The organism is Bacillus sp. AFS053548 (assembly GCF_002575105.1).
Taxonomy (GTDB): Bacteria; Bacillota; Bacilli; order Bacillales; family Bacillaceae_G; genus Gottfriedia.
The window spans coordinates 1-57,671 of the sequence record NZ_NUHI01000015.1 but is presented as its reverse complement, the minus strand read 5'-3'; the positions used below and the strand labels follow the sequence as shown (position 1 = coordinate 57,671).

At 32.2% G+C, this 57,671-nt stretch carries 57 protein-coding genes, 1 pseudogene and 2 riboswitches (1 of these 60 running past the window's edge); of the genes and pseudogenes, 15 read left to right on the top strand and 43 right to left on the bottom strand.

What is annotated here, in order from left to right:
* Both CN946_RS08425 and CN946_RS08420 read right to left on the bottom strand, forming a co-directional pair.
* A protein-coding gene (locus CN946_RS08425; protein ID WP_141546882.1) for a glycoside hydrolase family 84 protein crosses the window boundary here: on the bottom strand, nt 1-141 show its 5' portion. 2,166 nt of this gene lie to the left of the window's left edge; only the first 141 of its 2,307 coding nucleotides appear in the window; its start codon is at nt 139-141; its stop codon lies beyond the left edge, outside the window.
* A gap of 768 nt (nt 142-909) precedes the next feature.
* Nucleotides 910-5,736: a S8 family serine peptidase gene (locus tag CN946_RS08420; protein ID WP_098860733.1), complete on the bottom strand. Its 4,827-nt coding sequence runs from the start codon at nt 5,734-5,736 to the stop codon at nt 910-912.
* 943 nt (nt 5,737-6,679) lie between these two features.
* On the opposite strand from CN946_RS08420, the pseudogene CN946_RS08415 reads away from it, so the two are divergent.
* Nucleotides 6,680-7,132: pseudogene (locus tag CN946_RS08415) on the top strand (hypothetical protein); the annotation flags it as partial.
* 744 nt (nt 7,133-7,876) lie between these two features.
* Here CN946_RS08415 and CN946_RS08410 read toward each other — a convergent pair.
* On the bottom strand, nt 7,877-8,488 hold the full coding sequence (locus tag CN946_RS08410) for an SET domain-containing protein (protein WP_098860732.1): 612 nt from the start codon (nt 8,486-8,488) through the stop codon (nt 7,877-7,879).
* Nucleotides 8,489-8,552: 64 nt separating this feature from the next.
* A complete protein-coding gene (locus CN946_RS08405; RefSeq protein WP_098860731.1) occupies nt 8,553-9,830 on the bottom strand; it encodes an S-adenosylmethionine decarboxylase related protein in 1,278 nt (425 codons plus the stop codon).
* Between the two features lie 250 nt (nt 9,831-10,080).
* Between CN946_RS08405 and CN946_RS08400 the strand changes: the two genes are divergently transcribed.
* Complete coding sequence (locus CN946_RS08400; RefSeq protein ID WP_098860730.1) at nt 10,081-11,463, top strand: hypothetical protein; 1,383 nt, start codon at nt 10,081-10,083, stop codon at nt 11,461-11,463.
* Nucleotides 11,464-12,469: 1,006 nt separating this feature from the next.
* Here CN946_RS08400 and CN946_RS08395 read toward each other — a convergent pair.
* The 5 genes from CN946_RS08395 to CN946_RS08360 form a co-directional block, all read right to left on the bottom strand.
* Nucleotides 12,470-12,847, bottom strand: a complete 378-nt coding sequence (locus CN946_RS08395) for a hypothetical protein (RefSeq protein ID WP_098860729.1) — start codon at nt 12,845-12,847, stop codon at nt 12,470-12,472.
* A gap of 270 nt (nt 12,848-13,117) precedes the next feature.
* Complete coding sequence (locus tag CN946_RS08390) at nt 13,118-13,318, bottom strand: hypothetical protein (protein ID WP_098860728.1); 201 nt, start codon at nt 13,316-13,318, stop codon at nt 13,118-13,120.
* Nucleotides 13,293-13,925: a hypothetical protein gene (locus tag CN946_RS08385; protein ID WP_098860727.1), complete on the bottom strand. Its 633-nt coding sequence runs from the start codon at nt 13,923-13,925 to the stop codon at nt 13,293-13,295. The genes CN946_RS08390 and CN946_RS08385 overlap by 26 nt, the downstream gene beginning before the upstream one ends.
* A 905-nt stretch (nt 13,926-14,830) precedes the next feature.
* Nucleotides 14,831-15,418 (bottom strand): ATP-binding cassette domain-containing protein, encoded by a 588-nt coding sequence (locus CN946_RS08375; RefSeq protein WP_176547261.1) that lies wholly within the window; start codon nt 15,416-15,418, stop codon nt 14,831-14,833.
* A 1,496-nt stretch (nt 15,419-16,914) separates the two neighbouring features.
* Nucleotides 16,915-17,196: an uberolysin/carnocyclin family circular bacteriocin gene (locus tag CN946_RS08360; protein WP_098860722.1), complete on the bottom strand. Its 282-nt coding sequence runs from the start codon at nt 17,194-17,196 to the stop codon at nt 16,915-16,917.
* 727 nt (nt 17,197-17,923) lie between these two features.
* Here CN946_RS08360 and CN946_RS08355 point away from each other — a divergent pair.
* Nucleotides 17,924-18,100, top strand: a complete 177-nt coding sequence (locus CN946_RS08355) for a hypothetical protein (RefSeq protein ID WP_218012648.1) — start codon at nt 17,924-17,926, stop codon at nt 18,098-18,100.
* Nucleotides 18,101-18,596: 496 nt separating this feature from the next.
* Here the strand turns inward: CN946_RS08355 and CN946_RS08350 are convergent, their stop codons facing one another.
* A complete protein-coding gene (locus CN946_RS08350; RefSeq protein WP_098860720.1) occupies nt 18,597-19,151 on the bottom strand; it encodes a hypothetical protein in 555 nt (184 codons plus the stop codon).
* 163 nt (nt 19,152-19,314) lie between these two features.
* Here CN946_RS08350 and CN946_RS23390 point away from each other — a divergent pair, with 163 nt between their 5' ends.
* On the top strand, nt 19,315-19,485 hold the full coding sequence (locus CN946_RS23390; RefSeq protein WP_176547260.1) for a hypothetical protein: 171 nt from the start codon (nt 19,315-19,317) through the stop codon (nt 19,483-19,485).
* A 3-nt stretch (nt 19,486-19,488) separates the two neighbouring features.
* Here CN946_RS23390 and CN946_RS08345 read toward each other — a convergent pair whose 3' ends face one another.
* Nucleotides 19,489-20,484 (bottom strand): hypothetical protein, encoded by a 996-nt coding sequence (locus CN946_RS08345; RefSeq protein WP_098860719.1) that lies wholly within the window; start codon nt 20,482-20,484, stop codon nt 19,489-19,491.
* Nucleotides 20,485-20,562: 78 nt separating this feature from the next.
* Entirely contained in the window at nt 20,563-21,000 is a 438-nt protein-coding gene (locus tag CN946_RS08340; RefSeq protein ID WP_098860718.1) for a hypothetical protein, read from the bottom strand.
* Between the two features lie 1,264 nt (nt 21,001-22,264).
* On the opposite strand from CN946_RS08340, the gene CN946_RS08330 reads away from it, so the two are divergent.
* Together CN946_RS08330 and CN946_RS08325 are read left to right on the top strand one after the other, a co-directional pair.
* Nucleotides 22,265-22,732: a peptidoglycan-binding domain-containing protein gene (locus tag CN946_RS08330; RefSeq protein WP_176547259.1), complete on the top strand. Its 468-nt coding sequence runs from the start codon at nt 22,265-22,267 to the stop codon at nt 22,730-22,732.
* Between the two features lie 105 nt (nt 22,733-22,837).
* Nucleotides 22,838-23,761, top strand: a complete 924-nt coding sequence (locus tag CN946_RS08325; protein WP_098860715.1) for an LCP family protein — start codon at nt 22,838-22,840, stop codon at nt 23,759-23,761.
* A gap of 177 nt (nt 23,762-23,938) precedes the next feature.
* Here CN946_RS08325 and CN946_RS08320 read toward each other — a convergent pair whose 3' ends face one another.
* From CN946_RS08320 to CN946_RS08305, 4 genes are all read right to left on the bottom strand, one after another.
* Nucleotides 23,939-24,559, bottom strand: a complete 621-nt coding sequence (locus CN946_RS08320) for a hypothetical protein (RefSeq protein WP_098860714.1) — start codon at nt 24,557-24,559, stop codon at nt 23,939-23,941.
* A 224-nt stretch (nt 24,560-24,783) separates the two neighbouring features.
* Nucleotides 24,784-25,137 (bottom strand): alpha/beta hydrolase family protein, encoded by a 354-nt coding sequence (locus CN946_RS08315; RefSeq protein WP_098860713.1) that lies wholly within the window; start codon nt 25,135-25,137, stop codon nt 24,784-24,786.
* Nucleotides 25,124-25,423 carry an ATP-binding cassette domain-containing protein gene (locus tag CN946_RS08310; protein ID WP_098860712.1) on the bottom strand — a complete coding sequence of 100 codons (300 nt, stop codon included), beginning with the start codon at nt 25,421-25,423 and terminating at the stop codon, nt 25,124-25,126. The genes CN946_RS08315 and CN946_RS08310 overlap by 14 nt, the downstream gene beginning before the upstream one ends.
* Nucleotides 25,424-25,473: 50 nt before the next feature.
* Complete coding sequence (locus tag CN946_RS08305) at nt 25,474-26,124, bottom strand: ABC transporter permease (protein WP_097978047.1); 651 nt, start codon at nt 26,122-26,124, stop codon at nt 25,474-25,476.
* 318 nt (nt 26,125-26,442) lie between these two features.
* On the opposite strand from CN946_RS08305, the gene CN946_RS08300 reads away from it, so the two are divergent.
* Nucleotides 26,443-28,149: a hypothetical protein gene (locus CN946_RS08300; protein ID WP_098860711.1), complete on the top strand. Its 1,707-nt coding sequence runs from the start codon at nt 26,443-26,445 to the stop codon at nt 28,147-28,149.
* 98 nt (nt 28,150-28,247) lie between these two features.
* Here CN946_RS08300 and CN946_RS08295 read toward each other — a convergent pair whose 3' ends face one another.
* The 3 genes from CN946_RS08295 to CN946_RS08285 form a co-directional block, all read right to left on the bottom strand.
* Nucleotides 28,248-28,772: a hypothetical protein gene (locus CN946_RS08295; RefSeq protein WP_098860710.1), complete on the bottom strand. Its 525-nt coding sequence runs from the start codon at nt 28,770-28,772 to the stop codon at nt 28,248-28,250.
* A 229-nt stretch (nt 28,773-29,001) separates the two neighbouring features.
* Nucleotides 29,002-29,838: an aldo/keto reductase gene (locus tag CN946_RS08290; RefSeq protein WP_098860709.1), complete on the bottom strand. Its 837-nt coding sequence runs from the start codon at nt 29,836-29,838 to the stop codon at nt 29,002-29,004.
* 25 nt (nt 29,839-29,863) lie between these two features.
* The gene (locus CN946_RS08285) at nt 29,864-30,523 is read right to left on the bottom strand and encodes a bifunctional 4-hydroxy-2-oxoglutarate aldolase/2-dehydro-3-deoxy-phosphogluconate aldolase (RefSeq protein ID WP_098860708.1); all 660 of its coding nucleotides are present in this window, start codon (nt 30,521-30,523) and stop codon (nt 29,864-29,866) included.
* A gap of 136 nt (nt 30,524-30,659) precedes the next feature.
* On the opposite strand from CN946_RS08285, the gene CN946_RS08280 reads away from it, so the two are divergent.
* Complete coding sequence (locus tag CN946_RS08280; RefSeq protein WP_098860707.1) at nt 30,660-31,433, top strand: IclR family transcriptional regulator; 774 nt, start codon at nt 30,660-30,662, stop codon at nt 31,431-31,433.
* Between the two features lie 56 nt (nt 31,434-31,489).
* On the opposite strand, the gene CN946_RS08275 is transcribed toward CN946_RS08280, so the two are convergent.
* From CN946_RS08275 to CN946_RS08235, 9 genes are all read right to left on the bottom strand, one after another.
* The gene (locus tag CN946_RS08275; RefSeq protein WP_098860706.1) at nt 31,490-32,440 is read right to left on the bottom strand and encodes a sugar kinase; all 951 of its coding nucleotides are present in this window, start codon (nt 32,438-32,440) and stop codon (nt 31,490-31,492) included.
* Nucleotides 32,441-32,500: 60 nt separating this feature from the next.
* Nucleotides 32,501-33,493, bottom strand: a complete 993-nt coding sequence (gene kdgT, locus CN946_RS08270) for a 2-keto-3-deoxygluconate transporter (protein WP_098860705.1) — start codon at nt 33,491-33,493, stop codon at nt 32,501-32,503.
* A 127-nt stretch (nt 33,494-33,620) separates the two neighbouring features.
* A complete protein-coding gene (gene kduD, locus CN946_RS08265) occupies nt 33,621-34,397 on the bottom strand; it encodes a 2-dehydro-3-deoxy-D-gluconate 5-dehydrogenase KduD (protein ID WP_098860704.1) in 777 nt (258 codons plus the stop codon).
* Between the two features lie 49 nt (nt 34,398-34,446).
* A complete protein-coding gene (kduI, locus tag CN946_RS08260; protein WP_098860876.1) occupies nt 34,447-35,277 on the bottom strand; it encodes a 5-dehydro-4-deoxy-D-glucuronate isomerase in 831 nt (276 codons plus the stop codon).
* Nucleotides 35,278-35,503: 226 nt separating this feature from the next.
* The gene (locus CN946_RS08255; RefSeq protein WP_098860703.1) at nt 35,504-35,980 is read right to left on the bottom strand and encodes a GNAT family N-acetyltransferase; all 477 of its coding nucleotides are present in this window, start codon (nt 35,978-35,980) and stop codon (nt 35,504-35,506) included.
* 69 nt (nt 35,981-36,049) lie between these two features.
* Nucleotides 36,050-36,751 carry a DUF2711 family protein gene (locus CN946_RS08250; protein ID WP_098860702.1) on the bottom strand — a complete coding sequence of 234 codons (702 nt, stop codon included), beginning with the start codon at nt 36,749-36,751 and terminating at the stop codon, nt 36,050-36,052.
* A gap of 94 nt (nt 36,752-36,845) precedes the next feature.
* Nucleotides 36,846-37,295: a hypothetical protein gene (locus CN946_RS08245; RefSeq protein WP_098860701.1), complete on the bottom strand. Its 450-nt coding sequence runs from the start codon at nt 37,293-37,295 to the stop codon at nt 36,846-36,848.
* Between the two features lie 95 nt (nt 37,296-37,390).
* On the bottom strand, nt 37,391-37,738 hold the full coding sequence (locus CN946_RS08240) for a DUF6054 family protein (protein WP_098860700.1): 348 nt from the start codon (nt 37,736-37,738) through the stop codon (nt 37,391-37,393).
* A gap of 240 nt (nt 37,739-37,978) precedes the next feature.
* Entirely contained in the window at nt 37,979-38,482 is a 504-nt protein-coding gene (locus tag CN946_RS08235) for a hypothetical protein (protein ID WP_098860699.1), read from the bottom strand.
* A 338-nt stretch (nt 38,483-38,820) separates the two neighbouring features.
* Here CN946_RS08235 and CN946_RS08230 point away from each other — a divergent pair, with 338 nt between their 5' ends.
* Entirely contained in the window at nt 38,821-39,549 is a 729-nt protein-coding gene (locus CN946_RS08230; RefSeq protein ID WP_098860698.1) for a YwaF family protein, read from the top strand.
* Between the two features lie 89 nt (nt 39,550-39,638).
* On the opposite strand, the gene CN946_RS08225 is transcribed toward CN946_RS08230, so the two are convergent.
* From CN946_RS08225 to CN946_RS23990, 6 genes are all read right to left on the bottom strand, one after another.
* Nucleotides 39,639-40,454, bottom strand: coding sequence for a hypothetical protein (locus CN946_RS08225; RefSeq protein ID WP_098860697.1), 816 nt, complete (start codon nt 40,452-40,454; stop codon nt 39,639-39,641).
* Nucleotides 40,455-40,640: 186 nt separating this feature from the next.
* Complete coding sequence (locus CN946_RS08220) at nt 40,641-41,108, bottom strand: hypothetical protein (RefSeq protein ID WP_098860696.1); 468 nt, start codon at nt 41,106-41,108, stop codon at nt 40,641-40,643.
* 179 nt (nt 41,109-41,287) lie between these two features.
* The gene (locus CN946_RS08215) at nt 41,288-41,929 is read right to left on the bottom strand and encodes a LysE family translocator (protein ID WP_098860695.1); all 642 of its coding nucleotides are present in this window, start codon (nt 41,927-41,929) and stop codon (nt 41,288-41,290) included.
* A gap of 191 nt (nt 41,930-42,120) precedes the next feature.
* Complete coding sequence (locus CN946_RS08210; protein ID WP_098860694.1) at nt 42,121-42,699, bottom strand: dihydrofolate reductase family protein; 579 nt, start codon at nt 42,697-42,699, stop codon at nt 42,121-42,123.
* Between the two features lie 276 nt (nt 42,700-42,975).
* Nucleotides 42,976-43,413 carry a VOC family protein gene (locus CN946_RS08205; RefSeq protein ID WP_098860693.1) on the bottom strand — a complete coding sequence of 146 codons (438 nt, stop codon included), beginning with the start codon at nt 43,411-43,413 and terminating at the stop codon, nt 42,976-42,978.
* 288 nt (nt 43,414-43,701) lie between these two features.
* The gene (locus CN946_RS23990) at nt 43,702-43,869 is read right to left on the bottom strand and encodes a spore germination protein (protein WP_098860692.1); all 168 of its coding nucleotides are present in this window, start codon (nt 43,867-43,869) and stop codon (nt 43,702-43,704) included.
* A gap of 530 nt (nt 43,870-44,399) precedes the next feature.
* On the opposite strand from CN946_RS23990, the gene CN946_RS08190 reads away from it, so the two are divergent.
* On the top strand, nt 44,400-45,005 hold the full coding sequence (locus CN946_RS08190; RefSeq protein ID WP_098860691.1) for a hypothetical protein: 606 nt from the start codon (nt 44,400-44,402) through the stop codon (nt 45,003-45,005).
* Between the two features lie 457 nt (nt 45,006-45,462).
* Here the strand turns inward: CN946_RS08190 and CN946_RS23385 are convergent, their stop codons facing one another.
* The 4 genes from CN946_RS23385 to CN946_RS08170 all read right to left on the bottom strand — a co-directional run bounded on the left by CN946_RS23385 (nt 45,463) and on the right by CN946_RS08170 (nt 47,937).
* Nucleotides 45,463-45,618 carry a hypothetical protein gene (locus tag CN946_RS23385; RefSeq protein WP_176547258.1) on the bottom strand — a complete coding sequence of 52 codons (156 nt, stop codon included), beginning with the start codon at nt 45,616-45,618 and terminating at the stop codon, nt 45,463-45,465.
* A gap of 349 nt (nt 45,619-45,967) precedes the next feature.
* Nucleotides 45,968-46,381 carry a hypothetical protein gene (locus CN946_RS08185; RefSeq protein ID WP_098860690.1) on the bottom strand — a complete coding sequence of 138 codons (414 nt, stop codon included), beginning with the start codon at nt 46,379-46,381 and terminating at the stop codon, nt 45,968-45,970.
* A 696-nt stretch (nt 46,382-47,077) separates the two neighbouring features.
* Entirely contained in the window at nt 47,078-47,608 is a 531-nt protein-coding gene (locus CN946_RS08175) for a hypothetical protein (RefSeq protein WP_098860688.1), read from the bottom strand.
* Nucleotides 47,609-47,697: 89 nt separating this feature from the next.
* A complete protein-coding gene (locus tag CN946_RS08170) occupies nt 47,698-47,937 on the bottom strand; it encodes a hypothetical protein (RefSeq protein ID WP_098860687.1) in 240 nt (79 codons plus the stop codon).
* A gap of 527 nt (nt 47,938-48,464) precedes the next feature.
* Here CN946_RS08170 and CN946_RS08165 point away from each other — a divergent pair.
* From CN946_RS08165 to CN946_RS08150, 4 genes are all read left to right on the top strand, one after another.
* Nucleotides 48,465-49,778: a tetratricopeptide repeat protein gene (locus CN946_RS08165; protein ID WP_176547257.1), complete on the top strand. Its 1,314-nt coding sequence runs from the start codon at nt 48,465-48,467 to the stop codon at nt 49,776-49,778.
* 205 nt (nt 49,779-49,983) lie between these two features.
* Nucleotides 49,984-51,168: a COG4705 family protein gene (locus CN946_RS08160; protein ID WP_098860685.1), complete on the top strand. Its 1,185-nt coding sequence runs from the start codon at nt 49,984-49,986 to the stop codon at nt 51,166-51,168.
* Nucleotides 51,169-51,350: 182 nt separating this feature from the next.
* A complete protein-coding gene (locus CN946_RS08155) occupies nt 51,351-51,836 on the top strand; it encodes a DUF2975 domain-containing protein (RefSeq protein ID WP_098860684.1) in 486 nt (161 codons plus the stop codon).
* A gap of 10 nt (nt 51,837-51,846) precedes the next feature.
* Complete coding sequence (locus CN946_RS08150) at nt 51,847-52,065, top strand: helix-turn-helix domain-containing protein (RefSeq protein ID WP_088011347.1); 219 nt, start codon at nt 51,847-51,849, stop codon at nt 52,063-52,065.
* A 145-nt stretch (nt 52,066-52,210) separates the two neighbouring features.
* Here the strand turns inward: CN946_RS08150 and CN946_RS08145 are convergent, their stop codons facing one another.
* The 3 genes from CN946_RS08145 to CN946_RS08135 all read right to left on the bottom strand — a co-directional run bounded on the left by CN946_RS08145 (nt 52,211) and on the right by CN946_RS08135 (nt 55,304).
* Nucleotides 52,211-52,669 (bottom strand): GNAT family N-acetyltransferase, encoded by a 459-nt coding sequence (locus tag CN946_RS08145; RefSeq protein WP_098860683.1) that lies wholly within the window; start codon nt 52,667-52,669, stop codon nt 52,211-52,213.
* Between the two features lie 155 nt (nt 52,670-52,824).
* Nucleotides 52,825-53,721 carry a LysR family transcriptional regulator gene (locus tag CN946_RS08140; protein ID WP_098860682.1) on the bottom strand — a complete coding sequence of 299 codons (897 nt, stop codon included), beginning with the start codon at nt 53,719-53,721 and terminating at the stop codon, nt 52,825-52,827.
* 254 nt (nt 53,722-53,975) lie between these two features.
* On the bottom strand, nt 53,976-55,304 hold the full coding sequence (locus CN946_RS08135) for an MATE family efflux transporter (protein WP_286133885.1): 1,329 nt from the start codon (nt 55,302-55,304) through the stop codon (nt 53,976-53,978).
* Between the two features lie 300 nt (nt 55,305-55,604).
* On the opposite strand from CN946_RS08135, the gene CN946_RS08130 reads away from it, so the two are divergent.
* Complete coding sequence (locus CN946_RS08130) at nt 55,605-55,970, top strand: hypothetical protein (protein WP_098860680.1); 366 nt, start codon at nt 55,605-55,607, stop codon at nt 55,968-55,970.
* A gap of 291 nt (nt 55,971-56,261) precedes the next feature.
* On the opposite strand, the gene CN946_RS08125 is transcribed toward CN946_RS08130, so the two are convergent.
* Complete coding sequence (locus tag CN946_RS08125; RefSeq protein WP_483295379.1) at nt 56,262-56,429, bottom strand: Fur-regulated basic protein FbpA; 168 nt, start codon at nt 56,427-56,429, stop codon at nt 56,262-56,264.
* Between the two features lie 96 nt (nt 56,430-56,525).
* Nucleotides 56,526-56,840, bottom strand: a complete 315-nt coding sequence (locus tag CN946_RS08120; protein ID WP_286133879.1) for a hypothetical protein — start codon at nt 56,838-56,840, stop codon at nt 56,526-56,528.
* A gap of 23 nt (nt 56,841-56,863) precedes the next feature.
* Nucleotides 56,864-56,962, bottom strand: a riboswitch (SAM riboswitch).
* Nucleotides 56,963-57,045: 83 nt separating this feature from the next.
* Nucleotides 57,046-57,152, bottom strand: a riboswitch (SAM riboswitch).
* Nucleotides 57,153-57,671: the final 519 nt, after the last annotated feature.

Here is a 57,671-nt window from a genome sequence, read left to right as displayed (position 1 = left end):
AGATTTTGGAGTTGGTGAAATTGTAAAATCGTAATTTTCATTATTACTTTCTGCTTTGGTTACTTGAAAAGTCAGGGGAGCGCACAATCCAGTTACTAGACACACGGATAATACCTTTTTAATCAGTTTTCTATTTGACAAATCTTCCACCTCTATTTCTATATTTGTATTTTTTCACAAACTATCTATTTACTAGTTAGTTTTTAAGACATAAAGCAATAAATTATATCAATTCACCTCCTCTCATTTTCAATAATATCGATCTAACATTCTACTAGTCTCGCTATTTAGACGTAAAAAAAGACAGAGGGTACTAAGTCAAAGGATTGAAATCCTTTCAACCGTACCACTCTGCCTGAACGTATCAGTAACATGTGATCAATATTTAATATTAAAGCTAATATAACATATGAAGAATTATTACACAATATGCAAGTGTTATATTTTTTGAATTTTCTAAAAACAATACTTTTAAGATAATAAAAAAAATTTATAGGTAGGTCAATAATTCATAAGCTCGAAATACTCTTTTCTAGCCATACTAAAAGAAAAACTTTAGATTAAGAAAATACACTTGGTCTAAACTAAAATGATCGTGATATTTTTTAGCAGTCATTGCGTAATTATACAATTCGAAAAATAGAGAAATAAAACAAAAAAAATACCCAAAACCCTTGATACACTTAGGTTTGAGCCTTCTCATTCGCATGATCCCAACCGGACTTGAACCAGCGACCCATCCCCTGTCAAGGGCGAGAATCTTGGCTGTTCCGTGATATTCGTTTAATCAAAAAAAACTGGGACAAAAATAAGTTTTCACTTACATTTGCCCCAGTCTCTTAAAATTAGGAAAAGTTTTGCGTATGGCCTGAAATCCGTTTAAATTCCTATCCTTAAATGAGATACTTGTTATTTATTATCAAACTCAATATATGTTGTAGAATCTACATCAATTGTAACATCGCCATACCCTTCCAAATAATAAGTTCCTACAGGTACGGTTTGAGTAACTGTATCGCCGTAGTGGAATGAGAGTTTTGTAGGTGTTATGTCGTTAACAAGATCTAGCTCGACGTCCTTCGTTGAATCTGCAGGAACGATGGTGCTTGCAGTACCTGCTGAATTATTGCTCGTAAGGTAAATGTAGATAGTATCACTTGTTACATTATTTACCGTAAATGTACCCGTTGCAGAGTCTGAAGCTTGGGTTTGAAGCGAATTCTTGTAATCATTCTTTATTTGTCCAGGGTTCTTAGATGTAAACTGTGTCGGAGAATAGATAAATGTAACCGAGTCAGTTGTCTTTAGACCATTAAAAAGCTTATAAGTAAGTTTAAGTTTGTTATCAGAGTCAAGTTTAGCCACAAATGTACCTACATCCCTGCCATTTTCCGGGTTAATTAAAGTTCCTCTGTATCCACGTGCGGATCTTGCTTCGTCGGCATTTATCTTGGTGTATTCATTTGGGTTGCCAATTCCGAATACTTTCTTACCTGCGGTTGTAAAAGTACCTGATTCTATATATTCGTTTTGAAACTTGTAGTAATCAAGTACTAATTTACCTGTTAATGCTTTGGTGTGGAAAGAATAACTCATCTCAGCACCGTTATAATCCAAATATACAGTTATATCTTGATCGTACGGTTGTGATGGAATTGGTTTGAAGTCGAGTTTTGCTGAACCTTTCCCGTCATACACAGCATTGCCTAAAAACACTTTATTGCCACCATTGATTGAGTAATAGGCCTCAAACGGATAGTTGGTGCCATCAAATGGGGCAGTGTCTAATGATGCTGTAAGCGAACCGTTATCACCTGTAAGACTTGCCAGTTTAGCCGCATCAATAGCAAAGCTTTCTGATTTTGTTACACCCTTATAAGTGGTAAATATTGTATACGTATTTTTATCTGCTTCTGTCCTAAACGGTTGATACGTAAATGTTGCTGTTGAATTTGTACTGTCATAGTTGAAAGTTGCGTCTAAAGGCTTTTTGTCGCCGTTGTTTACTGAATACTCTGTCGTAAAGTCACTTGCACTAGGTGAAATAAGTCTTGGGTTGTACGCCAGGGTTGCGGATGTTGAACCGTTTTTGGCAGATACAGATGACAGCGCTGGTGATTGCGTGAATTTAACAGTTGTTCCATCCGATCTGCTGTTACCTGTTTCTGTATAGGTATAGTAACCCTGCTGCACTGTACTTGGGTAATAGGTTCCCGTATAGCCATCCGAAGCACTTGCCAGAACGGATGCGACTGCTGTTCTACCAGCTACACCTGAGTATTGCGTTACAAAATCGCCATTTGCTTTACAATTTTGATAATAATTGTAGGTTAATCCGTTATTGTTTGAAATCATTAGCGAGTTGTATCTTTGACCCATTACTGGGCTTCCTACATAATACTGATTTTGCACACCGCTCTTCTCCATTACCTCTGCACCGTGACTGTATATATTCCCCTTAAAAGTCACAATGTTAGTTGTGCTAGGGAATTCAAAAACAGGCGGCGTAGTACTGAAGGTCAATACTGGTTTTGTACTATCAACAACAAGACCCCCACCAAACGCGATAACGCTTTTAACGCTATCAACTGTTAAACCAAGACCAAGTTTATAAACACCGTCAGGAACGACTGCCGTATTATTGGATATATTTCCTGATTCATCAACCGGATAATAGTATTTCTGTACACCAAAAAACATAGTAGCCGATCTGCCATCACCCGCAGGAAGTGTTGATGTGAGATAGTCGCCATAACTACCGACTATTTTGTAACCGCTTGATGTACTGCTGTCTTTTTTAAGCAGATAAACGCTCATCTTATCACCAGGGATGAGTCCTGTATATGTCATAACAAATGGTGCAGTGTTGGAATACTGCGTATCTGCAGTACCACCGTTTTTAACAGGATTGCTGGTAGATAAAATCGGTTTAACTTGCCAAAGGTTTTGTATAGTAAACGGAAGCGTACTCGCATCAACACCAGTGACGTAAACCAAGAATGGCAAAACATAGTTTCCAGTCGGACCTGTTATGTTCAAGTAGCCTTCGTAAGTCCCTTGTTTACAGTTTTTAGGTATGTTCATATATGTGTTAAAGGATGCAGATTGCCCTGGCTGAATGTTAAGAGAGGTTTGTTCCATACCAAATGTTACACCATTTTGAACAGCCGAGTTTGAATACATTGTATCGTTGTTGTACGTAACGGACATTGTATACTTTGCCATATTAGCACCGGAATTTGTAATCGTAACAGGCAATTTCTTTGTGATTACTGTGCCTGTTGCACTGTATTTAACTGTGCCGAAGCTCAATGAAGCTAATGACTGATTTGTTATTAATTCTCCTGCTTTTCCACTAGGAACATTGTCGGTAACAGATATGAAAGTGTCTCTATCTGTAACAAGTGCGCGCCAAGGATCTACAAAACCTGATCCCATTTCAAGCACACTAGCTGTCGGCGCGTTTGGCACGCCAGATTTTATAAGGCTTGGATTTGCTGTATTCATTAAACGAGCTTTAATTTCTGCAACCGTAGCGTTTGGAAAGCTTTGTCTCATAAGAGCAGCAATGCCAGCCATATGTGGAGTTGCCATAGAAGTACCGCTCATGCGTGCGTAAGCGTTGGAATAATCCGTCGCGTTGTGATCCGGGTTAATTAAGTACGCAGGTTGCGTAGACATAATGTCAACACCCGGAGCAACAATATCAGGCTTAATTGCCGCTGTTTCAGTAACTGGTCCAATTGAACTGAAACTAGCAGGGGTCTTTGGCTGGTCAACTAGTGTGAGTGTTCCCATGTCAATATATGATGCATCCCCTTTTTGAGCAGTAGATGCGTAAACCGATCCAAGTGAGTCACCTGACTGGTGTGTAATCGAAAACACAGGTAAACCGTCCAATTTTTCTCCACTGAGTGTTATGTTTGAAACAAAACCTTCCTCGGTATCCTTATTAATAATCAATATAGCACCCGCGCCGAGACGTGCAGCTTGAGCAGGTAAGTCGGTAAATGTTAGCGCACCACGTTTAACAACAAGTATTTGTCCAGCTAAACTGTTGTCCGGGATGGCTTTAATTTGGTCAAGTGTAGTGGCTGTGTCACCGCTTCCTATTACAAGAGTATATTGATAGCCTTTTCCGTCCACATAGTTTAGGTTTTTGGCAGTTATTTTGCTATCGGCAAAAACGTTGTTCATATCACTTCCTACCACACTGATTGCAATAGTTGCGCTATTGTTCACATTTGCCGAATTATACATTTTTGTTGCCCCACCGCCATAGTTGGATGCAGCTACAGTTATTGGAAGAGATGCAGTTCCAGGGGTACCAAGTGATTGTGCTTTGCGGCTTGTAGCGCCTGCAGGCATAGCATTATTACCAGCCGCAATACATACGATTGTTCCAGCAATACTAGCGTTGTTAACAGCAACGTTCAATGGATCGTATGCAGTATCTGCTGCAGATCCTAATGAAAGGTTTATTACTTGCATTCCGTCTTTAACTGATTGATCAATCGCTTTTATGATACCGTCTGATGGACCTGAACCATAAGGGCCTAACACCCTGTAGGCATACAAATCGCTTTTTGGAGCGATTCCAAGTGTATCAAACGGAGATGATGAGTTGTTGCCAGTTGCTGCAATTGTACCGGCAACATGTGTACCGTGACTGGTATAATAGGGTTCTCCCGAGTTAGGGTTAAGCTCAGGGGTACTATTGCCGTTAACGGCGTTAGCATTGACCCAATCTTTGTAAGTAGTTTCCATTGGGTCGCTATCTTCACTAATGTTGGACATCTTTAGAGTACCACCTGGAGTAACAGTGATAGTAGCATTTCCTATGTAATCATGTCCACCCTTGTATACATCAGCAAGATCCGGATGATTGTAATCAATCCCAGTGTCAAGAACGGCTACTTTCACGCCTGACCCGTCAATACCCATTTTGTTTAAATCTTCGGTTTTTAAAACTGAGCGGCTCTCTTTCATGCCACCCATAGATGTAGTGCTACTGCCTGTGCCGTATACGCCGACATCTTGCACATAGTCAGTTGGGTCTGTGTTGACCATATAATTAGGGGTAACAGAGTATACACTCGGAAGCTCGGCGATCGTCTTGATAAGATTGGCAGGCACAGTCATACCAACGCCGTTCACAATATCATGGTAGTCGTATCCTATTTTAATTTTGTTACCATGTTTTGCAACAAGTGATTTAAATTTTGGAAACACAGCAGCAGCAAGTTTTTCCTCGTTACCGCCAGCTTTTTTATGTAGTTTGTTGTAAACTTTCTGAATTTTGGTTGGCAGTACATCGAACTGTACAACGATATCTGTCATCTTCGTAGAGGATAGGTCGCTAAATCCTTGCGCACCTATGGGGTTACTCATCGACTCGTTGAGTTGGTTAACATAGTCAATCTCGTCGGGGCTTAATTGGATAGATTCATCTATGATGTCAGCATCTATGCGTGATTTGTCAAAAGTAAGTTTGCTATTGTCAATTGGGATAACGTTACCAAGGTCTCTTGGCGTGTATCCATTTAGTCCAACCCCATCATCAAAATTGCTTGAAGCGGTTGAACCCTGACTGGTATAATCATTTGTGTTTGGATCTATGCTTTGGGCAATGACTGTATCGGTTTTAGAGATTAGAGGTGTAAATACAAACCCACTTACAACCATCCCTATACTTGTAGCTATACTTAGTATCTTCTTGGAATTCTTCTTAACCATCTCTCTCTCCCCTTTTTAAATTGAATGTTTTCATAAAAACCTTGGACACACCTACTGTTACTGAAATTCCGGTTTATAAACGAAAATATCCCAGATAATTCCTAACGTAGTGCGGAATACATGAATAATTGATTTTTTAACATTCCATACATTAATCTGTCTTCCAACATCAAGGTTATAAAAATTTTTCTACTAATCTAGTAACTATCGAGGCAATTTATTAAATATTCAGAAATATCACCTGATTAACATTATAGGATAAGCTTCTATTCGATTGTATGGGGAGAATATTCTATGATCTTCATTATCATTTTTCTGCATGATTCTACATGAAAATAAATTTTATTGTTGTATTTTATAAAATAAAATAGAAAAAAGAAGTTATATAAGTTAATTAATTGTAGTAATTCAAAAGTTTTTAGCATTCGATTTGGGGGAATTTTAGAGTTTCTGTAGAAAATAGCCTTTTAATTGTAATGGGTCACTATTATTTCACTTCAATTTAACATGATTATCTAGAGTTATCGCAACTTTTAAGGAACATCATAAAACTATTGTATCTACCAATAACTTGGCTATTTAAAGAGTAGATCAAGAAAGCAAATGTCCCTACAATTTCTTTATTTTATTTACCTTATACTCATGCAGAAGAAAATAGATGATTGATTCTATGAGACTTGATCTTAATTAAAAGCTTTACAATGAATACGATCATTAAAAAAAATGGAAATAACAGAAAATAAAGAAAAAGCCCTAACCTACACTTAGATTTGAGCTTTCTCATTTTTATGATTCCAACTGGAAGCCAACCAGATACCTCTCCCCTGTTACACTAGTGCTCCTTAACAAAGTCTTTGTTATCATTTTAAAACACAAATTCACCCCCATCTAGGCGAATGCATATATAGTTATCCAGTATATGTAACGAAAAGGGGCTATTTCCATGCATGTCGATTTAACGGCCATACATTGGCTTTATGTAGCATTTATAGGTTTAATTATTTTATTTTTAATTCTTAGACGTGACACTGGCCTAGTCTGCCTAGCAGGAATTTTCCTTCTTGGTCTAGTAGCAACTGAGTCACTCTCAAGTTCCGTCAGCATCTTGTTTTCAAGTTTCATTTATGCCATAACCGAATTACTTTCTACTATTCTAGTAATCTCAATTATTGTTTCTATGAGTAAAGCTTTAACTGATAGTGGAGTGCATCAAGCACTCATCAGTCCATTTACAAAGGTGATGAGAAACGCCACACTTGCTTATTGGACGATTGGTATTGTTATGATGGTTGTATCATGGTTTTTCTGGCCGTCTCCTGCAGTAGTGTTAATTGGTGCGGTTTTACTTCCAGTTGCTTTAAGAGTTGGGTTACCTGCTTTAGGTGTTGCAAATGCCTACAAAGGAGTTTATTAATAAGATTTTCGTCGAAGTTTCGAGTGATTAAGATGCTCTTAAAATCAAACGCCTTTAACATTTTACATATTAATAGAAGTTTCTTTAATATCTTTATGATTTTCTAGTTTCATACAATATTGGAAGTTTGACATCACGTACCTACCAGTTTGACCATATACAATAAAGTTGTGGTCGTGTTGTGTCGTTTTTCGAAAACAAATATTGAACCATCCTACAGCAGCCAAGAGAAACTTTTAAAATCCCCTGGAACTTGGCCCATTTGGAGTCATGTCCTCATTGCTAGAGGAATATCTGAAATTAATGTAGCAATTTTAGGCTTATGAAAACGGATGGAAAAATGTATTAATATTGGAATTTCAAAAAGATTTAGTTGGATCGAATCAAATTTTTTAGACAATAAAAAAACACTCATTCATCTGAATTCACAAATAAACGGAGTGTTTTTGTCAAAATTCGATTGCATTCAATCGAGCAATTTATTCTGACTAAATATTGTACCAACGTTGATGTGGCAAGGTATGATTTCATTGTAGACTACCTATCCATTTTTAAAGGATAGGCTTTTTCCTTGTCTACTATAAGGGGATAATTTCAATGCTGGTCTTTTTAAATAGAAATAAAATGAAATTAGTGATTTTGAATTTAGTTTGTTTAACATGGTAACATATGGGTAGCAGTATGTTTTATAAAGAATATGACCCTTAAAGCAAGAACGAAAGAATCTTACTCAGAGTCATCCTCTTCCTCTTCCTCATCAATAAATAAAGTAAGGATGGAATCTAAAGGTTCTGTTCCATTAGCAACCGCATTTACTTTATTAAGATATTCCTCACTAATTAAATGTTTTAACGGTTGTTCTACCATATTGAAAAACTTAAACGCTTCTATTGCAATCCGATCCCACTCAACATAACAGATTAAATAGTCATTTGCAGTCACTTTTGTTCTTGTTGTTCCTTCTTCAGGTACACATTCAAAATTTTCATTCTGACCGAACGTTCCATAATCACTTGTTAATTGTTCTCCAGGTTTAATGTCTCTCGCAGCCAAAAGAAAATCATAAGCTGTATCTACACAATTTGCCTTGAAGCTATGATTCATATATTTTGCGTGATCCCAATTAAGTACATGTATGTCGTCAGTATCTAAATAGGAATATTTATATATATACTCTTTTCGCAAATCATCGAGACTTTCAATATATTCCACTGTAAGAACCAAATCCAAATCATCTTTAACCCAGACAATGGTTCCTTTAGGGATTAATTTTGTTGCAAACACACCAACGCCTACTTGCTCACTTACATACCGAATTTCTGTATCCGGGTGCATCATTTTCGAATTCCTCCTAAAGATCGAGATTGTTATTTATTTAATTATTTATTTATAAATTCTCATTTTAAAAATCATCGTCTTTATAAGGTTTCATTCTTTGTAGTAGCAACCCATCACTTTTTTCATTCTGTCCATATACAAAATGTGGCATATGAAATTTCAAGTACGTTCCATACTTACTATCCGTATTTAACAATAACTCGTCTACATAATAGACACCTTTTTTAAACGAATCTAATAATAAACTAGCAACTCCAGCATATATTCCACAAGCAACTTGAAGATAAGTTGCATTTGTACCATAGTTTGCATATGCATCTTTATTATTCATTACATTATAAACAAATCTTTCTTTATCCTCATAAACAAGAAGGACACCTACTAAATCCTCACCTATTAAAGGTGCATATGACGGATCTAGTAACATTTGATCAAAATCCCAAATTACATCTACTTCCTCTAAATTATCACGAATCAAATTAGTAGTGTTTTCGTTAACACGATATAGAAATCCACTTTCAAGGTTGAATAAACTACCTAAAGTATAAACTTCTTCATGAGGCATTAAAGATCCGTAAAATACTTTTTCACCTAAAGTCACTTTAAATTCAACAGAATACACATCATGAAAAAGAAAAACAGGAGTTTGCTGTGTCATAAACATCGGATAGCTTGAGATCGCTTCTTCAAGAAAACATTCTGGCGACCAAGTTGTATAAACAGTATTTTTTTTAGCTAAATTAGGATTTTCATAAAATGAGGTATCGTGCTCTACGATATAACACGCAAGAGGTTTTTCATCAGAGTATTGATTCATTAAATCGATTGCCATCCATTGTACGACACCTGGATTCATGCCTGAACCAATAATCGCTGAAGTATTTTTAAAAGAAGGTTTCATTTCATCAAATATACTGAAACGTTCCATTAATTGAAATCCAGAAAAAAGAGTTTCATTTTCATCTATAAATGTATTTTCTAAAGCTGTGTCTATATACTTAACTCCAAGTTCATTACAACATCTCAAAATTTCGCCGGTATCAGCCCAAGAAACATCAACAACAATTGATGTTTGTGTTTCTTGAAGATGTTTTTTGAATAAAGGAATATGATTTAAATCTATTTCATGAAGTAACATATTATTTTTTAAATTAGGAGCAATATTTTCATAATAATTTTTATCTTTTTGCTTAATATCAATTAGATGTAGCTTTGAATTTTTTATAAAATAATGTATAGGATCATTTTCGTTCATGTAGGCTTTATTAAAAATCGAAATTACCGCCTTTGCTACCCCACCTGAGCTACCTAAAAGTGTGATTACAGTGTCTTCTCCATTCATACACTCAACTCCATCAATTTGTAAAGTTTATACATTACTCAATTTATGAATGAATAGACAAAGTGTTTAGACAAGTATCTAGATTAAATACACTATTTACTTTTGATTTTTTAACTATGTAGAGTATGTTGCCAGTCTAATATTGTACTAATTTTCCTTAACGGCTTTTTATTAACAACACTCATTCACCCCTATCTGGGCTAATGCATATATTGTTATCCAATATATGTAACGAAAGGGGGCTATTCTCATGCATGTCGATTTAACAGCCATACATTGGCTTTATGTAGCATTTATAGGTTTAATTATTTTATTTTTGATAATGCGACGTGACACAAGCCTAGTTTGCCTCGTAGGGATTTTCCTTCTTGGCCTAGTAGCAACTGAGTCACTTTCAAGTTCCGTTAGTATCCTTTTTTCAAGTTTCATTTATGCCATAACTGAATTACTTTCTACTATTTTAGTAATCTCGATTATCGTTTCTATGAGTAAAGCATTAACTGATAGTGGAGTGCATCAGGCACTCATCAGTCCATTTACAAAGGTGATGAGAAACGCCACACTTGCTTATTGGACGATTGGTATTGTTATGATGGTTGTTTCTTGGTTTTTCTGGCCATCTCCTGCAGTAGCTTTAATTGGTGCGGTTTTACTTCCAGTTGCTTTAAGAGTTGGGTTACCAGCATTGGGAGTTGCTATGGCAATGAATTTATTCGGTCATGGGATTGCTCTTTCAAGTGATTACGTAATTCAAGGCGCCCCTAAACTAACAGCTGACGCAGCTGGCATTCCGGTTTCAGATGTAATTCACGCTAGTATTCCGCTTGTTATCGTAATGGGTGTCGTGACAACTGTAGTTGCTTTTTACTTCTTAAAACGTGATATGAAAAGAGGACTTTTAACAGTAGAAATACCTGAAGAAGATACTAAAGCTGAGGACTATTTACTTTCTTCCACGCAACAAAAATGGATGGCCGCTCTTGTTTTCATTTTATTTGCAGTGGATATTTGGGCGATGCTTCACTTCAATTTACAAGGTGGAGATGCTACAGCATTAATCGGGGGTACTTCACTAATAATCCTTTCGATTCTATCCATGTTGGGACATAAGAATAAGGGATTTGAAGAAGTAACGAATTATTTAATTCATGGATTTAAATTCGGTTTTAAAGTATTTGGTCCGGTTATTCCTATTGCTGCTTTCTTCTATCTTGGGGATAGTGGATTTACTGCAATTATTGGAGATTATTTGCCTAAAGGATCAAATGGAATTGTGAATGATTTAGGGTTTGCTTTAGCACATTCAGTACCTGTAAATCCTGGGGTTGCAGGGGTGACATTAACAACAGTTGGAGCAATTACAGGGTTAGATGGATCTGGGTTCTCTGGCATTTCTCTTGCTGGATCAGTTGCTTCGTTATTTGCTACGGCGATTGGTCATGGGATTGCTACATTGACTGCTATGGGGCAAATTGCGGCGATTTGGGTTGGTGGCGGTACGTTGATTCCTTGGGCGTTGATTCCTGCTGCGGCTATTTGTAATGTTAGTCCGTTTGAGTTGGCTAGACGGAATTTGTTGCCTGTTTTGATTGGGTTGGTTGTTACTACTGTTGTGGCGATTTTCTTGATTTAAAAAGTTCAAAGTATAGAGTATTGTTCTCTGAGTACTTAACAATAGCTGTTAAGTGCTTCTTTTTAATTTTCTATCCCCGTTTTTCCAAACGTAAAAATCTATGTTCCCCCCAATTATTTATGAAAAACACCGAAGTGTCGTCTCTGTCTAGATAAATTGATTGAAGGATGCTGACTAAGTTAAACCCTATACGCCTGCCCGTCCACAAAAAGCGCCTAATCCCAACCGGGTAGGCTCTGTTAAATATAAATTGTATTAATGATCACAACTGGACTTTAACCAACGATTTCTACCTGTCAAAGTAGATACCTATAACAACTTGAAATATTGTAACCAACTAACGAATAATGGAAATGATTTAAAATAAACAATAAATAAATTTATAATTAAAATAATAATACATATAATTTTATTACTTGTTAAAAATGCTGATATAAAGCCGATTAAAGGTAGGAATATCAATGCAATTTGTAGAGTAATATTTTCTAAATTATGCATTCCCCAGGGACTAACTTGAAGCATTGAATTTTTAAAATACATAAAATAGTAAACTAACCAAGATATCCAAATGGCCAAATTATAAATATATATGAAAAATGTTTTTTCATAGTGATCACCAAGTTATGCTAGCGTGGGTATCCGGATGAAATGAAAACTTTTTAGCCGGTGATACAGAAAAACTAATCCCTGATAAAGCTATTGAAGGTGTTAAAGTATAACTACTGTTTTGATGTGCGTAATTCCCGTATGCATCTAATAACTTAATCTTAACAGCCTCCTAGTAATATTCTAATTTGGATAATTTATCCACTATAGACCATAAAGTGTAATTTTTTAGAGTTTCTACTTCAATCTTCAAATTCTTCCTATCATCTAAAACTATGTTGCCTCTGTATGCTTTTTTTAAATTTTTAATTTTCAACAAATAACTCATAGAAAATTTTCACCTTCTATATTTTATAAATATAATAAATAAAATAATTAAGTTTTCGAATGCAGGGATCTATTAATAGATTTTATCTTTAATTAATTTCATTATGTGATTGTTATCACTTAATCCGGTAACAAAATTCCAATTAACGTAAAAGTATATAACCTCATCATTTATTAATGACATCTTTATCGGTTTCGCTGATTTTAAGAAGAAAAGTCTAGATTGAGTCATGAATAATTTTGAACTGACTCTTCTATCATTTTCCAATTTCAAATCAATAATATTGTGCCATTTAATAGTTTTCCAATCTTTAAACTCAATTCCATCATCATGAATAAATAATTCCCCATGATGTGACAGTAAATTTTTCACATGAACTCTAGTCTTTAATGATAATTTCTTTTCTTCAATTTCAATATTTGTTGCACCATGAAAGGTTAATTTTTTCATCTTATCAACTCCTAATACTTTTTGATAAACCAATATATCAGCCGTTTAACACGGTATTTTTTGGAGCAACATCTCTTAGATCTAAAGTAAAGTAAAGTAAAGTAAAGTAAAGTAAAGTGTTATTAATATCCTTTATTGTTAATCTAAATAACTCTTCCTTGAGTCCATTCACTATAATCAAATACAGGGCAAATATGTAACGATATTTAATCTATTTACCTTGAACTATATTAGTTAATTATTATACTCAATAGTCTTTTCTATTTGATCTTATGTAATTCCCAAGCCATACCATGTTGGTGGTGGAAGTAAAACTCGTTGTTTGTTTCCATCTGAATAATGTATTGATGGTCTTATCACCGTTACTGCATAAGGTGATTTTTGAAAATCAAATTTAATGGGAACTTCTTCTTCTTTTTGTTTATTTACATCGATAACGAATGGTTTAATATTTAAATACTTGTTTACCACTCAATTCCGCATCAAATTTGTTTATTACAAATTTATTGCTACTGTTATTTTGTAAACTATAGATGTAATTATTTTCTTCACCTTTAATAATGGGATAACTGTTACCTATTTCCAGTGGCTTATCCGAGGTATCTTTAATTACATTTATTCCTAATGCTCCAACATCATATTTTTTAAAACCACTCTTAGTTAGTATGGTTATTTCCCTTATATTTGTTTTTCCTTCAGAGTTGCCGACAATATTAAGCCCCAAATTTTTCACATGATACTTTCCAATCTTGGCATTTCCATTAACCTCAAAGCTTTCAATACTAATAAAATTTTCATTTTCATTACTTAAGATGATAGAATCAATTTTTGTAAATAAGTCTTTCTTATCACTTGAATAAATATAGGTAAAATTTAGTGGTGTTTCTTCTCCTATTCCAAGACTATATGAACCGTGAATAGGAAGAAATGTATTTGATATTGGTATACTTATAACTTCTTGAGTTTGGTATGATTTACTTTTCTTATTAAAAAACGTTATTTGACCTGTCAATAAAACTAGTAAAAAGATTGAGAAAATAATTAATAAAATAATAAATAATATTTTTTTGATATTCATGTTTTTACTTAGATAGATCTCCTATTTTTTTAGTAAACGTTTACAAAATTATCTTAACATTATAAACGGTAAAATTTACTAAAACTCATTGTCATCATTGTGAAATTTTTCACATCTTGTTCAACATCCGCATTTATTTCTTTTGGAACATATGACTATGGAACAAGACTTTAATTCTATGAACAATGCTTCTAACAATACTCATTCGCATTTTGTAATTTTATTTCACATTTTATATCTTCTATAAAATAAAAAAGCACTGAATAATCAGTACTTTCAGCTTTGATTCATCTAGAACTACTATTAAGTTATTTACTCAAATTATTCTCTTAATCAAAAGAATTTTTCATTATTTACATCTTTGATCAAAATTTATCCACTTTTGACATAATATCAACCATATTAATGAATCAATTAAAAGGAGTTGATTATAAATACGAAAAGTTTCTGGGAAATCAAAAGAAAAATATTTGCCGAGATTATCCCGACATTGAAATATATTATGTCTTTAATTTTTAATCCCAATAGAACAGAAAATAATAATGAAAAAATAATAGGTGTAATATATTTATAATCTTGTAAGATAAAGAATAATTGATTATTAAACAGTAATAAAAGATATGTTATTAAAAATAATATTTCATTAACTAAGAAAATAGTATTTAAAACTTTTTCTTGATTTTTTTTATAAGTTAAATTATATGATGTAAATCTGTCTAAAATAAAGTTAAACAAAATATTAATAAAAAGAATTAATATTAGCATCACAAATAATATAGCAAATATAGCTATTATTATATTTGATTGTGACCACTGTATTTTATAAAAATTCTTAATTTCTATAAATAGTAAAAAAATGATCCCAAATAATAGAGAAAAGTTCATAAAAAACATTGGTTTTGAATTCATAATACTAATCTCTCAATGTCATATATACTACTTAATAAATGGTCTTTGTGATTTATTATAAACACAAAAGATTCGACATTGAAAATTCTGTCCTTAACCAGTTCGCATGTATCCATGTCTAAATGCTCAAAAGGTTCATCCAAAAACAAAAATTCCCAAGGATAGTTAGTAAATAAAGCTGAAATGATTATTTTTTGCTTAGTTCCTTTAGATAAGTCCTTGCAAGAAGTGTGTCGGTTACTCTCTAGTCCTAGTAGTTTTATTAATTCATCAAGATTGATAAATTGCTTTGGAATTTTCAACATCTTATTAAGGTAAAAAAGTAGAAAATCTTCTAAAAGCATATAAGGTTCATAAAACGGAGTTGATGGAACAAAAAGAGTTTTACTTTTATTGTAATTTAAGTAACAATTCCCTTCATTGACCTTGTTTATTCCCAATATAATATTTAATAGTGTAGTTTTTCCTGATCCGTTTTTACCTTGTAACCAGTATTTTTTATTATCTAATAGGGTTAAACTAAAATCTTTAAAGATATAGTTTTCCTCCTGATAGAAAAAATCAATATTTTTTAATTCAATCAAAAAAAACACCTCTCAGTAGCTTCAATTGCTGCAGATATAATTAAAAGAAAAATAGAAAAAAAGATTAATTTAATATAATTAGTAAAATTCAACTCTTTTTCTATAAAAATATCTCTGAATAAAACCCATGACATATACACCCATATTGTCATAGCATATAATTCAAATAAAAAATGAGGAAGAAATAAAAATAGTGTATTTTCAAAATTATATTGTAGAATGTAGATTTTTAATGATCCCACTGTAATATATAAGTCTAATAATAATTTTCCAACTCCTAGTATTGGTATTATATAAAAGATAACAGCCATTAAATTATTGGAAAATATTTCAAAAACATTTTCTGGTTTGCATGCAATATTCTTATATACTGAATCAGAATTTATATTAGATGGTACATCGACTAAAATTAAAAATTGAATAAATAAGCAAATTATACATAAAAAATATATATTTAATGTTTTAATAAAAATCACCCAATGTAAATTACGTTAAATGCAATAAAACCAAAAAACAATTCCATGAAAAAAAAGTAAAAGAAATAATTTTTATGTCCTTTAAATGATTCATACATTACTATTTTATATGTAAATAGTAATAAAAGATAAAAAGCAAAGGCATTTACTGCAGTAAAAGTTAAGATGTCTATATGATAAAATCCTTTATTTATTAAAAAAAGAATAATTAAAATATTCATTCCTATAAAAGAGTGGAAAGTATTCCTATATAAAATTGTTTTCTTATAAATCTTTATAATAGGAACTCTTAAATATTTGAATTGCATAAACAGTTGTCTGTAATTAGCATCTGCATATATTAATTCCGAGTAAATAAATAGATTGGTACATAAATAAAGCAATGGAATATTTATCACTGTGTATAAAGGTATACGTTCTAAGCCAAACCAATTAAAAGAAACGGATATCAAAAACATACCAAATGCAAATAATAATAAAAATTGTTTTAAAACTTTCATAAAGTTCTTTTGATTATTATTCTTTATATATACAAGGTAAAGTATGTTTAAAGTGATAAATAGTAATATAGATACAAGAAACTAGTTAAAGAAATGTAAGAGAAAACATAGCTTAAAAAAACAAAGATTAGGACAATTATCATCCAAATAAATACCATAATTTTCTCTTTTAAATAAAAAAACAAAAATAAATATCTATCTCCGTAAAACTTATAGAAATCATACTTTAAGGTTGAAATAATATTCTTGTTCCCGCTAATCATTGTGACCAATGTAAACAAAAATATTATATTAATATCCAATGATATAAAAAAGACATTAAATCTATTAAATATATACAATAGCTCAACTGGATAACAAATAATAAGAAAAATACATAGGAATAGTAAAACTATCCCTATGAATTTAACTAATAATTTATTTACTTCAGATTTTATTAACAAGCTATTAAAAATAGTTTTAACCTCTTCACTTTTTAACTTTAAAATAGCTTTTAACATATATCTCTATTTAGCTACTTTTACCAAGTAGTTGCATAACCTTTTCCGTATTTTGAAATAATTTTTTTAGCGGTAATAACAAGTGCAGTTGAAATAACTCCATATCTAACAATAATCGCAACTAGGCTAATGATCGTTGTAATAGTACTAAATGTATCAATAATGGTTATAACTTTGCCAGCCACTGTAGTGGAGATACCCAAGTTAGCTGCAAGATGTGGCAAAGAAATAGTTAAAGTTGAAAGCAATACAGCCATTCCTAATACATAAAAAATTGTTTTTTTATTCATCACTAAAGACATTATAGTGCCCCCTTTTTTAATTGGTAGAATCTAATACCCCTGCTAGTGAAATTGATCCATATGTAAAAGACTATGTTATCAACCTCACCATTAACATGAGCAAGATCGAAATACAATTACCGTTGCATCTGTTAATGAACCTTGCTTGTCAAGTAGACTGCGGTGGGGTTAGTGCTTTGCGGGTGTATACTATATACCCCTTACTATAGTTTCCTTACAAAATCAGTTGAAAATTTTCTTAAATGTAGAATGACGTCATACCTTAAACTAAAATGGTTAATTATTATACTAAATTGTCTCTTCTATTTTTTCTTCTGTAATTCCCACTCATGTTTTATTTCATATCATATCTCCTAATTTTTTTAGTAAACGTTTACGAAATCATCTTAGCATTTTAAAAGGTAAATTTTACTAAAATACAGCGTTATATTTGTGAACAATTTCACATTTTTATCTACGGCTGCGTTTACTCCTATTGAAACCACATGAAAATTTAACAACTAAGATTCGATTAACATGCATTATTCCTATATTTTTATTTAATCTTCATAAAGATACTATTAAAAGTAAAAATTTGTAACGTTTTACTAAAACATTCACAAAAATTCCATTAAATTCATTTCCAAGATTACTATGACTAGGATTAAACTTAATTATTAAAGGAATTGCTAGTTTTCCTAAAACTTTAGGTGTGATCCAACCTTACATACAAACCAACATGTCTACAATGGAACTATTAAAAATAGGATCCGATTTCATAGTTAAAGGTAAGGATAAAGATGTAGAAACATTACGAATTCCTGAAGACGGTGCTTTCACACCAAAAAGATATGAAAAAGCCGGTGAAGTATTGGAACTAGATGCTGAAAAAAACAAAGAAGTATTGCAGGTATTTTTAAAATAGATATTTGTTAAATTTGACTATATGTTACATTAATAGCTTCTGGTTTAAGTAATGAATTCGGAAAAGTAAAAACATCAATTTCCACTAATAAATTGTGTGTAATCAAGGATAATTTCTTCCAACTTCATACTATGCATTAACCCATCATCACAAATACAAATTTTCATATTATGCTTCGCTCCTTTTTTTCCTTTTTAAGAAATATTTACCCAAGAAATTTTCATAAACAAAAGTCCTACTTAACTCTCTAGTAGGACTTTTAATACTATTGTTTTATTTACACATATCTAAAGTTTTTAATCATTGGATTCAATTGTCTTTTCTATTTGTTTTTCTGCAATACCCATTAATCCATACCAAGTTGGTGGTAGAAGTAAAACTCTTTGATCTTTTCCATATGAATAATGTATTGATGCTCTTATCACTGTAACAGCATAAGGTGATATTTGAAAATCTACCTTAATAGGAACTTCTTCATCTTTTTGTTTATTTGCATCTATAACAAAAGCTTAATAATTAATACTTGTTCACCATTTAATTCTGCATCAAATTTGTTTACAACAATCTTATTTTTACCATTATTTTGCAAACTGTAGATGTAATTATTTTCTTCACCTCTAATAATGGGATAACTATTACCTACTTCTAAAGGCTTATCCGAAGTACCTTCAATTACATTTATTTCTAATGCTCCAACATCATATTTTTTTAATCCACTATTAGTTTGTATTGTTAATTCCCTTATTTCTGTTTTACCTTTAGATAGTCCAATTATATGAAGACCTAAAGTTTTCACACGGTACTTTCCAATCTTAGCATTTCCGTTTACTTCAAAACTTTCAATACTTATTGAATCTTCATTACTGAAATTGATTGAATAAATTTCATTAAACAAATCTTTCTTATCATTTGAATAAATATAGGTAAAATTTAGAGGCGTAACTTCTCCTACTCTAAGTTGATATGACCCATTAATAGGAAGAAATGTGTTTGAAATCGGTTTACTTATAACTTCATTAGTTAGATATGATTTACTTTTCTTATTGAACATTAAAGGTCCTGTAAATAATAAAACTAGTAAAAAGATTGGTAAAAAAAACGTCTATATAATGGCATTCAATTTTTCCGTTAACTTCACATAGTGTTCGATTATTCCCATAATATACCTTTTGAAATATGATAAGCTTAAAGAAAATACTTTAAGGAGCTGGATTATGTTTAAATCAGCAGTAATAATTAGTTTTCTTCTAGTAGTTATACTAAGTACCTATTTTCTAATGCAAAGAGAGTGGCAAAGTGCTATAACAATTTGGGCTTTTTATGGTGGTATTTTATCTATTGCAGTTTACTTTTCTTTTTATAAAAAAAAGAAAAAAGTAAACTAATATCTATTCACCAATAAACATACCAATACTTGTTGGTACTGTAGATTCACCCATTATAAAATTATATCGACTCAATAGTTTTGACTCTGTAGGTTCTTCTATCACTAGAAGAGCCTTTGTTTTTTTAGGAAATTTATAATTAAAAATATTAGCCCTCTTATCCACTAAACCTTTTAGCAATAAAGGTTTAGAAATAGCTTCCATTTCTTCGTTTAGTAAAATAATAGAAACTATTGAATTATTGGAAATGTTATTAATTCCTAATTGTGTAGCTTTGTCAAAGTTAGATGTATATTGATTTTTGGAAGATAATAGAAATACTTTTTCCATATCTTCAGATAACCGATCTATTTTAATTGGATATTTTTTGATAAGGTATGTCTCGTTTTCAATTGGTAAATTTATATCAGGAAAATTCGTTTTTATTGATTTGTTGACTATACTTACAGTAGTAAAATGTATAAACGATCCAGAATTTTTTAAATCTGAACTGGTCAAAGCTATGAAACTTAAATCTCCATTGTCCATTTTATTTGCTAATTTTATGTTCAAAGATACATCCAACTTACCAGTAATATTTGTGTTGTTTCTTAATATAAAATAGTTTGCATTAGAATTATCAATATTAAATTTTAGCAATTTATTACTTACTAAACCTAATATATATATATCCTCTGGTTTTTCCATTTTAAAGTTCACCAAAAAGTGAGTATCTAATTCTTTTATCTGCTTCTTTAATAAATAGTAATTTAAAATTCCATTGTTTTTTGGATTGTGTATAATCTTTGAGTTTAACCCCTGTTTAGATGACAGGGTCATAGACTGGACCACATATGATTTATCATTTGTTTGAAGCGGTGTTTCTTTTTCAATGCTTACAGATTGTATTGTAGCTACATTATTTGTATTCTCACGTATTCCATAAATAAACAAGCTATAAATTAAAAATAAACTTACACATATTGCTATTGTTTTAATCAAAAAAAACTTTTTATTCAACTTAAATACTCCTATTTTCATAAATTTCCTAAATAAAAAATATAGTGTTTTTTATACACTGTATTTTTACCTAATAAATTAAGTCGTTGTCTTATAAGAACTTGAACCTCTATAAGTTGAAGCTGGAATTTTTCCATAAGAATTCATTACTTCAACAGTATGACTTGTTTTTGTAGTATAGGTTCCTTTCGCAACAGTGAAATTCTTAGAAGCAGTAGCAGTAGCAGTAGCAGTAGTACTACTTGATGCTTCCTTACTAACTGATGAAATTTTAGTACCATAATTGTTATATAAACTTGCCGTAGCATAAACAACTACAGGACCTAGTGTATTATTTGAATATGTTTGACCTTTATAAGTAATATTTGTTGATGAATTAACATCAATCCCAGAACGACCATACATTACAGTTTGTGAAATAGATGTTCCGTATGTGTTTTTTAAAGAGACTTTTCCACCATAAGCAGCATTTACATTAGAATGTAGACCATAACTAGAAAGCAAAAGTGAAGACAAAGCAGCAATACCAACTAACTTTTTCAGAAAAAATCCTCCTTTAATTTAGATTACAACCTTTTAGACTTAACCAATTAGTCAATTTCATAGTAAACTAAAACACTTGGTAAATTATCCTAAAATAAGAAAGTTTTGTGAAGATTAAACAATATCCAAATAAAGTCGTTGATGTTGTAGATGTAATACTAAATGTTTTTGGAATTATATAAGGATGGATTATTTCAAAAATATATAAGTCATGGTATCTTACTCAAAGGGAGTTCATTTACAAAATTTTAGAGAAAAAGTGATTCCGCTGCCTCTGGAATCACTTTTTCCGTTGTCATATAAGTTAATTTATTACGGGAAGAAATGAACATACATATAATAAACTCTATGAAAATTTAACTACTAAGATTCTATTAACATGTATTATTCTGATATTATTATTGAAAAACTATTTAATCTTCACAAAGGTACTTTTAAAAGTAAAAATTTGTAAGGTTTTACTAAAACATTCACAAAAATTCCACTTAATTCATTCCGAAGATTACTATAATTAAAAACATTATAGTACATAAAGAGGTGATCGATTTGATAGATAAGGTTTTCTAATCAATTCAAAATATGGTAATGAAAAATTTTATTTTTTTGATAGTTTAAAATAAAAAAGGAGTAATTGAAGATTATGGATGAGGATGTTTTTCTAAAGGATGAGGAAAATTTCCCTTTATATAGAATACTATCTATTTCATCGGGTATGCAGTCATTATTTATTATGTTGAATGCACGTTTTATGATAGAAAGTATCGTGAATGTAGTTGTAACATGTTTATTTTTATTAAGTTACTTAATTATTTTTTTACTAATGCCTCGAACTAAACGAAATTATCAATATATTATTTTAAGTTTTTTATTATTTGTATGTATATCAATATTTGATATTAAATAAAAAGTGGCTGGCCGAAATGGTTAGCCACTTCTTAATTTGCTCTTTCCTCACAAATTGAATTCATTAGAATTTCATTGAGTTTCTTGTACAACTCTTTTTAATTGGGATATACTATCGGTTTTCTCTTTTATTTAGACATATAAAATAATGTCCAAATTGTTAAAAAGTATTGGCAATTATATGAATTTAAATAAAAAATTATTTTATACATTCTGTGACATTTGTATAAACTTGGAAACAATCGTGATATTTTGGTAGTGTATTAATTTACTAAAATTTAGTAATTAAATGTATTTTTTTACTAAAACCTAAAAAATGAGAGGAGTTTTACAATTGAACTTAAGAAAAATCTGCGTATTAGTAACTGCAGCGACAATTGGTTTAGGATTTGCTCCGACATCAAGTAAAGCACAAGTAATGAATGACAGAGATTGGTCTGACTGTAAAACAGTAGGACGTGGTTACTCCGAAATGAGTAACTGGGTAAGAGCAGTACAATATCAGGTTTATGCTGCGGGTTTTAATGGTGTAGGAGCTGTTGATGGAATCTATGGTCCAAACACTGAAAAAGCAATTAAAGCATACCAAACAAAATATGGTCTAAAATCAGATGGAATTGTGGGCAAAGGAACATGGACACATATGGACAATTATCTAAAAGCTGGTAGCGGTGGTTATACGTATGTCGTCGATTACGGAAAAGGCTATAAGTTTAATTATATAAAGTACTCATATGGAATGGAATTAAATGGACCGGGTGGAAATATTTTTATGGTCAATGATACATTACAAATGAAATAAATAGACATATTTTTTGGTTAGCAATCTAGGATCTTTAAATTAAAAAGGAGGGAACCGTATACCAATTTCAATTAAAATTTTATTTATATTTTGGTAACGGGGTTTATGTATAGACAGCTTAAGAGGAACAAGAAAAAGAAAAGTCTGTTATTTAAATTAAGTTTAATCCTAGTAATTCTAATATCAAGTACACTATGTTATGGATTCTATCAATATAAAAAAGGAATTCAGATAAGTCAGCAAAACGCTAATAAAAAAAATATAAAATTTAATTCTACTAAAATACCTAATAAAACTAACATCCTATTATTGGGAGAAGATGCTCGAAAAAAAGGTGGAAGCTCACGAACTGATTCAATTATGCTCTTACAATACAATAAAAAACATGAAACAAAATTAGTTTCAATTATGAGGGATAGTTATGTTCCTATTCCTGGATATGGAAAACATAAGATTAACGCAGCTTATTCTTTCGGAGGGGTTGAACTTCTACGGCAAACGATTCAACAAAATTTTGGGATCGAAATTGAATATTATGCAATAATAGATTTCAAAGGTTTTGAAGAAATGATTGATGAGATTGCTCCAAAAGGAATAACAATTAATGTAGAAAAGCCAATGGAAAGTCATATTGGTGTCAGTCTTCAACCTGGGGTTCAACAATTAAATGGTAAAGAGCTTTTAGGTTATGCAAGATTTAGACATGATTCTAAAGGTGATTTCGATCGAGTTGTTAGACAACAAAGAGTACTAGATGCTATTAAATCCCAAGTGCTTACTATTAAAGGAATTGCTAGTTTTCCTAAAACCTTAGGTGTGATCCAGCCTTACATACAAACCAATATGTCTACAATGGAATTATTAAAAATAGGATCCGATTTCATAGTTAAAGGTAAGGATAAAGATGTAGAAACATTACGAATTCCTGTAGACGGAGCTTTCACACCAAAAAGATATGAAAAAGCCGGTGAAGTTTTGGAAATTGATGCTGAAAAAAACAAAGAAGTATTGAATGTATTTTTAAAATAGATATTTGTTAAATTTGACTATATGTCACATTAATAGGAAGAAATGAGTTTAGTTGTATCTCACCTTTTTGAATTTGTGAATATATTCACATTTTTCACTTGACTTAAAACGTGATACAACACGAAAAGCCCCGGCAAAACCGGGGCCATTTTTAATCAAACAAAGTGGTAATGATTTCTATTCAGGACGTTTAATCTGGATCTTTGTCTTTATATATTCAGTATGAGATTTATCTTTCTTATCAGCCCAGCTTACTTTTATAGAAATCTCATTTAATTTCGCAATTGCGTCTTCGAATGTCTCTTCGGGGAATAAGTTAAAACTCCTACCTGCAGAAATACCTCCTGGAGATTTAATAGATGGAGAAATTGTGTACTCCTTAGAAACAGCTTTATCTGAAAAAGATTTTTTCATTAAAATGTTCGTAATCAACAAATCGGGAGTGTACAATACTTCATAAGCATTAATTGGTAATTGACCTGAGATGATGACATTTTTCATGTATGTTTTTGCTTTTGAAACGCTAACATCGATCTCTATTCTTCCCTCAGCAGACTGATACGTTTCAGCTCCAACTTGAAAATTTTTACTATGTGATAAGAACTCATATGGCTTCTTCTTCAAAATATCTGTCGATTCAACTTTCATCGAATCGTCACCATTTTCATTTGTTGGAGAAGTTTGTTCTGTAGTGGATGGTTTAGAAGCATGTTTCGATTCTAGAGCTTCTATTTTTTCACAAGCTGTGAAAATCGACATAGTTAAAACTGTAGCAGTTAATATAATTAGTTTTTTCATTTTTTGAGAACGGAATAGGGTCCCCCTATTCCTCTCCTTCTTTTTTTTAAGATGTGACTTCTTGTTATTCATCTAGCATCTTTAATCTTTCTTCTTCAACTAAAGCTTTGTTAAATCCTCTTTTAATTCTACAAATTCGTTTAAGTAAATTAATAGTTTAACTTCTATTAAATAAGAAAAGGACGCAAAATACGTCCTTTAAAGTAAATAATCATTATAAACTTTTATCTTACTGTCTCCAATCTAGTATAACTTAAATTCTTCCCAAAAAACCCTTTAAGCTCCCCAACCAATTCCTGGAACACTGGATGCTCATGATACATAAAATTATTATGCTTACCATCAATTATATACAACTCTTTAGGCTCCGCTGCCGCCTCAAAAAACTGAACCGACTCATCAACCGGATGTAAAAGATTATCCTTACCATGTGCCACAAACAATGGACACTCAATATCCTGTGCAATTTTATCTGCATTCATGTTAATAATTGAATCCGTAAACTGCAATTCAGTCAACTTACCAAACGGCGATAAAATAGCAAGCTCCTTCTGTACATAATCATTAGTAGCCTTCAATCGTCATATTTGGAAAAAATCCGTTATGCTGGATCACATACCCAATCGATCTGCGAAGTTTAATCATATCCATCGAATAAACATCTTTTCTATCCACTTCAATCTTACCGCTAGTGATTGGAATTAATCGATTAACCATTCGAAGTAAAGTCGTCTTTCCACATCCTGAAGGTCCAAGGAATACACAAATTTCTCCTTCTTCAACGTGGAAATTGATTTCGTTTACGGCTGTCACGTTCTTGTTACCGCTTTCATAAACCTTCGTGACATTTTTGAATTCTATCATTAAACTCCACCTTCCTTCTTGATTCGTCTATCTTCATGTGTTAATACGTATTATGACCTTGCACTTTTACTTGTAAATTTTTGCTGAAGTTTTCCTATTATTAAGTCCATTGCAATTGCTAAAATTGAAACGGCGATGGCTCCTACTTGAATCATGACGGCATAGCTTGTTGAAATACCACGTGAAATATATCCGCCTAAACCTCCAGCTCCAATGTATGCTGCAATTGCTCCAATACCGATTGTCATAACAATCGCCATTCGAACACCTGCCATGATCACCGGAAACGCAAGAGGTAGCTCAACTTTCATTAATCGTTGAAAGGTCGTCATCCCTACACCAATTGCTGCATCCCTTACATTCGGGTCAACATTCTTAATCGCAATATACGTATTTCGAATAATTGGTAATTGCGAATATAACACTAACGCAACAATCGCTGGTAAAAATCCGATTCCTTGGTTAATCAATGAGAAAATCGGGATCATAATTCCAAATAAAGCAATACTCGGAATCGTCATGATAATCCCCGCGATGGCTAAAACAATTTCAGCCAATGTCTCCCGCTGAGAAATATAGATTCCAAATGGCACCCCAGTCAAAATGGCAATCCCCACTGCCAATCCAACTAATTGAATATGCTCTAAAGTCATCTGAAGAATTTCTGACCAATTCGATTGGACAAAATTGATAATTTCCAATGTCCGCCCCCCTTTTTGTTTTTCTATACTTAACGTGCCAACTTTAAAAAGTTGATTTTTATGTAAAAATTCGAAATATTTGTAAAAATATCTAGTAAATGCGTAAAAAAATATTTACAATAGGAGATTGGTGAAGAAGTAGTTAGTGTAGCCTCAAAAAATAAAAAAAGATTGTCCAATTAGACAACCGTAATCTCAACTAAACTATTAATAATCAGGTATTTTCTACTATTTAACAGTGGCGATCTACAAGTATTTCCAATAAAATTAAAATATCGTTAGAAATGAAAACTTACAATTAGATATCGGAGGAGTATTGTGTCAAATTATAAATCACAACTGAAACGTATCGTCGAAGGATTAAAACATACAGATCCAACAATTCGACATGATGCAATTTTTGAATTAATCGAACTATCAGAAGTAGATGATCTACAATTTAATTTATTAACTTTAGAATGGTTAGCAAAAGAAGCCGCTTATCCATATCCAACATCATTTAAGGTATGGGATGAACCTAGTTACCATCTAATCAAATTCATCTCTCATTTTGAAATACCTGAATTAACAGAGGCCTTAATAAAATATTACCCTGAATATAGTAAGGCTGCTAAAGAAGAAGTATTTCGATACATAACCTCTTTTGACGGAGAAGAGCATGAACTAGCAATCTTGGAATTAATTGAACAAGATATTCAAAACAAACAAGTTGTCTTACCATTAGATGTGCTATACGACAATCCTGGCATCATTATTAAACTATTAGAAAAACATACTGAATTATTTGAAGTGGAAGAATATAAAACTACTTTTTATCGATTGTTGTCATACTGTTTAGATAAAAATTATCTAGACCGTTTCAAAACAAAATACATCGCGCCATTGTTATTAGTGGATTATCAAAAGCAAGTAGACGAATTTTTGCCTTATCAAAATGATTATGATATTAAGTTTGTGTATGGCTCATGGAAAGAAACCTATTTACAAATCCGTTCAATTATGGCGATTTATCTATCTTTAATGGAGTATTACTTTAATGATGAGATGACACCTTTTATAAAAGAAGCAATGTCATTTACTGACCCGTTTATTCGAACGAACGCAATTATTGCCGCTCTTCAACGAGACATTGACGTACCTGAAGAACAACTGTTGGACTGTGCAACAAATATTGAATCCACAGAATACTTTTACTGGGAAATACTCAGAATTCGTAAAGAACACTTATTCCCTATTAAGGAGAAAAAACAAGAATACTTCGCTAAAAGTCACTTGTTTCTTCATATCGTACAAGAACATGATTTTGTCCCTGAAACAATCGAGTTAATCAAACAGCTTGATATTGAAAACTCATATAACCAACCAATCCGTTATTATTTAGCTTCCGTTTCACATGATGATCAAGTCATTCCAGCATGGGTAGGTGCTTATGCTCTTGAGGAAGAAGATGACTCTGTTCACATGTGGGATGGTACTTATTTAGAAGATGGACAGTTCAATGAAAAATCCATCGAAGAACATGTACAACTCTTTATGGACAAAAGAGCGAATGAAAAAGAAGAAAATACTTCGACTGTATACTACGAAGGTAAACCAAAATTAAGTAAATGGTTCTACGCTTGGTACGTCCTCCTAGCTTTTAGAGGATATCAAGCATTTTCCACAATGGACCCAGTATACATCACTTTAACATCTTTACTTGCAGTTTTAATCGTTTCATATCATATCTATAAAACCAAACTATTTAAAAACAAAATCGAAATTGTTGGCAATGTTGTTCGATATACCGAAAAGAATGCTCAATCTCAGATTAGACTAGAAGACATAAAAAAAATAACAATTCAAAAGTCGAACATGAAAACAAGACTACTTGACCGACGTTCCAAAGTTGTAGCCATTTACAACAAACAAAACAAAGTTGCATTAGAATTCCCATTAGAATGTGTATCTTACGATGAATTCGCATTTGTAGTAGATGAGTTGACGGATCATTTAAAGGAACAACCTCATATTCAACAACAATAATATAAAAAAAGGCTGTATCTGCGATTACCCAGTAATCAATGATACAGCCTTTTTTATTTTATAACTCAGTTTGTGTGTGCTTCTGTGAATTCTAGTACCTATTTACCATCCTTATATACATAATAAAAATCTTCGCTTCGTTTATCATTTTTATTAATTGGCATAATATCGATTTCATATGCTCTATTTTCTCCAAAGACAGTAACTTCATTAAGCATCCAGCCTTGCATTCTACTAATCGGATATATTTCTTCGAGTTTTCCTTTTGTTTTCATTCTTTCTTCGTATAAAGTTAGCGAACGCTTCGTTAATTCAGTTTTTGTTTCATTTGTAAAATAGATTATATTTTCAATTGGCTTGTAAGTATTAACCGAAAATATTAAATAGATTACTACTAAGGCGATCGTTCTAAGAACTGCTTTAATTGAATATCCGATTGTTTTTTTAAAGTATTTTCCTATCAATAAAAAATAAAGAAAATAAAGTAAAACTGGAAGCCCAACATAAAATATTGAATTATATAGCCATCCAACAATAAATGATAAAGTTTCAGGTATGCCATAACAAATAACTACTACCACAGTTAATAAAAATGGAGCATAGTACAATAATTTTATTTTCATAATTAACCTCTAAAATATGATAATGAAAAACGTGTTGTTATAAAAATAATTGTACCATTTTGAATAAAACTTTTATTCCTTCAATAGTAGGGTATTTTATGCAGTACTATTCTTCCATATAGATAAAAAGAGCCAATTATTCGGCTCTGATTTTGTGTTCTACTAATGTTTTTCATCGCCTAAAACAAAACAGGGAAATCTCAAACGAGACTCCCCTAAAATAACTAACTTAAAACCCAACTCTCATCGTATCAGGGTGTGAACCTGCTCGACTATCTTGGTTTAATGAATCAATGTTTTCCATGTCTTCTTGTGTTAATTCAAAGTCAAAAATATTTGCGTTTTCTACGATGCGGTGTTCTTTGATTGATTTTGGAATTGTAACTACATCATGTTGTAAGTCCCATCTTAAGATGACTTGTGCTACTGATTTATTATATTTTTGAGCAATTTTTATTAAAACTGGCTCTTCTAAAAGCTGACCTTGTTTTAAAGGTGACCATGCTTCCATTTGAATTCCTTCATTTTTACAGAAAGCTAATAGCTCTTTTTGAGTTAAATGAGGATGGAACTCTACTTGGTTAACCATTGGTTTAATTTCGCAAGCGCTCATTAAGTCTTGTAAATGGTGAATTTGGAAGTTACTTACACCAATTGCACGGACACGTCCGTCTTTGTATAATTTTTCAAGTGCCTTCCAAGTTTCTTTATATTTGTCAACACCAGGCCAGTGGATGAGATAAAGATCTAAATAATCTAGTCCTAATAAATTCAGACTCGTTTCGAAAGCTTGTAAAGTAGTTTCATAGCCTTGGTCTGAATTCCAAACTTTACTCGTTACAAACAATTCTTCGCGAGCAATACCTGATTCTTTAATGGCCTGACCAACGCCTTCTTCATTTTTGTAGATTGCTGCAGTATCGATGCTGATATAGCCATTTCGGATTGCAGCTTTTACAGATTCAACAACTTCTTCTCCTTCTGAAACTTTGAAAACTCCTAAGCCTAATCGTGGCATTTTTACTCCATTATGTAATGTTACTGTTTCTTTTAGATTTGTTAGCATCTGAATGTCCTCCAATTTTTTTATTTTATACTAGCTGCAAAGATTTTTTGGCAGCACGTACCTTTTGCATATATTGAATTGCATTGTCTGTAACTTGATCATAGTCTCCATTTTTAGCAGGTGCAATTAATTTGCCTCCTACCCCTACTGCTACACTACCGTTTCGGATCCATTCTTCTATATTATTTAAATCGACGCCACCAGTAGGCATAATATTGACTTGTGGTATAGGAGCTTTTACCGCTTTTACAAAATCTGGACCAAATGCATTACCTGGGAATAATTTAACGATATCAACACCTGCTTCTAGTGCATGTTTCATTTCAGTAATCGTAATACAGCCTGGCATATAAGGCACTTGATATAGATTACATAATTTTGCTGTTTCTTCATCAAACGCTGGGCTTACTACAAATTGTGCTCCTGCCATTATGGCGATTCTAGCTGTTGTGACGTCTAGTACTGATCCTGCTCCAATAACGACTTGATTAGAATCCTTGTATAAAGATGCCAATTCCTTGATTACTTCCTCAGCACCCTGCAAAGTAAACGTAATTTCAATGCCATGAATTCCGCCTTTTACACAAGCCTTCGAAAGGTTAACAGCCTCTTCTTTGGAATCTGCTCTTATCACTGCCACTACGCCGCTTTCAACAACCCTTGAAAGAATTTCAACTTTTTTCATTGTATTCCCTTCTTTCTTTTTCATTTATTAAACAGATTTTAAACGCGCTAAAATGAATTGTGATTCATTTTACAAAAGTTTCTAGATAAAGTATCATTTATATATCGTTTTAAAAATAATGAAGAGGTAGATATCCATGTCAACTGTTCAATCAATTGAACGTGCACTCACTATTTTAAATAAAATTTCTGAATACCCGGACGGAATTCAAATTGCCAGACTTTCAGAAAAGGTTGGGCTAACCAAAAGCACTGTTCATAGACTACTAGCCACTTTATCAAGTATGAATTATGTTGTAAAAGATGAAGAAACAGACAAATATAAACTTGGTTTACAGATCCTGTTCCTTTCACAAAATCTATTAAATAACAATAATATTGTTGCTACCGCAAAACCTCATTTAGAGAAACTATCTGCGGAATTCAACGAAACAGTCCATTTATGTATTGAAGACCTAGGTGAAGTAGTGTACATAGATAAAATTGAAAGTACACAAACTATTCGTATGTATTCCAGAATAGGAAGCCGTGCTCCTATGTATAGCACTGCAGTTGGCAAAATATTGCTTTCAGGTAAAACACAGGAAGAATTTAATACACTTCTTAATGGCTTTAATTTTGTTAAAAAAACGCCGAACACAATTACAACTAAAGAAGAATTTGCAAATGAAATTGATAAAGTAAAACAACAAGGTTATGCGCTAGATAATGCCGAAAATGAAGAAGTTCTAAGATGTATTGCTGCTCCAATTTATGACCATAAAGGAAATATTGTTGCAAGCTTCAGTATTTCTGGCCCTACGAACCGTGTGACAATGGAAATCATCAACGAATCTTTAATTAATACAATGAAAAAATATAGCTATGACATCTCAAGAAGTCTTGGATATACTGGATTCTTGAATGTATAAGTATTCTCTCTACTTGAGAATACTTTTTTTGTTTAGAAACATTCTCTTCTAATCTATTAAAGTCGATAAAGTGTCTCTTTCATAAACGTTTCTAACCCTTCTCGATTTGGTAAACCATCATTATCGCCTGGGGACATGACTGCTAATGCTCCAATCGCAGCTCCACGACTAACTGCTTCCTTCAAAAATAGACCTTCAAGAATTCCACTTACGACTCCAACCGCAAAGCCATCACCAGCTCCTACAGTATCGACAACCTCTTTAACTGGAAAACCTTCTGTATTGAATGTCTCATCTTTTGTACTCGTAAAGGCACCTTCAGCTCCAAGCTTCACTACGACAGTTTTGACTCCCACTCTATGATAGTATTCTGCAATCTCGTAAACATATTGCTTCCCTGTTAGTAATTTTCCTTCTTCAATTCCTGGAAAAACGATATCTGCTCGACATGCCAGATCATTAATCACTCGAATCATTTCCTGTTGATCAGGCCAGAGACCAGGACGAATATTCGGATCAAATGAAATTTGTACACCTTTTGCTCGAGCTTGTTTCATTAGCTCGTGAACCATTTCTCTGCATTCCAAAGACAGTGCAGGTAGAATTCCAGTTAAATGAATATGTTGAAAACCTTCCCAGTTTAAATTCTTAATTGTATCCAAACTCATATGGGATGCAGCTGAATTTTTACGTGAAGAGAATACCTCTGGGTCACCTTTAATAACCTTTTGCTTCCACATCATGCCAGTTAAAAAGTCTGAAACAATCGACACATATGTTGTATCAATCCTGTTTTGTTGAAGGAATTTTTCGATTGATTTTCCAAAAGGATCATTGCCTAACTGGGTAATATAAGTTACCTCATGTCCCAATCTAGACATTCCGATTGAGAAATTAACTTCAGCACCAGCAACAAAACGATTAAATTGTTCTACATTTTCCAATGAACCTTCTTTCTGGGCAACAAAGAGTGCCATTGGTTCTCCAACTGTTAGTATCCTACTCATTTCCATCCTCCATATAAGAGAAGGAGAGTCATCTAGTCTAATGTCTCCCCTTTCCAAAATTTATACCGATGCTTTTATTTTTGGTTGATCGATTGGCCTGTTATTTTTCTTTTCCATATATTTCGACCAATAGGCTGTCAATATTGGTACTAAAATTGATGTCACAATAACGGATGCAGCAACTAGTGATGTAGCTGACTGCGCTACAGGAAGAAATTCAGGTTTCATTTCAGCTATAATCATTGGATTTGCAACCGCTGCACCAGCAGTACTTGAAGCAGCAAGACCAGCTGTACCGTTGCCCCCTCCAATATATTTGTCAGTGAACATTAATGGAATACCAGTAATAATGATGACTAAAAGTCCAAGAAGAATACCAGCTAAACCAGTTTTAGCAATAACAGTCAGGTCAATTGAATTCCCTAAAGCAAAGCCAAAGAATGGAATCATCGTTTGTGTCGCCTTACTAAAGAAAGCACGTAAATCTGGATCTAAATTACCTAGAACAAAACCAACTAAGAACGGTAAAACAGCACCAATAAATGCTTGTGGATGGAATACTGCTAATCCGGTACTTCCTAAAATAAGCATCGTTACTAAAGGACCAGATTCAAGTGACATTAAAACAAAAGCACCTGCTTCTTCCTTTGAACCATATTGCTGCATAATGGAAGCATATAAACCACCGTTTGTCATGTCCATTGCAGCGATAAGAGCTAATACAGAAAATCCCGCAAATAAGCCTGATTGTACACCGCTGTCTGGGAGGAAAAATGAAGCAACGAAAGCTACACCCCATGCAACTAGAATTTTAGTCAAAACAAGTGTTCCTGATTTTCTTAAAACTGTCCCAGTTGCTTTCACGTTGATCCCAGCACCCATACAGAAGAACCAGACTGCTAAAATTGGAACGGTACCTGTCATCAACCCGTTAGTAAATGAACCAAAATATTCACCGGATTTTGGAGCAAGTGTATGAATTATTGCACCCAAAAATAATGGAACGAGCATTAAACCACCAGGAATCTTTTCCAGCGTTTTCATGATTTTCATAATTTCTACCTAACCTTTCAATTTTATTAAGAATTAATAAAGCGTTTACAAAAGATAGATTTAATCATTGCTGTTTTAGTTCCAAATAGAATGGGGGATTAACCCCATTCGTTTAATTAAAGAAAAATTATCGCGCTAACCAACCACCGTCTACAGCTAAAATATGCCCATTCATGTAGTCAGAAGCTCGACTAGCTAAAAACACGATTACTCCCATTAAATCGGAAGGAGACGCCCATCTTCCTGCTGGAATTCGGGAAAGAATTTCTTGGTTTCGCTGTTGATCCGCACGAATTGGCGCAGTGTTGGCAGTCTCGATATATCCTGGGGCAATGGCATTAATTTGGATATTATGTATACCTAATTCATTGGCAAAAGCTTTTGTTAAACCTGCCACTCCATGCTTACTAGCAGTATAAGGTGGGATAAATTTCCCTCCTTGGAAGCTTAGCATTGATCCAATATTTATGATTTTTCCTTGTCCCTGATTCACCATGCTCTTAGCAACCTCTTGGCTTAAGAAGTAGACCGCATTTAAGTTAATATCCATCACTGCATTCCAGTCTTCTTCTTGGTATTCTAGTAGAGGTGCACGACGGATTGTTCCGGCATTATTTACAAGAATATCAATCTTTCCATACACACTTACACACTCATCTACTATTCTTAAAATATTCTCTTTTTTCGTTAAATCCGCCTGAAAAAAATGCACCTTACGTCCAGTTTCTTCAATCAGTTCTCTGGTTTCATCCCAGTTGTTATTATGTGTCACGATAAATAAATCTGCACCTGATTTAGCAAGTGCTACTGCATACCCTTGTCCAAGACCAGTATTCCCACCGGTTACAATCGCTGTTTTACCCTCTAAGTTAAAATAATCTAGTGAAAAGTCATGTAAACTCAAATGTCCTACTCCTCTTTTGTCTGTCTTATGATTCTCGAAATCTATCAACTTATCTTAATTGCTCTAACGGTACAGCATCCATATCATTATAAGTTTTGTTTTCTCCTGCCATTGCCCAAATAAACGTGTAGTTGCTCGTTGCACTTCCACAATGAATTGACCACGGTGGAGAAATAACAGCTTCTTCATTCTTCATGACTAAATGACGAGTTTCAGTCGGCTCACCCATTAAATGAAACATTCTAGCATTTTCATCAAGATCAATATAAAGATAAACTTCAGAACGACGGTTATGCGTATGAGTTGGCATTGAATTCCAAACACTTCCATTATTCAATTGCGTTAATCCCATCACAACCTGACAACTTTGGATTCCCTCTAAATGAATCATGCGACGAATGACACGATCATTGGCATTTTCAAGAGAACCTAAACGATCTCCTTCAATACTCTTAAACGATACATGTTGAGTAGGATATTCTTTATGCGCTGGAGCTGAATATAAATAAAATTTTGCTGGATTTTCCACTGTATCACTTGAAAACAGAAGTTCTTCCTTCCCAAGACCAATGTACAGGCAGTCTTTATTTTCCATAACATAAGACTCGCCATCGACAATGATTTTACCATTCCCACCAACATTAAATATTCCTACTTCTCTTCTCTCTAAAAAGTAATTTGCCTTGATTTCATCATATCCTTTTAGTGAAATGGCTTCTTCTTTTGGAGTAATCCCTCCAATAATCGTACGGTCTTCCATTGAATACGTAAGTTTCGTTTCTCCTGGTACAAATAATTCCTCAATCAGGTAGTGCTTGCGAAGATCTTCTGTTGTAAATGTTTTGACTTGGTCCGGATGTGTTGAGTATCTAATTTCCACAATCGACATCTCCTTTTTTAGCTTTTCATATTTAAATTCTACATTTTGTTCCACATAGTGGAACACCGTTTCATAATTTAATTATACCGCTTACATTTAGTAATTTCTAGTAATATTTTTTAAAAATTTTTACAATATTGTTACAGTAGATTTTGAGCATATAAAAAAGGATTGGATTCTGAGCACCCAGAATCCAATCCTAACGACTATTTATGTACTTTTTAACTTAGCTTAAACGAAACTCCATTTTTCTATTTTTTGTTGCCATTCCAATAGACTCATAAAAATGGATCGCATTTTGATTACTCTCCGAAACTCCCAATTCAATACTATCAACATTCATTTCTTTCGCAAAATCAAGAATAGATTGCATGAGTTTTCTTCCAATCCCCTTTTTCCTACTCGCGTCATCAACACATAAACTATTAACAAGTAAGATCTTCCTTGCATTAACAAACGAGTTTTCAAGTATTTCTTCTTTCTTCAAAACAGCCACGCCTACTATTGCAGTACCTAGAGTTGCTACTAGGATATGTTGTTTATCGTCTTTTAGTTGGTTATTGAATTCCTTTTCCTCTACTGGAGTTGAGTTTTCTTTGTATAGGTCTGGTCGTTCAAACACGTGTAAATCGTGAACTTGTCTAAATAATGGTAATAATTTCTCGTAGTCTTTTTGATTGGCATTTCGGATGGAAATCTCCATGCAGTTTCACCTCTTTGGTTGTTTTAACTTTGCCGTAATTTATTGACTCGCGATCTTTTTAAAAATAGATCAGTTGAATATACTCCAAACAATTTCTGTCTGATCATCACAGTAAAATCCTTCTAAATTACACGCTTTAACTATTTTTTCTATAGTACGTTTATTTGAACAGAGCATGGAAAAGTGGCTATCCCAATGCGTAGTTAGCAAAATATTATGATCATGCGTGAAAAAATTTATATGACCATTTGGAAATGTTTTATTGGCCTCAATTAAGTCATCTATATACTCTAACTTCCGCTCTGTACAAAATTCATCTCCATTCCAAATCCAATCATGACCTGCGTTTTTAATAGCGTTAAGAATTGTATTCATTAAAATCTCTGGGAAGGAGCCTTCATTTGGAATAATTAATTGATGTTCCTCACAACACTTTTGAATTACTTCTTCAGTTTCTACATTTTTGTATTTATCCTTTAATCCCGTTATATGAGTCCTTAACCCAATATCTAACTCTTTGTAACTTTTAATTCCTGAAATAGTTAAGAACTGCTTCCAACTTACCACTTCACAATTATTAATAATGTCATTTTTGCCAGGATAATTATCATACTCAAACAAATCATAATCCATCGTTATAGGCTTAATAAAAGGATGATAAAAAATATAAACTTCCTCAAATATCCCTTTATAAAACTCTTTTATCGACATATCAGCAGGAGCACATACTGAATACCTGTGTGGATCTGGTAATACTCTTACATTTTCCATAAATTTCACCTGCTATTTCACTTATCCTTTTAGTAAAAAAATGAATCTCTATATTTTTTCAATATGTTATAAATAAAAGAAAATCTTCTACTATTTAACCTTCAGGATCTTCTTTAAGAATCCAGAGAATATTAGCTACAAAACTTATTTGTAAGACTGGATCAGGTAAACCTTCTGGCAAAAATTCTAATTCCTCTGAGAAACCAAATATAAAATTCTCAATCTCAATTGTATTCATTTTATTAAAGTTTGAATTTGAACATAATTCGCCTTCTAGTACTCTTCCTACAAAATAATAATTACCCAAATATAAACGTCTCGTTTTTATCTCAGTAGGGAATACTGAAAGATGCGCTGGTTTTACTAAATTAATTCCAAATTTCTCGAAAATATCGTTTACAGTTGGCTTAAAATACTCTGTAGCTACAAGATAATTTTTACAATATAAGCAGTTACAGACTTCCATTTCTTTATTAAAAAATTCTCGTGTTCTATCAATATCAACTTCGATTAACCATTTTCCTAATCTAATCTTTTGCAGCATAATAATCTCCATTCTGTCATACTGCCGTATTATTTTAAATTATTATTTGTATACTTTAAATCCGCGTAGCAGCAATTTACTACCCACTACAAAAATTAATTATCTTCAATTACTTCTAATATATTAGCTGCCAACTTTAGTCTGATTGGTTTGATAAAACTTTTTCCTGCTCCCCAACCAAAATCAAATATTCCTTCTCCATTACCTGAGGAAATGCACTTAACATACGTAACACCACTAAAGTTGTCAATTGTAACCGTCAATGTTGCTGTACTGTCGTTTCTAAAAAAGTATTTTTGAAATACAAGGATTACAATTTCTTTCTCCTCAGCAACTTTATAATCTTGAAAAATCAAGTTAGACTTTAATTCTGTGTCATCTAAAATAAGTTGAGATACCTGAACTGGCTTAATATTTACAGTGAATTCTAAGTAATGTTTCATTTCTTACCTTATCCTCCTTTTAATGTGATATATAAGAATACCTCTGAATTAATTTATTTTTAATTCTATCAATAATTTCTTTTAATTTTCCAAAGCAAATTATCCTATTTAATTGAAGATACTGCTCAATAATAAAAAAGCCGCTATTCCGCAGCTTTTTTTATTATTGAAGGTAGTAGATAGGTCCACTTGATCTTTTTAGTTTAATACTTAAATGCGACTGAGAAACTATTTTGCTTGTTAGACCGAAATGATACCTCCTGGTGGGACTGGAATTGATGGTCCGTTTTTTTCAATTTCTGCATCAACAAACCACGCATGGGGGAAAGTCGCCCCTGCATTGTTAAAAGCCAAATCCGGTCCAGAGCCAAATATTCTTCCAGCTATTACTTCCACACTAAGTTTGTTTTTCTTCTCATTCCGGTCAATATCGCCCCAAAATGTAAAACGCCATGTTCCGAAAGCTGGAGGAGAAGATGGACCGGTGACAACGATGAGGAGGGTATGCTGAGGGAGAACTTTTACTGTCCAGTTACCAAATGCTGGGGATGATATTTCTGGGTTTTGAACGCCGGGAGGTACCCCAGGAGCGGAAAATTCTACAACGAAATTAGCTTTAAGCGTTTTTGAACTTGGATTTTTGAAATAGATGTTGATCATATCATTGCTATCTGGCGCTTGGTTATCAACGGGCACATGAAATACACCAGTTGTAATTGCCCTCACTATTTTATCACATCCCATCCTTCATTCTCACCACACTCTTCGGATGAACTTACTTCTAAGAAATTTTCTTCAAAGTTATTAGTCAATTAATTTCTTCCTTTCTATCAATAATATTAGATTAGTGACATCTCTAAATAATATGTAAAAAGAGAAAAAACTGCTTGTACACAAATCTATGAAACTACCTTTTTTATAAGATTCCTTTATTAAATATTGAATGTGCTCTAATGAAAAAAAAGTGCTCCTATTAGGCACTGTTTTGGGAAATGTAATGTTAAATCCTGTATAGAACTGGTAGAGTTTGCCCCAAACTAAAATAATTACATAAAAATCAAATCAATTAATGGGGTATTATGTTGGAAAGATTTTTTCAATTTCATTCAAAATTGAGTCCGTTTCACCTTTTTTCATTAGATCATCTAATAACTATCGGAATTATTTTGATTCTCAGTGTTCTTCTATTTGTCTTTAGAAAACAGATTCAGAACTCGGGGAAAAAACGGCTTTTTCGTTTTTCTTTAGCATTTCTCTTATTGGCATCTGAGATTTTTTATCATATATGGCTTGTGTATGAGCATGCTTGGTCGCTTAAAACGGGTTTGCCACTTGAACTTAGTGATATAACTGTCATTCTGGCAATTGTAATGCTTCTGACAAATAGCTATAGAGTGTTTCAATTCATGTATTTTGCAGGTTTAACCAGTTCAATTCAAGCCATCATGACACCTGATCTTGGCCATTATTCGTTTCCACACTTTCGATATTTTGAGTTTTTTGTTTCGCACGGTGGAGTGGTGCTTGCCTGTATAATTATGGTGGTAGCCAGCAAATATCGACCGACAATACCATCTATGTGGATGACCGTTCTTATTGTTAACCTTTATGCAACTTCTGTTTTTTTCATTAATAAGTCGTTGAAAACTAACTTCATGTACCTCATGAAAAAGCCCGAAAATACTTCACTATTAGATTATCTAGGACCTTGGCCATGGTATCTTCTCTCGGCAGAATTGGTAATGATTGTGAGCTTTTACATTTTGTATAGTCCGTTTTGGTTAAAAAGGAAAATGGAAAGAAATCGATAATTAATGTTAGTGATGTCAAAGATAACTACAGATATGGCTACGTATTTGGAATAATAATTGGAGTGAGTCATATCTGCTAGTTACCTAATTTACTTAAGATAACGCTCCCTCTCTAACGGGCTTAATATTATCGAAGTGGATGGACGAGTAACTGAAGGTAAAAGCAACTGGTCATAAAAATCTTCATCATACATATCATTCCAAGGTTGAATTCCAAAATATGCTTCAGCAAGATCATCAAGCACGCCACTTGTATGACTAATTGAACCAATTTCTGATTCCCCTATATGTTTCCTGTCAACCTCACTCTTATCTATCATTACATCTTTATTTCCAACTACTTTCCAACTGTAATCATCTAAAGAACACGAGGTTAATGATAAAACTGAAATATAATTGTAATTGTCAGTATCAAATAAGTCAGGAATTTTTCTAAAATTAATATCGAATAGTCCACATACTGGTTCCGAATAAGAAAGCCATACTACTTGTCCTAAAGCATATGTATTATTGCTAAGTGAAATTAGAAATAAATCTCCGATAGACCATTTTTGTTTCTTGGGTCTTTTATGCGAAATTAGTTGTTGCTCTACTTTTCTTATTTCCTCTTTTGATAGCTCAAAATTAATCAGTTTGTTCATTACAACAACGATTCCTAACATGACCAAAGCATTTGAAGTCCTGATTACTACTTCACTGGATTCTCTATCAAACTCTATTTTCTTATAATGCTTTAAATCCATATTTTCACGTAGAATTTTACGAAAGTATTTAGCCGCTTCATAATTTGTTTCCATCTTGAAAATATCAGCTAAATCTTCTGCAATGTAAAAATATGAAATTGAAGGATTTGGTAGAAATACTTCTATTTTTCCTATAGATAGTGAAGAATGACTTTTATTCATATATATCTGCCTTTCAATTAAACAATTGTATTCTATATTATCATTTCAACTGCAAAAATAAAAAGCCACAATTACGTAGCTTTTGAGTTTCAACATGTATTTACATTTAGAAGAAAAGTTATGTTAAAGATGCAATAAAAAAGAACCTCCAAAGCAGTCTAGGATTGTTCAACCACTTTATTTTAGTTACAAAACTTCAAAGTTTTTACTAATTATAATAGAATTACTTAATTCCTTCATCAGTTTCTCAAAATCTTTCAATAATAAATTACTAATGTAAATTTCAATTTCTTTTCCAGAATGAGTTGCTAAGATGAATTTATCACTAATAATAAACGCTTTGTCTATTTCTTCAACTTTTATTACCTTTCTAGAACTAAATATACCTTGGTGATGGATAGTGAGAATATTATTCTCTAACCTCAAATAATCAATAGAATTAAGTTTAATAAAAAATAAAGTTTTTGGAATAAAAAACAAACTAAAGATTATGAACGGTAATAAAGGTATTATAAATAAAAAATATGTATGACTGAATACATCCCAAAATGAAAATACAAAATATAGTATGAGTAAAAAAGATATAAAAATACTTAGTAAAATACTATATCCAACTATCTTTGCTTTAGGATGTGCTTTGTATTTTAGATTCAAAATCCTTCCCTCTTTCTCTTATTTCTATATCCTATATTGAAATAGATTAGTAGTATATTCGCTAGATTCTTAACAAAATCCTTTTAGCTAAACTGCCATTTACTTCCATAAAAGCGAGCATGAAAAAAAAGCCAATCCTTTGGACTTAAGGAGTGGCCTTTTTATGTCGATTATCTCACTTAATTTAATAAATTTTTGTACCCATCCATGAATACATGACCTGCAAAATAAAGAAATATGATTGCTGCAATAAAAGAAAAAATATTAAGTATTTTTGATCCTACTAGATGTTCTGCTTTCTTAACAACGATTGGTAATAAAAGTGACCATAATAGATTAAATAAAAGGAATCCACCAAAAAAGTAAAAGATCTCGATTTTAGAGTGATTTTTTATGGTCGCAGAAATAATACTTCCTCCAACAGTTGCAAACCAAAGAAAACCAGATGGAGAAGAAGCTGTTAAGGTAAATCCTTTAAAATAATCTTTATAAATTGATCTTTTAACTTTACTGTTATCTGCTTCTAAGTTTAAACTTCTTTGCTTAAACGCATCTTTTAACATGAGATAAGTCATATAGACAAGAACTAATGAACCACCTATCCAAAGTATATATCTAACGTAAATATTATTTAATAAAAGCGATAAACCTACAAGCGATAAAATTGCATATAGTAAGTCTGAAGTGGTTGCGCCTAACCCCATATAAATACCAGGTGCAGTACCTCTAGTCAAACTTGTTTGTATAACAGCGACATTTGCAACACCTATATCAAAACATAAGGATGCAGAAAGAACAAATCCAACCATAAAAAGTTCCATATTTATAATTCTCCTATATTTAAGCACTTAAATGTATATTATATAGTTTGTGAGAATTATTTTATATAGTTTTTAAATTATTAGCGTCTATACATATTTTATAAGAGACATAGAAGCTTATATGCTACGAGTTTTTCAATAAAAAACAACTAATGTTTTCATTAGTTGCACAAGTTTTCATTGTTTAGATCTTACGATTTTAAAATATTATAAGTAAGGCCAATTGCACCAGAATTAAATGTTTTGTTTTCAACAAGTGAGAGGTTGCGTTTATATTCCGAGCCCTTAAATAAAGGTAGACCACTTCCTATAATAACTGGTGAAATAGTAATTTTAATTACATCAATTAAATCAAGTTCCATAAGAGCATGTGCAAACCTTGGGCTACCTAAAATAACAATATCTTTACCGGGCTGTTTTTTTATGTTTTTAATTTCTTCCTCAATATTTTCTTTTACTAATTTTGTATTATTCCATTCAGCTTTTTCAAGTGTCGTAGAAAATACAACTTTTGAAGTCTCCTCAATCCATTTAGCATGTTCAATTTCATATTCTGATGCTTCAGGGTTAGAAGGTACTGATGTCCAATAATTTTCCATCATTTGATATGTTCCTCTACCCCATAACACAGTGTCTACAGAACTTAAAATTTCTCTAGCATGCTTTTCTAATTCTTCATTATAAGATACCCATCCAATATCCATTTCACCCTTTGGTCCTTCTACAAAGCCATCTAAAGAAGAATGTAAAAATAAAATCACATTTCTCATAAAATCCTCCTATGTACTGAGTTATAGTTGTTTCTTGTATTTATATAAACAAGGATTTACTAACAGTTTTTATTGTTTAGAAGAAATTTTTCTTCTTAAATCCTTTTCTTATATTCTTCACTTGGAAAAAAACCAAATCTCTGGCTTTAATGTCAAATCTTTGATAATTTCCCCATTTCTGAATTAATCAATACTGTCAATTAGACATTAAAAAACACCGACAAAATTGTCGATTAATCATGTTCTTCACTAACGCACCCGATAGTTTTCTAACATTTATTTGATTGTCTCTGCCAACTCTAAAATAATTCCTTCTGGGCCACGAACGTAGCATAACTTATAGCTTTCTTCATATTGCTGTATTTCACTAAAAATTTCAGTGCCCCTCTTTTTCAATTTTGCAATAATAGCTTCAATATCTTCAACATTAAAGCAAATATGTCGGATACCCAGCGTATTCGCTAAAGGTTGCTGAATTTCTCTTTCATCTGACGGCGTATAAAATTTGACTAGTTCTATCCATACCTGACCATCTGGCATCCCCATTCCTACACATGCCGTTTTAACATTATTAAGCCCAACTATTCTGTCCAACTGTTCTCCATCCAATTCCCATTCCGCTTTCACTTCAAGTCCAAGATCAAGAAAAAACGCTTTAGCCTCTGAAAGATCATTTACGTTTATACTCACATGATCTATTCTATTGATCTTCATATCTCATACCTCCTATGTACCTGTTATATTCAATATCTGTATTGGTGTAAGGTTTGTTTGAGATTAAATTCGATTAAAACAGAAAATATCCTTCTTCAACAAACCTGCCGCCTTTAGCTCAATAAAAAAACCGACTTTTCAGCCGATCGTGTTGTTCAACTATGCATGCTTTAGTTGAATAAGGAAAATTATTTTTCTAATTAACCTTGCCCTTTTTACTGAATATATCTAGTAAAAAAGGCAATCAAAATCTGATCACTGAAATTGATTGCCTTACCATAAATAATATTATTTTTTATTATCATATGGATATTTATGAGGACAATTTGTTAATTTTCGCAAATCTCCTCGATAAAAGACATCTTTAAATTCTTTATAATTAAACGGGATAATAGGCTCTAAATATGGAACACCTACTGAGCGTAACCGTGATAAATGTATTATTAAGATTATCATTCCAATTCATAATCCTGTTATCCCGAAAAAAAGACCCAAAAATAAAAATACATATCGAAGAGTGATAATCGAATCTGGTAATTTTCCAATTGTAAGCATTGTACTAGTAAGATAAGCTATACCAAAGAAATGTACGTTGATCTAGGTGAAGATTACTTTGATAAGCAGAGGCAAGAATCTATTGTCCGCCATTCGGTTCGAAGACTCGAAAACCTAGGGTATACCGTGAGTATAACCGAAGCCTCTTAATCTACTTAATTAGAATCCATATACACCAACAATAGGTCGCTCCTCTTTTTTTTAAAACGAATGAGCTGCTTCTATTTAGTATTGCCTTTTAATTGGTTTTTCAGAATTTATTTTCATGGTAGTTGTATAAGGAGATTCAATATCCTGCTAAGCCAGGTCCAGCAAATCACTCTTGCAGACGCACTTATCATAGCATTTGTTAAAAAAGCTAGACTAAATAGGAGAATGGGTGATTATATATGAGTAGATAAAAAATTTGGATTTTAGGAGCCTGGTTAATTATGACTGATTTAGTAAAATTGCCGAAAGCTGCTGTCTTTGGAGCTGCAAATGGCGTGATGTTCATGACTTTTTTTGGAGCGCTTTGGGCTTTCATTGGTATTATTGGTTCACATGGACTTGGAGCTCCATGGTTACTTGTTCTTTCAGTTGTTGTGACATTAATCTTACTCATCGGTGCCATATCGCTTTTTGGTAAAGCTCGTAACATGAACAATGCTTTTATACCGGAAGTGAGTGAACATTGGAAAAAAATAAATCGAAAATTTGGTTTGATCTTCGGTCTAGAAGGACTTGCGATCTTTATTGCAAGTTTGATTTGTAACATAATCAACCATTTTGAAGTCTTTTTCCCTATTATGGCCATTATTGTCGGTATTCATTTTTTTCCTTTAGCTAAATTGTTTCGAGAAAATTTTTATTATGGTACAGGTGGAGTACTCTGCATTTTAGGCGTTATTACTTTCTTATTACCAACGAATGTCACCGTTAGCAATGTAACTCTAATTGCGACGTCTACTTTTATCGGTTTTGGCTCTGCTTTGACACTATGGTTGACAGGTCTGAGAATTTGGATAACCATACTCAAACAATTGAAACAAATATAAAAAAGAGCGATGAGATGACGGGTTTAGTCTAAGATGTTTTAGCATTGTTAAACCCTTCTCGCGGATCAATCGAGTGTCCGCTTAAGAAATGGCTTCTCTTTCGTTACTCAGTTCACGGATGACCCAAGTACCACTATTGTTTCTTTGAAGTGACGGATTGAGGATAAACCAGTCATCCTAAGCAATCTTAAAAACCTCTCAATTTTTAATTAAACCAGCTAATAGTTTGATAAAGTTTTCAAGCTATATCTTGGAATAGTCCTGCTTTTTAGTAAGGCATAAATCCAATGTAAGAGTTTATTTACACTGGACATATTATCAAAAGAGGATCTTGCAGACTTAGACATACATGTATATGGCTGTTCAATGTCGGATTAGAGATTCTCGTAAAAAGAAGACAACAGATGAAATTATCCCACGTTATGGACTACTATTAATAAATTCATTTACTTGTAATTTATATTTTATTTATTAATGCAATAAAAGTGAACCAGCAACTAGAACCTGATAATCCAGCACCTATACTTGTTACTAACTTTGGTGAATTAGTTTTTGTTAATTCAATTTGAATTATATTAATCATTTGATCCATAGAGAGGACTTCTTTAACCAAAAGATACCACCTCTTCTTAAAACATTAAAATATCTTTAAATTTTATTTAATTTTAAATTGAAGTAAAATTTCTAAATCACAAAGATATAAATTAGCGCAATTCCTTATTAAACTAACCTACCATTAAGTGCAATAAAAAAAGAGTCAACGAAGGAACTCTAGATCTTCAACTATTGCTTGCTTAAGTTGCATAAGAGTTCTTAAAGATTGTCTAATTTGACAGCCTCTTTTTTAAGTTCAAAAATCAACATTTTAATTTAACAGCGCCTACTATAAAAGAAAAAAGATGGTGAATAACCATCTTTTAAGTTTGTAGACAAAGTCCTATATATGGAGTATAACTATCATTTTATTGTAACTTTTTTAATTCTCTAAAAGTTGGAATTGCTTGTTTTAGCGCATGTAAAACAGCTGCACCAGTAAATGTTATAAAAGAAATAAATTCAGCTAATCCATATTCAACTTTCGATACTGGTACAATTAATGGTATTATGCCTAGGCATAGAAAAGCAGCACCAAATGCAAGCCATTTAAATTTTACAAGATCTGGATTCTGTTTATCATTTGATTCTTGTAAGGAAATAAAGAAATCTACAAAAAAATAAAAAAAGGAACTAATTGCAGCTGCAATTACAATGTTATCCTGTGGATTGAAACACCAGATCATAAAGTAAGAAATAATAAAAATAGCAAATAAAAAATGCGGAGTTAAGAATACCGCCCATAATGCCTCGTTTTTTAAAACTTTTTGTGAATTCTCCACCAAACCCCCTCCTTATTTTTTTATAATATCAAAACAAATAAATAAAAAGTGGCTTTTGCTGAATACTTAATATTTTATATAAAATAATAATCTGTATGTCTTCTAGTATAAAGAATTTTACATATAAGTAATAGAATGCGAATTTTTTATAAAACAGTTACACTATTTTTACATAACTACCATTAAGAGCAAATTGACATGACTGTTCAATTAGAATAGAACGGTTAATTCGGATCTACACCCATTTACTTGAATAAGAAGAGCTACATTTTAGGCGGAATTTATTGTGCTATTCATTATCAGATTGTGGTGAAACTAAAATGCTTAGTCCTTTTTTTTCTCCATAATCCCACATTTTTACCCAAGGATAAGTATTTTTTGGTAAAAAGAAAGAACGTTCTTCAAGTGGTTTAATTACGGTCATATCACATTTTATGCCATTAACTTCTGTTGCAGGATGAACGCTTACTTCTCTACCTGTGTCATTATAAAACTTGATTTCATTGTATTCAAACCTTGGTCATGATCTATCTCTACATCAAATTAAATAATTTATTATAGCATTCCCTATTGAACTAAACTGTCAGTAGTTCTATAGAAAAAATCAAAACAAAGCCAATTAAGTAAAAATAGAGCCACAAAAAATGTGACTCATAATCTTCAATTAAAGAATAATTTTTTGAATCTGTGATGTAATTATTTTAATTTGTTGCGCAAAAATTTTTTCATTAACTCATTCGAAATGATTAAAGCTTCACTTTTACTATTTGTTGGACCTGTAACCATCCACCCGTCTTTACCTGTCCAACCTTTCCCATTATGATCTTCTCTAAATTCTCCAATCGTTACTTTCTTAAAATCTTTGTTAGCAAAGAGAATGCCGTAGCTTTCGGTAAATGGTTTTCCATTTTCAAAGTAACCATATACAATTGTCCCCATGCCATTTTGATCAAATGCTATTTCTAATTTACGATTTTTATTTGGATTAGGATACTTAGCACCTTTTACATCGATTGACCCTAAAAACCTTCTTTTTCCTAATAAAGAGTGATGAAGTTTGCCCTTTATTTTTATCGTCACAGAATTTACTTGATCATGCCCTGAACCTAATTGATATTCAACACCCATTATTGACGCATTTACAGTCTTTGGAATGTAGTAATAAACACCAAATCCAATTACTACTAAAAAGACTAGAAATATGCAAGAAACAATGACTTTTTTCAAGAAAATCACCTACATTCGTTAATAATCAAGTGTTACCTTAAAAAAGTTGAATCTAAACACCCATTAGCGATTAAAACAAATATTGTTAATTAATTTTTAGTAACAGGTTTCTCTTCCCCATTTTCTTTACTTTCATCAATATTAAATGAATCGATAAATGAAATAAAATTTTTATAGAAATTAGAAAATAATTGATATAGTACACCTATACCAAATAAACCCCATCCTAAAACCCTGAAAAAATGAGGACCAGTAAAAGTATTAAAATATGTCATATAGACAAATAAAAGTCCAACTAAAATATACAAAGCACACACAAGATTCCTCAAATTCATTCCACCTTTTTTTCGGTTTCTCATACAACTCAATAAAGATTTTTTTGAAGACAATTCATTTATACATTCGATATTCATTAATTTATTCCTTTTTATTCCAATACAAGTTTAAACATTAAAAATGCCTGCTAAATACTAGCAATTAATCCATGCCTTAGTTAGATAATTTGATCGACTGTTTTAATTTTAAAATAAACTCGTTTAGACTCTCGTGTTTCATTAAGATAAAGGTTTGAAAATTCACATTATCTTATATTTCCTCTTTAGAAATTCAATTCGTTTTTGAGACTATGTAACTAGCTTAGTAATCCACTATGAAGCATATAATCAAAACGTTGATTCTGATGGATACAAAATTATAAAGGAGAAGGCTGTTCTTTCTGGAGGAAATCATCTTGCATTTATAAGCTATTCTTTTGTTCGAATTGATAAATTCAATGAAAGAGGTGAGTGTAATAAAATCATTTTTAAAACTAATCTCCATTTTGACTTTTGGTTTGGTTTTAGGTGGATGTAGCTCTTTGGCAGTTTATTACAATAATAAAGGATATAAAGAAGAACAACAGGGGAAGTATGACGCGGCGATTTCCCATTTAAACAAGGCAATAAAAAATGATCCTAATTTATGGGAAGCTTATAACAATCGCGGGCTATCGTATAATCACAAAAAAATGTACGATAAAGCAATTGCCGATTATAGTAAGGCGATTGAATTGAATCCGAAAAAATATAAGCCATATAGCAACCGCGGGCTTGCCTACTACAATCAGCAGATGTATGATCAGGCCATTGCCGATTACAACAAGGCCATTGAGTTGAATTCAAAAGATTACATTTTATTTTACAATCGAGGGCTTGCCTACTACGATCAGCAGATGTATGATCAGGCTATTTCCGATTACAACAAAGCCATTGATTTAAATCCGAAAGATTATTTGTCATATAATAATCGAGGGCTTACTTTTTACGATCTGCAGATGTATGATCAAGCCATTTCTGACTTAAACCAGTCTATAAAATTAAAACCTAATTATGCAACATCATATAGTAACCTTGGGCTTGTCTATCTGGATAAACAAATGTACGATGTGGCTATTTCTGATTTTGATAAAGCTATTGAATTAGATCCGAAACATTATAAGGCCTATAACAATCGAGGGCTTGCCTATTACTATAAACACATGTATGATCAGGCCGTTTCCGATTATAACAAGGCCATTGGCTTGAATGCAAAATTTCACCTGGCCTATAACAACCGGGGGCTTGTCTTTTACGATAAGCAAATGTATAAACAGGCCATTTCTGATTACAACAAGGCCATTGATTTAAATCAAAAAGACTACCTGGTATATGACAATCGGGGGCTTGCTTATTATCATATGCAGATGTTCGATCAGGCCATTTCTGATTACAGCAAGGCCATCAATTTAAATCAAAAAGATTACCTCGTATATAACGACCGCGGGCTTGCCTATCAAAGCAAGCAGATGTATGATCAGGCCATTTCTGATAATACCAAAGCCATTGATTTGAATCCGAAAGATTACCAAGTCTATGACAACCGTGGCTTTGCCTATCACAGCAAGCAGATGTACGATCAAGCCATTGCCGATTACAACAAGGCCATTGATTTGAATTCAAAAGATTACCTCGTATATGACGATCGCGGGCTTGCCTATTACTATAAGCAGATGTACGATCAAGCCATTGCCGATTTCAGCAAGTCAATTGAATTGAATCCCCAATTTAAACTTGCATACAGTGATCGCGGAAATGCTTACCTTAAAAAAGGCATGAACAAAGAAGCGACACAGGATTTTAATAAAGCAAAGTAATCCTTATTTATTCAATAATAAAAGGAGTAGGAATTTGACCTACTCCTTTACTTTGTTCTCAGTTTTTTTGTACTAAACCAAAATAATGTAAAGAAGATATCAATTTCTAAAAATAAATTCTTCAATTCTCCAGTTTTTCATTTTCCTTTCATTATTATGTGTGATTATACAAATGTACTTTAATTCAATAGAAAGGAATTCAATTATGGAGACAAAACAAAATACAATAAATAATTTGCTTAACAAGGTACCAGAAGTTACAATCTTTTTTTGGATTATTAAAGTTCTATGTACAACTGTTGGTGAAACATTTGCTGATTTCTTGAATTTTAACGTTGGTTTAGGATTAGGACTTACAACGGTCCTTATGGGTGTAGCATTCTTTATCTCTTTATTTTTTCAATTCAAGGCAAAGAAATATGTTCCAAGTATTTATTGGATCACTGTTGTATCAATAAGTGTATTCGGAACATTGGTAACTGATAATTTAACTGACGCAATTGGCGTACCTCTTGAAACAAGTACGATTGTATTCTCAGCGCTGCTAGCATTAACGTTTCTTTTTTGGTTTCTTAGTGAAAAAACACTTTCGATCCATTCAATTTTCACAAGAAAAAGAGAAATATTTTATTGGTTAGCGATTCTATTTACATTTGCACTAGGTACAGCTGTTGGGGATTTATATTCTGAACAACTTGGACTAGGGTATTTTAAAACTGGTGTAACGGTTATTGGGATCATACTTTGTGTATTCTTAGCGTGGAAGTTTTTAAAACTCGATGGAATGTTAGGGTTCTGGATTGCGTACATTCTTACACGTCCACTTGGGGCATCATTAGGAGATTATTTATCGCAACCAAAAGTGAATGGTGGTTTAGGTTTAGGAACAACAAGTACAAGTATCATTTTTCTGGTTGCAATTTTAGCAATCATTGTTTTCCTTGCTGTTACAAAAATTGATATTTCATTATATATTGAAAAAATAGATGAAAATAGAAGTAAGAATAATATAATGACACAAACTATTTTAGCATTGTGTATTTTCTTAGCAGTTGGTATTGGCGGTTATATCAAATTATCATCAAATGTAGCATCTACTGAAACAACATTATCTGGTCAATTAACAGAATTTACAACAATAGAAAATAAAATGATGTCAGATGTGAATTCAAAGAACTTTAGTTTAGCTAAAAAAGATGCCGACAGTTTGGAACATCAATGGGATACTTCAGAGTCTAAACTTAGAAAAATAGATAGTACTTCATGGACTAAAATTGATGGTACGATTGACGTTGTATTAGCAGCAGCACGTACTTCAACCCCAGATGTAAATAAATGTAAAACGGCAATTAATCATTCTCTTGCTGTAATAAACACTGCAAATAAATAAAATACATTTAACATTATTAAAGAAAAAGCATTTCTTTGTATGAGAAATGCTTTTTCTTTTTGTCAAAATGAAAAGGACATTCAATAACAATAATAATATAATAAAAAACAACAGAAATTTATTGTAAAACGATAAATAATATGTTAAATTCATATTGTCATTAAATAAGTGAGGTACTTAATATGAATGTTAAAAGAGGTTCAACAACTTTCTTAAAGGCAATTATTTTTCTCGCTGGAATTGCAGTGCTTGCTTTATGTATATTTTTGGTACCAAATTTTGCGAATTTCTCTTCAAATTTGTATCCAAATATTGCCGCAATGAAATATCTCGTTTTCATCGTGATGTATGGAGCTGCCGTGCCTTTTTATTTTGCTCTTTATCAGGCTTTCAATCTTTTAAGGTACATTGACGACAACACTGCGTTCTCGGAATTATCTGTAAAGGCATTAAAGAACATAAAGTACTGTGCGATTGCAATCAGTGGTTTATATGTATTAGCTACGCCGCTCTTTCGTTTTATAGCGAAGAAAGTTGACCCTCCTATTGGATTTTTGGGACTGATCATTATATTTGCTTCGTTGGTTATCGCCGTTTTTGCTGCTATCCTCCAACAGCTTCTACAAGAAGCGATTAACATAAAATCAGAAAATGATTTAACGGTCTGAGGTGGATGGTATGGCAATAATTATTAATATTGATGTGATGTTAGCAAAACGAAAAATGAGCGTAACGGAGCTTTCAGAAAGAGTTGGAATTACAATGGCGAATCTTTCCATTCTGAAAAATGGTAAAGCAAAAGCAGTTCGTTTTTCAACATTAGAAGCGATCTGTAAGACTTTGGATTGTCAGCCAGGTGATATTTTGGAGTATAAAATCGACGAAGACACTCAGTAATAACAGACAATAAATTTGTTTAACTAATAGGAATCGATTGAGAATTTAAGGGATAGCTAATTGCTATCCCTTCTTTACGTTTATACTGAGGAATTACATTGATAATAGTGACAATAAAATGATACTTTTGAATCCTTAAGAACATTCATTGATGGTTTAAATCTAATACTACTGCCATTTCTTTACCAAATCGATCGCCATGATCAATAAACCCTAAACTGGAATATAAATTATGTGCTCCTAAATTTTCAGGGTGATATCCTACAACAATTTTTTTGGCATTTGGTAGTTTACTCATTTCATCGATCATTAACTGAGTTGCAATTTTACCAAGTCCTTTTTGTTGAAAATTCTTATCTACCATTATTCTATATATCCAATAGCCATCTAGCTCTTCTTCAGTAGTATTAAACATTAAAAATCCAACCGCTTTACCTTCAAAATGAATAGCATATGGCTTTAGTGAGGATTCAAACTTTGATTGAGCAATCGAAATTGCATTCGGTTCGATGTGACTCTTTTGGTCTTCAAATACCTCTAATAGACAGCATTCGTACCAATTTTCTGCATTTAGTTCAACAAGTTCTACGTTTCTGTTCTGCATAGTTTCCCCTTTGTTCCAATTATTTGAGCTGATTTGCCCTAATTATAATTTTAACAAATTTTTCCAGTAACGAATTAGGACGTTTATCCTAATTCAACTATTCTATTAGTAAATAGTGGACTAAAAAGGATTCTTAAACAAAAAATAACCTCTCATCATTGAGTGGCTATTTCTTTAACGATTTCGATAAATTTTTTACTTATATTAGAAAGCTTTTTGTTTTTTGGATAGATCACCCATAAATCCTTAACAACGTATTCATTATTTTCTTTGTAAGGAATAGATCTTAAGTTTCCACTTAGAATGTATGGATGAAATTTAGCGCCAGACTCATGAGAATAGACAAATACATTATGTTCTCTAACAGCCTCTGTAAGAATATTCATACTGTTTGTCGTTACTCTTATTTTATTTTTATTTTCTTTAATTAACTTAGAATAATAATAATCAGAATAGATTGTATAACACGCTGTATCCATATCTAATACATCAGCTTTTGTTACGTAGTCAAGATGATAGAGTGGGGAGTTTTTTCCTACAATAACATGAACACGATCAGTTCGAATTAATTCATAGTTAATATTTTTTTCACTATTTAGTAACTCTAAATCTTGAGGGAAAAAGCAAAAGTCATATTCAGTATGTTTAATTGTTTCCATTATTAACGGTGGATCTTTTTCCTCGATTTCAATTGTTACATTCGGATGTTCTTCTTTAATTCTGTTCAATGCTCGTAGAAGTAATGCTGCAAAAGTAGGAGCAGCTACTATTTTCAAATGTATCTTTTTATTATTTTTATAATCATACAGCTCTTCATTTAACTTACTGATAATTTCTAAGACTTCACTAGCTCTATTTATTAAAATCTTTCCTTCTTCTGTCGGAAATGTTCCTTTTCTTGAACGGTTAAAAATACTTATTCCCATTTCATGCTCTAATTGAGAGATCGATTGACTTAGACCTGAACTTGTAATATGCAATTTTTCTGCAGCTTTAATGATCGATTTCTCGCTTGCAACTTTCACTATGTATTCCATTTGCTCGAAATTCATAAATTCTCCTCGAATAAGAGTATACACACTTATATTTTCTTTCAATTGAAGTTGTATTCATTCTAGCACGAAAAAGTAGTACAATTCAAAAAACGAATCAACTGTGTGCGCCTAGAGTAGGGTAATTTAGACTACTAAACTGTGAAGTCTTTATTGAACAATCCTGCCATAAACTGAAACAGATAATGATCGACTAATGATCATTCTCTGTTTGTTATTGAACTATTGCATTCGTTCGTTGTATAAGAATATTGCTATTCCAAGTCCATTAATAATTTTTTCTTTTTACGATACCATGAAAACGCAGCAGCACGAAGAGCGTTATCTATTGCAATTGAAATCCACACAGCTGGAAGACCAAACCCAAGTTTCCAAGCAAAAATATAAACACCCAATGTTCTTACTCCCCATATGCCAATCATGGTCAGAATCATAGGAAATTTACTGTTACCACCTGCTTGTACCACAGCAGTGTCAACAGACACAGAAGCTAAAAATGGTTGGGATACTGTATCGATTAATAAAATAATTACTAATAAGTGAAGCACTGATTGATTATGTGTAAATAATTTCCCAATCAAAGGGCTTGCAACTGCTAGAATGCCTGTAACAAATGTCATCGAAACAGCAGACTGAATATAACTCCATTTTCGATATTCCTGAACATCTGATTGATTTTTTTCTCCAATTGCCTGACCAATTAATGTACTAGTTGCTATTGAAAAACCTCCAGCTATTACAGAGGAAAATGTTGTTAAATTACCTGCAATATTATGGGTTGCGTATACCTCTGTACCCATTCGTACAATTAATCCAAAATAAACAACCTGTCCCAACCTCATGGAAAGCCTTTCTATTGTCGCAGGTACTGCAAACTTGAGCATACTCCATGCTAAATTCCATCTTATTTTAAAATCTGTTAGTTTTAAAGCAATCGAAGGATTACGTTGAGATTTTATAATGAGACGAATAAAACCATATATCCTTGCAAAAATCATAGCAATGGCTGCCCCAGTTAAACCTAATCCTTTAAACGAACCGAATCCAAATATTAATAGATAATCAAGGGTCACATGGACAATATTCATTTCCATTCCTACTTTTAAAGTGGTCTTTGTATCTCCAATTGCACGAAAAGCAGCAGATTGAGCTGAAAATAAGGCAATGAACGGGGTTAGTCCGAGAACAACTTTAAAATAAACCGATGCTGCCTCTTTCAAATTCTCGTTTGCACCTGTCCAGTTTAACAATAAATTTGCAAAAGCAACGGAGAAAACAGAAAAAAATAAACCAATCAGAACAGAAACAAAAAGCCCATGAAAAATGACGGACTTACTTCGTTCAGTATCCTTTGCTCCAAAAGATCTAGATAAAAAGACAGTCAGTGTGGTAGAAATTGCTGTAAATACACCAATATAGGTCATACCATAAATATTGGTTACACCTACTGCATTAATAGAAAGTAAACCTAATTTTGCAATAAAGAAGGAATCAATTACACTTAGTAGATTCTGTAAATAAGATTCTCCAATGGCTGGTATTGCTATATATAAAATTTTCTTGGCTTTGCTTGGAAATTTCACAGTCAAATCTAACTCTCCTGTTAATACTTTTTGAATTCATACTATCATAAGTCTTTCATTATTTATTCTTTTTAACTTCTTTTTTAAGCTTTCTTATGCAACTTTCCTGCCGTTTAATTTAATAAAAAACTCATCTAAACAACCATTCATCTTGTTCAACTATGCATCAGTTAGTTGAATATGAGTCATCATTAAAAGAAGAAATGTTCATATTTTACAATTTACATAAAATAATATATTTTGGAATTCCCCGAAAAAATTGATAGAATTATTTGAAAACATATTTTAGGGGTGAAATAATTGGGAGAAAAACAAGAAAAGAATAAAATAGTTCAATTTAGTAATAAAGCAATTGAAAAAGCTTCTGATCTAGGTAACAAAGTTACTGAAAAAGCAAAAATAACTTTTGAAAATCTTAATTTTTTAAAAGATTTTTCTGATTTAGATAAAAAACTTTCAGATAATGAAAAAGAAAAAGCAAAAGAAATCATTGATGCTATTAAGGACATTAAAGATGATGAAACAAAAGCTGAAACGTTAAAAGATTACATTAAATCTAATAATCAAAAAGAAATTATAGAAAAAATAATTTATGCTTTTAAATATCTAGGTGGTGCAGCTTTAATAGTTGTAATTGCAGCACTAACAAGACAAAAACAAAAGTAATATTATCGAAATAATATAGTTCACAATTTAATGTAAATAAAAAAGCAGTAGTTGATATAAACCACACTACTGCTTTGATTTTTCGTAAACTCCCTGATTGCATAGGTAAATATATCAGCTATTATTAAATCACTTTTTTCATAAACATTCGGTTAAAAATTCACTAACTTTTATAGCTAATGGTAAATTTAAAAATAGCCTGTATCAATAATTACTTGGTAATCTTAGATACAGGCTTTAATTTTTTGGCAATTAATTGTCTTTATATATTTAATAATCTAGGTGGTTTTGTTAATTTACTTTTTTACTTTTTTTTACACTTATTACACGATTATATTCATCTTCAAGCTCGGTTAGCGTTAAAACAAATAAATGAGATGACTCTTTTTTATATATTCCATTTTTAATAAGCTTGTTGATGAGATAATGCTTTCTAGTTTCTACCGCTTTTCTCAACATATTTTCCACTTCATTCCCCCCTTAGAACTACTCAATTTTTAAAGATTAAATGCTTTCCTTATTTCAAGGAAAAACAAAGAGAGCTTAATAGTTTACTTACTCTGTTACTTTTGCAAAACGGAAGTCTGGATTGTTCAACGGATCGAAGCGAATACCTTTAATATTTTTCTTCACTAAAGAATTCTGTGACGAGAAATAAATAGGAATAATTGGCATTTCTTCCATTAATACAGCCTCTGCTTGATGCAATAACTCAAATCTTTTTTGTTCATTTTGTTCAATTAACGATTGCTCCAGTAATTGATCAAATTTTGGGTTACTCCAATTTGTAAAATTACTGGAGCTGTTCTTACTGTAAAGATTCAATACAGGATATGGATCAAGAAAATCTCCGATGGGGTCACTACTCAAGTTGAGAGGTTTTTTACTAACTCTACTTATCTTTTGGGATCTCCCATGGAATTGGCACGGTATTACAAGAACCCGCTGCCGAGGTTTCATAGGGCCAGTCCCTCCACCTCTCTGGATAAGAAATAATTTATTTAGTTATTATGAAGGGTATAGATGAAAAAAATCCCCTTCTTAGATAGAAGAGGATTTGTTGGAAAATCTACTCTTCTTATCTCTCAAGGGCAATACCCTGATGGAATTAGCACAGTGTTCATATAGAACCCGCTGCTGAGGTATCATAGGGCCAAGTCCCTCCACCTCTCTGGATAAGAATTATTTGTTATGTAATTTATTAATTGATTGAAACAAGATTAACCGATAAAAAAAATCACGTCAACCCATTTACTAAATGTTAGATTTTTCAGTAATTTTTGGAAATTAATTCCAAACTATTGTAGAAAACCTTGTCACTTCAAACACTAATAATTTATTTTCAAATTTACCAAATAACAATACTTTATAGATTCGCCTTACATATTTATTTTGATTCTTTCTATTAGTTCATTAAATTGAACGTAATAAAATTATAAAACGAAGATGATGATTGTTATATTAAAATAACTAGTTTAACTGCAAATTTCAGTAAAAAAACCACAAATGTTTTTAACTATCTTACTGATCTTTTCTTTTTCAAATAATAATTAAAAGGATTGAGCCTTCTTTTATAAGGTTCAATCCTTTTGAGTGTCGTTGGATAAAAAAGTTCTTTACTATTTGTAATAATTAACAAAAAAATCCTTCTCTTTTTGAGAAGGATTTTTTTTCTTATGGAACTAGTCGAGTAGAATGGAG

Bases quoted from the DNA above. Each gene is read 5' to 3' on its own strand.
- CN946_RS23390 (WP_176547260.1), top strand. From the start codon at position 19,315: ATGTTTAAATCAGCAGTAATAATTAGTTTTCTTCTAGTAGTTATACTA.
- CN946_RS08410 (WP_098860732.1), bottom strand. From the start codon at position 8,488: ATGATGCACCCGGATACAGAAATTCGGTATGTAAGTGAGCAAGTAGGC.
- CN946_RS08400 (WP_098860730.1), top strand. From the start codon at position 10,081: ATGCATGTCGATTTAACAGCCATACATTGGCTTTATGTAGCATTTATA.
- CN946_RS08225 (WP_098860697.1), bottom strand. From the start codon at position 40,454: ATGAATAAAAGTCATTCTTCACTATCTATAGGAAAAATAGAAGTATTT.
- CN946_RS08405 (WP_098860731.1), bottom strand. From the start codon at position 9,830: ATGAATGGAGAAGACACTGTAATCACACTTTTAGGTAGCTCAGGTGGG.
- CN946_RS08350 (WP_098860720.1), bottom strand. From the start codon at position 19,151: ATGTTCAATAAGAAAAGTAAATCATATCTAACTAATGAAGTTATAAGT.
- CN946_RS08235 (WP_098860699.1), bottom strand. From the start codon at position 38,482: ATGGGATGTGATAAAATAGTGAGGGCAATTACAACTGGTGTATTTCAT.
- CN946_RS08160 (WP_098860685.1), top strand. From the start codon at position 49,984: ATGGAGACAAAACAAAATACAATAAATAATTTGCTTAACAAGGTACCA.
- kdgT (WP_098860705.1), bottom strand. From the start codon at position 33,493: ATGAAAATCATGAAAACGCTGGAAAAGATTCCTGGTGGTTTAATGCTC.
- CN946_RS08285 (WP_098860708.1), bottom strand. From the start codon at position 30,523: ATGAAAAAAGTTGAAATTCTTTCAAGGGTTGTTGAAAGCGGCGTAGTG.
- CN946_RS08255 (WP_098860703.1), bottom strand. From the start codon at position 35,980: ATGGAGATTTCCATCCGAAATGCCAATCAAAAAGACTACGAGAAATTA.
- CN946_RS08275 (WP_098860706.1), bottom strand. From the start codon at position 32,440: ATGAGTAGGATACTAACAGTTGGAGAACCAATGGCACTCTTTGTTGCC.
- CN946_RS08325 (WP_098860715.1), top strand. From the start codon at position 22,838: ATGTATAGACAGCTTAAGAGGAACAAGAAAAAGAAAAGTCTGTTATTT.
- CN946_RS08355 (WP_218012648.1), top strand. From the start codon at position 17,924: ATGGAACTATTAAAAATAGGATCCGATTTCATAGTTAAAGGTAAGGAT.
- CN946_RS08290 (WP_098860709.1), bottom strand. From the start codon at position 29,838: ATGCTAACAAATCTAAAAGAAACAGTAACATTACATAATGGAGTAAAA.
- CN946_RS08140 (WP_098860682.1), bottom strand. From the start codon at position 53,721: ATGAATTTCGAGCAAATGGAATACATAGTGAAAGTTGCAAGCGAGAAA.
- CN946_RS08295 (WP_098860710.1), bottom strand. From the start codon at position 28,772: ATGAAAATAAAATTATTGTACTATGCTCCATTTTTATTAACTGTGGTA.
- CN946_RS08245 (WP_098860701.1), bottom strand. From the start codon at position 37,295: ATGCTGCAAAAGATTAGATTAGGAAAATGGTTAATCGAAGTTGATATT.
- CN946_RS08240 (WP_098860700.1), bottom strand. From the start codon at position 37,738: ATGAAACATTACTTAGAATTCACTGTAAATATTAAGCCAGTTCAGGTA.
- CN946_RS08205 (WP_098860693.1), bottom strand. From the start codon at position 43,413: ATGAAGATCAATAGAATAGATCATGTGAGTATAAACGTAAATGATCTT.
- CN946_RS08125 (WP_483295379.1), bottom strand. From the start codon at position 56,429: ATGTTGAGAAAAGCGGTAGAAACTAGAAAGCATTATCTCATCAACAAG.
- CN946_RS08155 (WP_098860684.1), top strand. From the start codon at position 51,351: ATGAATGTTAAAAGAGGTTCAACAACTTTCTTAAAGGCAATTATTTTT.
- CN946_RS23990 (WP_098860692.1), bottom strand. From the start codon at position 43,869: ATGATAATCTTAATAATACATTTATCACGGTTACGCTCAGTAGGTGTT.
- CN946_RS08150 (WP_088011347.1), top strand. From the start codon at position 51,847: ATGGCAATAATTATTAATATTGATGTGATGTTAGCAAAACGAAAAATG.
- CN946_RS08250 (WP_098860702.1), bottom strand. From the start codon at position 36,751: ATGGAAAATGTAAGAGTATTACCAGATCCACACAGGTATTCAGTATGT.
- CN946_RS08420 (WP_098860733.1), bottom strand. From the start codon at position 5,736: ATGGTTAAGAAGAATTCCAAGAAGATACTAAGTATAGCTACAAGTATA.
- CN946_RS08145 (WP_098860683.1), bottom strand. From the start codon at position 52,669: ATGCAGAACAGAAACGTAGAACTTGTTGAACTAAATGCAGAAAATTGG.
- CN946_RS08395 (WP_098860729.1), bottom strand. From the start codon at position 12,847: ATGAAAAAATTAACCTTTCATGGTGCAACAAATATTGAAATTGAAGAA.
- CN946_RS08310 (WP_098860712.1), bottom strand. From the start codon at position 25,423: ATGATAGAATTCAAAAATGTCACGAAGGTTTATGAAAGCGGTAACAAG.
- CN946_RS08280 (WP_098860707.1), top strand. From the start codon at position 30,660: ATGTCAACTGTTCAATCAATTGAACGTGCACTCACTATTTTAAATAAA.
- CN946_RS08360 (WP_098860722.1), bottom strand. From the start codon at position 17,196: ATGTCTTTAGTGATGAATAAAAAAACAATTTTTTATGTATTAGGAATG.
- CN946_RS08210 (WP_098860694.1), bottom strand. From the start codon at position 42,699: ATGAGAAATGTGATTTTATTTTTACATTCTTCTTTAGATGGCTTTGTA.
- CN946_RS08320 (WP_098860714.1), bottom strand. From the start codon at position 24,559: ATGAAAAAACTAATTATATTAACTGCTACAGTTTTAACTATGTCGATT.
- CN946_RS08215 (WP_098860695.1), bottom strand. From the start codon at position 41,929: ATGGAACTTTTTATGGTTGGATTTGTTCTTTCTGCATCCTTATGTTTT.
- CN946_RS08190 (WP_098860691.1), top strand. From the start codon at position 44,400: ATGACTGATTTAGTAAAATTGCCGAAAGCTGCTGTCTTTGGAGCTGCA.
- CN946_RS08385 (WP_098860727.1), bottom strand. From the start codon at position 13,925: ATGAATATCAAAAAAATATTATTTATTATTTTATTAATTATTTTCTCA.